The 57671-nt window shown below is 44.7% G+C and carries 57 protein-coding genes, 1 tRNA gene and 1 riboswitch (1 of these 59 only partly in view); of the genes, 16 read left to right on the top strand and 42 right to left on the bottom strand.

Translation table 11 applies throughout. From position 1 onward, the window contains the following. Positions 1–375, top strand: the 3' end of a protein-coding gene (locus tag MKX35_RS23840; RefSeq protein WP_179086651.1) for a S8 family peptidase. 636 nt of this gene lie to the left of the window's left edge; only the last 375 of its 1011 coding nucleotides appear in the window; its start codon lies off the left edge, out of view; its stop codon occupies positions 373–375. On the opposite strand, the gene MKX35_RS23845 is transcribed toward MKX35_RS23840, so the two are convergent. Beyond that, on the bottom strand, positions 367–1176 hold the full coding sequence (locus MKX35_RS23845; protein WP_076298523.1) for a methyltransferase domain-containing protein: 810 nt from the start codon (positions 1174–1176) through the stop codon (positions 367–369). The genes MKX35_RS23840 and MKX35_RS23845 overlap by 9 nt on opposite strands. Positions 1177–1409: 233 nt before the next feature. Between MKX35_RS23845 and MKX35_RS23850 the strand changes: the two genes are divergently transcribed. From MKX35_RS23850 to MKX35_RS23865, 4 genes are read left to right on the top strand one after another with little or no spacing between them, the layout of a single operon-like run. Continuing rightward, positions 1410–1781 carry a GntR family transcriptional regulator gene (locus MKX35_RS23850; protein ID WP_042186911.1) on the top strand — a complete coding sequence of 124 codons (372 nt, stop codon included), beginning with the start codon at positions 1410–1412 and terminating at the stop codon, positions 1779–1781. Further along, on the top strand, positions 1778–2671 hold the full coding sequence (locus MKX35_RS23855) for an ABC transporter ATP-binding protein (RefSeq protein ID WP_076283131.1): 894 nt from the start codon (positions 1778–1780) through the stop codon (positions 2669–2671). Before MKX35_RS23850 ends, MKX35_RS23855 begins: the two co-directional genes overlap by 4 nt. Then, the gene (locus MKX35_RS23860) at positions 2668–3351 is read left to right on the top strand and encodes a hypothetical protein (protein ID WP_042186907.1); all 684 of its coding nucleotides are present in this window, start codon (positions 2668–2670) and stop codon (positions 3349–3351) included. The genes MKX35_RS23855 and MKX35_RS23860 overlap by 4 nt, the downstream gene beginning before the upstream one ends. 42 nt (positions 3352–3393) lie before the next feature. Continuing rightward, positions 3394–3924 carry a hypothetical protein gene (locus tag MKX35_RS23865; protein ID WP_076298524.1) on the top strand — a complete coding sequence of 177 codons (531 nt, stop codon included), beginning with the start codon at positions 3394–3396 and terminating at the stop codon, positions 3922–3924. Positions 3925–4005: 81 nt separating this feature from the next. Here MKX35_RS23865 and MKX35_RS23870 read toward each other — a convergent pair. Then, positions 4006–4089: transfer RNA gene (locus tag MKX35_RS23870), tRNA-Leu, on the bottom strand. A gap of 187 nt (positions 4090–4276) precedes the next feature. Between MKX35_RS23870 and MKX35_RS23875 the strand changes: the two genes are divergently transcribed. Next, positions 4277–4723 (top strand): hypothetical protein, encoded by a 447-nt coding sequence (locus MKX35_RS23875; protein ID WP_042186902.1) that lies wholly within the window; start codon positions 4277–4279, stop codon positions 4721–4723. Between the two features lie 74 nt (positions 4724–4797). On the opposite strand, the gene MKX35_RS23880 is transcribed toward MKX35_RS23875, so the two are convergent. The 3 genes from MKX35_RS23880 to MKX35_RS23890 form a co-directional block, all read right to left on the bottom strand. Then, on the bottom strand, positions 4798–5016 hold the full coding sequence (locus tag MKX35_RS23880; RefSeq protein WP_042186900.1) for a hypothetical protein: 219 nt from the start codon (positions 5014–5016) through the stop codon (positions 4798–4800). A 117-nt stretch (positions 5017–5133) separates the two neighbouring features. After that, entirely contained in the window at positions 5134–5451 is a 318-nt protein-coding gene (locus tag MKX35_RS23885) for a hypothetical protein (RefSeq protein ID WP_036689410.1), read from the bottom strand. A 101-nt stretch (positions 5452–5552) separates the two neighbouring features. Continuing rightward, complete coding sequence (locus tag MKX35_RS23890) at positions 5553–6125, bottom strand: xanthine phosphoribosyltransferase (RefSeq protein WP_076283133.1); 573 nt, start codon at positions 6123–6125, stop codon at positions 5553–5555. Between the two features lie 174 nt (positions 6126–6299). Here MKX35_RS23890 and MKX35_RS23895 point away from each other — a divergent pair, with 174 nt between their 5' ends. Further along, on the top strand, positions 6300–7412 hold the full coding sequence (locus MKX35_RS23895; protein WP_042186895.1) for a YkvI family membrane protein: 1113 nt from the start codon (positions 6300–6302) through the stop codon (positions 7410–7412). Here the strand turns inward: MKX35_RS23895 and MKX35_RS23900 are convergent. From MKX35_RS23900 to MKX35_RS23910, 3 genes are read right to left on the bottom strand one after another with little or no spacing between them, the layout of a single operon-like run. After that, on the bottom strand, positions 7399–10644 hold the full coding sequence (locus MKX35_RS23900; protein WP_076298525.1) for an AAA family ATPase: 3246 nt from the start codon (positions 10642–10644) through the stop codon (positions 7399–7401). The genes MKX35_RS23895 and MKX35_RS23900 overlap by 14 nt on opposite strands. Continuing rightward, on the bottom strand, positions 10634–11944 hold the full coding sequence (locus MKX35_RS23905; protein WP_076283136.1) for a metallophosphoesterase family protein: 1311 nt from the start codon (positions 11942–11944) through the stop codon (positions 10634–10636). Before MKX35_RS23905 ends, MKX35_RS23900 begins: the two co-directional genes overlap by 11 nt. Positions 11945–11950: 6 nt before the next feature. After that, positions 11951–13087 (bottom strand): glycosyltransferase family 4 protein, encoded by a 1137-nt coding sequence (locus tag MKX35_RS23910; RefSeq protein WP_076283137.1) that lies wholly within the window; start codon positions 13085–13087, stop codon positions 11951–11953. A gap of 157 nt (positions 13088–13244) precedes the next feature. Here MKX35_RS23910 and MKX35_RS23915 point away from each other — a divergent pair, with 157 nt between their 5' ends. Next, positions 13245–14648 (top strand): RsmB/NOP family class I SAM-dependent RNA methyltransferase, encoded by a 1404-nt coding sequence (locus MKX35_RS23915; RefSeq protein ID WP_076283138.1) that lies wholly within the window; start codon positions 13245–13247, stop codon positions 14646–14648. A 112-nt stretch (positions 14649–14760) separates the two neighbouring features. Further along, complete coding sequence (locus MKX35_RS23920) at positions 14761–14856, top strand: sporulation protein YjcZ (RefSeq protein WP_197069771.1); 96 nt, start codon at positions 14761–14763, stop codon at positions 14854–14856. A 70-nt stretch (positions 14857–14926) separates the two neighbouring features. Here the strand turns inward: MKX35_RS23920 and MKX35_RS23925 are convergent, their stop codons facing one another. From MKX35_RS23925 to MKX35_RS23935, 3 genes are read right to left on the bottom strand one after another with little or no spacing between them, the layout of a single operon-like run. Then, entirely contained in the window at positions 14927–15517 is a 591-nt protein-coding gene (locus MKX35_RS23925; RefSeq protein ID WP_076283139.1) for a class I SAM-dependent methyltransferase, read from the bottom strand. 15 nt (positions 15518–15532) lie between these two features. Then, complete coding sequence (locus MKX35_RS23930; RefSeq protein WP_076283140.1) at positions 15533–16174, bottom strand: histidine phosphatase family protein; 642 nt, start codon at positions 16172–16174, stop codon at positions 15533–15535. A gap of 24 nt (positions 16175–16198) precedes the next feature. Then, on the bottom strand, positions 16199–17134 hold the full coding sequence (locus MKX35_RS23935) for a ketopantoate reductase family protein (protein ID WP_076283141.1): 936 nt from the start codon (positions 17132–17134) through the stop codon (positions 16199–16201). Between the two features lie 163 nt (positions 17135–17297). Between MKX35_RS23935 and MKX35_RS23940 the strand changes: the two genes are divergently transcribed. After that, positions 17298–17867 carry a TetR/AcrR family transcriptional regulator gene (locus MKX35_RS23940; RefSeq protein ID WP_076283142.1) on the top strand — a complete coding sequence of 190 codons (570 nt, stop codon included), beginning with the start codon at positions 17298–17300 and terminating at the stop codon, positions 17865–17867. A gap of 5 nt (positions 17868–17872) precedes the next feature. On the opposite strand, the gene MKX35_RS23945 is transcribed toward MKX35_RS23940, so the two are convergent. The 17 genes from MKX35_RS23945 to MKX35_RS24025 form a co-directional block, all read right to left on the bottom strand. Then, positions 17873–18856 (bottom strand): ABC transporter ATP-binding protein, encoded by a 984-nt coding sequence (locus MKX35_RS23945; protein WP_231573419.1) that lies wholly within the window; start codon positions 18854–18856, stop codon positions 17873–17875. Between the two features lie 22 nt (positions 18857–18878). Beyond that, a complete protein-coding gene (locus MKX35_RS23950; RefSeq protein WP_339802457.1) occupies positions 18879–19628 on the bottom strand; it encodes an ABC transporter permease in 750 nt (249 codons plus the stop codon). A 29-nt stretch (positions 19629–19657) separates the two neighbouring features. Next, a complete protein-coding gene (locus MKX35_RS23955) occupies positions 19658–20479 on the bottom strand; it encodes an ABC transporter permease (protein ID WP_076283144.1) in 822 nt (273 codons plus the stop codon). Between the two features lie 49 nt (positions 20480–20528). Further along, positions 20529–21704, bottom strand: coding sequence for a serine hydrolase domain-containing protein (locus MKX35_RS23960; protein ID WP_081382744.1), 1176 nt, complete (start codon positions 21702–21704; stop codon positions 20529–20531). A gap of 230 nt (positions 21705–21934) precedes the next feature. After that, positions 21935–23491, bottom strand: coding sequence for an extracellular solute-binding protein (locus MKX35_RS23965; RefSeq protein WP_076283146.1), 1557 nt, complete (start codon positions 23489–23491; stop codon positions 21935–21937). Between the two features lie 57 nt (positions 23492–23548). After that, positions 23549–25843 (bottom strand): DUF4962 domain-containing protein, encoded by a 2295-nt coding sequence (locus tag MKX35_RS23970; protein ID WP_076298526.1) that lies wholly within the window; start codon positions 25841–25843, stop codon positions 23549–23551. A 2-nt stretch (positions 25844–25845) separates the two neighbouring features. After that, the gene (locus tag MKX35_RS23975; protein WP_076298527.1) at positions 25846–27924 is read right to left on the bottom strand and encodes a heparinase II/III domain-containing protein; all 2079 of its coding nucleotides are present in this window, start codon (positions 27922–27924) and stop codon (positions 25846–25848) included. Continuing rightward, positions 27921–28682, bottom strand: a complete 762-nt coding sequence (locus tag MKX35_RS23980) for an SDR family NAD(P)-dependent oxidoreductase (protein ID WP_076298528.1) — start codon at positions 28680–28682, stop codon at positions 27921–27923. The genes MKX35_RS23975 and MKX35_RS23980 overlap by 4 nt, the downstream gene beginning before the upstream one ends. A 47-nt stretch (positions 28683–28729) precedes the next feature. After that, positions 28730–30526, bottom strand: coding sequence for a sensor histidine kinase (locus MKX35_RS23985; protein ID WP_076298529.1), 1797 nt, complete (start codon positions 30524–30526; stop codon positions 28730–28732). Then, entirely contained in the window at positions 30526–31557 is a 1032-nt protein-coding gene (locus tag MKX35_RS23990; protein WP_076283151.1) for a response regulator transcription factor, read from the bottom strand. Before MKX35_RS23990 ends, MKX35_RS23985 begins: the two co-directional genes overlap by 1 nt. A gap of 64 nt (positions 31558–31621) precedes the next feature. After that, positions 31622–32506: a carbohydrate ABC transporter permease gene (locus tag MKX35_RS23995; protein WP_143759319.1), complete on the bottom strand. Its 885-nt coding sequence runs from the start codon at positions 32504–32506 to the stop codon at positions 31622–31624. Positions 32507–32527: 21 nt separating this feature from the next. Then, positions 32528–33484: an ABC transporter permease gene (locus MKX35_RS24000; protein ID WP_076298530.1), complete on the bottom strand. Its 957-nt coding sequence runs from the start codon at positions 33482–33484 to the stop codon at positions 32528–32530. Then, positions 33474–33680 (bottom strand): tautomerase family protein, encoded by a 207-nt coding sequence (locus tag MKX35_RS24005; RefSeq protein ID WP_060624355.1) that lies wholly within the window; start codon positions 33678–33680, stop codon positions 33474–33476. Before MKX35_RS24005 ends, MKX35_RS24000 begins: the two co-directional genes overlap by 11 nt. A 223-nt stretch (positions 33681–33903) precedes the next feature. After that, on the bottom strand, positions 33904–34614 hold the full coding sequence (locus MKX35_RS24010) for a Crp/Fnr family transcriptional regulator (protein ID WP_076298531.1): 711 nt from the start codon (positions 34612–34614) through the stop codon (positions 33904–33906). Positions 34615–34660: 46 nt separating this feature from the next. Further along, positions 34661–34843 (bottom strand): rubredoxin, encoded by a 183-nt coding sequence (gene rd, locus MKX35_RS24015; protein ID WP_060624357.1) that lies wholly within the window; start codon positions 34841–34843, stop codon positions 34661–34663. 28 nt (positions 34844–34871) lie between these two features. Beyond that, a complete protein-coding gene (locus tag MKX35_RS24020) occupies positions 34872–36086 on the bottom strand; it encodes an NAD(P)/FAD-dependent oxidoreductase (protein ID WP_076283156.1) in 1215 nt (404 codons plus the stop codon). A gap of 16 nt (positions 36087–36102) precedes the next feature. Continuing rightward, complete coding sequence (locus MKX35_RS24025; protein ID WP_076298532.1) at positions 36103–37341, bottom strand: FprA family A-type flavoprotein; 1239 nt, start codon at positions 37339–37341, stop codon at positions 36103–36105. A 269-nt stretch (positions 37342–37610) separates the two neighbouring features. Between MKX35_RS24025 and MKX35_RS24030 the strand changes: the two genes are divergently transcribed. Further along, positions 37611–38627 carry a CapA family protein gene (locus tag MKX35_RS24030; RefSeq protein ID WP_076283158.1) on the top strand — a complete coding sequence of 339 codons (1017 nt, stop codon included), beginning with the start codon at positions 37611–37613 and terminating at the stop codon, positions 38625–38627. Between the two features lie 78 nt (positions 38628–38705). On the opposite strand, the gene MKX35_RS24035 is transcribed toward MKX35_RS24030, so the two are convergent. Further along, the gene (locus MKX35_RS24035) at positions 38706–39869 is read right to left on the bottom strand and encodes an NADH-dependent flavin oxidoreductase (RefSeq protein ID WP_305953471.1); all 1164 of its coding nucleotides are present in this window, start codon (positions 39867–39869) and stop codon (positions 38706–38708) included. Positions 39870–39981: 112 nt separating this feature from the next. Next, positions 39982–40830 (bottom strand): DUF6612 family protein, encoded by an 849-nt coding sequence (locus MKX35_RS24040; protein WP_076298533.1) that lies wholly within the window; start codon positions 40828–40830, stop codon positions 39982–39984. A 117-nt stretch (positions 40831–40947) separates the two neighbouring features. Next, a riboswitch (cyclic di-GMP riboswitch) is annotated at positions 40948–41039 on the bottom strand. Positions 41040–41243: 204 nt separating this feature from the next. Between MKX35_RS24040 and MKX35_RS24045 the strand changes: the two genes are divergently transcribed. Continuing rightward, a complete protein-coding gene (locus MKX35_RS24045; protein WP_076298534.1) occupies positions 41244–41762 on the top strand; it encodes an RNA polymerase sigma factor in 519 nt (172 codons plus the stop codon). Next, positions 41746–43359 carry a DUF4179 domain-containing protein gene (locus MKX35_RS24050; protein ID WP_076298535.1) on the top strand — a complete coding sequence of 538 codons (1614 nt, stop codon included), beginning with the start codon at positions 41746–41748 and terminating at the stop codon, positions 43357–43359. The genes MKX35_RS24045 and MKX35_RS24050 overlap by 17 nt, the downstream gene beginning before the upstream one ends. 144 nt (positions 43360–43503) lie before the next feature. On the opposite strand, the gene MKX35_RS24055 is transcribed toward MKX35_RS24050, so the two are convergent. The 6 genes from MKX35_RS24055 to MKX35_RS24080 form a co-directional block, all read right to left on the bottom strand. Continuing rightward, positions 43504–44304, bottom strand: coding sequence for a Cof-type HAD-IIB family hydrolase (locus MKX35_RS24055; RefSeq protein ID WP_042186870.1), 801 nt, complete (start codon positions 44302–44304; stop codon positions 43504–43506). Positions 44305–44335: 31 nt separating this feature from the next. Next, entirely contained in the window at positions 44336–45100 is a 765-nt protein-coding gene (locus tag MKX35_RS24060) for a pseudouridine synthase (protein WP_076298536.1), read from the bottom strand. Between the two features lie 2 nt (positions 45101–45102). Beyond that, complete coding sequence (locus MKX35_RS24065) at positions 45103–46629, bottom strand: RsmB/NOP family class I SAM-dependent RNA methyltransferase (RefSeq protein WP_076283162.1); 1527 nt, start codon at positions 46627–46629, stop codon at positions 45103–45105. 102 nt (positions 46630–46731) lie between these two features. Next, positions 46732–47184, bottom strand: a complete 453-nt coding sequence (locus MKX35_RS24070) for a DUF309 domain-containing protein (RefSeq protein WP_076283163.1) — start codon at positions 47182–47184, stop codon at positions 46732–46734. After that, positions 47174–47986, bottom strand: coding sequence for a GTP pyrophosphokinase (locus tag MKX35_RS24075; protein WP_042126350.1), 813 nt, complete (start codon positions 47984–47986; stop codon positions 47174–47176). Before MKX35_RS24075 ends, MKX35_RS24070 begins: the two co-directional genes overlap by 11 nt. A 30-nt stretch (positions 47987–48016) precedes the next feature. Beyond that, a complete protein-coding gene (locus MKX35_RS24080) occupies positions 48017–49111 on the bottom strand; it encodes a quinone-dependent dihydroorotate dehydrogenase (protein ID WP_076298537.1) in 1095 nt (364 codons plus the stop codon). Positions 49112–49322: 211 nt separating this feature from the next. On the opposite strand from MKX35_RS24080, the gene MKX35_RS24085 reads away from it, so the two are divergent. Then, positions 49323–49460 (top strand): hypothetical protein, encoded by a 138-nt coding sequence (locus MKX35_RS24085; RefSeq protein ID WP_167348489.1) that lies wholly within the window; start codon positions 49323–49325, stop codon positions 49458–49460. On the opposite strand, the gene MKX35_RS24090 is transcribed toward MKX35_RS24085, so the two are convergent. From MKX35_RS24090 to MKX35_RS24100, 3 genes are all read right to left on the bottom strand, one after another. Continuing rightward, positions 49457–50890, bottom strand: coding sequence for a L,D-transpeptidase family protein (locus tag MKX35_RS24090; protein WP_076298538.1), 1434 nt, complete (start codon positions 50888–50890; stop codon positions 49457–49459). The genes MKX35_RS24085 and MKX35_RS24090 overlap by 4 nt on opposite strands. 134 nt (positions 50891–51024) lie before the next feature. Then, positions 51025–51267, bottom strand: a complete 243-nt coding sequence (locus MKX35_RS24095) for a ferredoxin (RefSeq protein WP_042186857.1) — start codon at positions 51265–51267, stop codon at positions 51025–51027. Positions 51268–51417: 150 nt separating this feature from the next. Continuing rightward, entirely contained in the window at positions 51418–52749 is a 1332-nt protein-coding gene (locus tag MKX35_RS24100) for a DNA polymerase IV (RefSeq protein ID WP_371915713.1), read from the bottom strand. A gap of 179 nt (positions 52750–52928) precedes the next feature. Here MKX35_RS24100 and cimA point away from each other — a divergent pair, with 179 nt between their 5' ends. Next, a complete protein-coding gene (gene cimA / locus MKX35_RS24105; protein ID WP_076298539.1) occupies positions 52929–54548 on the top strand; it encodes a citramalate synthase in 1620 nt (539 codons plus the stop codon). 96 nt (positions 54549–54644) lie between these two features. On the opposite strand, the gene MKX35_RS24110 is transcribed toward cimA, so the two are convergent. Further along, positions 54645–55208 carry a TlpA family protein disulfide reductase gene (locus MKX35_RS24110; protein WP_076283167.1) on the bottom strand — a complete coding sequence of 188 codons (564 nt, stop codon included), beginning with the start codon at positions 55206–55208 and terminating at the stop codon, positions 54645–54647. Between the two features lie 150 nt (positions 55209–55358). Between MKX35_RS24110 and MKX35_RS24115 the strand changes: the two genes are divergently transcribed. Further along, complete coding sequence (locus MKX35_RS24115; protein ID WP_076298540.1) at positions 55359–55835, top strand: Mov34/MPN/PAD-1 family protein; 477 nt, start codon at positions 55359–55361, stop codon at positions 55833–55835. On the opposite strand, the gene MKX35_RS24120 is transcribed toward MKX35_RS24115, so the two are convergent. Together MKX35_RS24120 and MKX35_RS24125 are read right to left on the bottom strand one after the other, a co-directional pair. Further along, positions 55817–56566, bottom strand: coding sequence for an exonuclease domain-containing protein (locus tag MKX35_RS24120; protein WP_042186851.1), 750 nt, complete (start codon positions 56564–56566; stop codon positions 55817–55819). The two genes, MKX35_RS24115 and MKX35_RS24120, sit on opposite strands and share 19 nt — an antisense overlap. Next, the gene (locus tag MKX35_RS24125) at positions 56563–57636 is read right to left on the bottom strand and encodes a DUF294 nucleotidyltransferase-like domain-containing protein (RefSeq protein WP_076298619.1); all 1074 of its coding nucleotides are present in this window, start codon (positions 57634–57636) and stop codon (positions 56563–56565) included. The genes MKX35_RS24120 and MKX35_RS24125 overlap by 4 nt, the downstream gene beginning before the upstream one ends. Positions 57637–57671 lie beyond the last annotated feature (35 nt).

Consider the following 57671-nt stretch of genomic DNA (forward strand, 5'->3'; position numbering starts at 1 on the left):
GCAGTGGATGACCGTCGCACGCTCACACAAAAGGACGACCGGATTACCTCGTATTCAAGCCGCGGACCTGCACCGGGAGGGCGAAAGAAACCAGACCTCGTAGCCCCTGGCGAAACCATTATCTCTCTTCGTGCGCCTCATTCCAAGCTAGATCGCGAGCTTCCTTACTTGCGAATCGCTAAAAATTACTTTGTGCTGTCCGGTACCAGTGTCTCAACACCTATAGTCTCTGGTGTCATTGCTCAATTGCTGCAGAGAAATCCCTCACTAACTCCTAAGCAAGTGAAATCCATACTAAAAAAGAACACATTCTCTCTGAAACTCCCCCCTAACACAGCGGGCTCTGGTGAGATCAATGCAAGATTTTTATTGTGATTTTGCTTCCTTCTTTAAAGCTGTGATAACAGAAACTGATAACACTTCAGTAAATTTACCCATAGGTTCAATTTCTAATAAAGAAGATTTCAAATCCGCTTCAAATCGTTCCAACTGATCTCCAAATAAGCGCTTTGAAGCATAGGATGTGGAATACAAATTTCCAAGAATAGAATCCACCGTCCATGTCACTGAATAACTCGGTAAAATCATTCTTTCCACATTCTTAAAGCTAGATCGCGCAACAATATCCTCATGTCTTTCTTTAGGATGAGTATAGATGCTGTCTCCTGCGATTCTTTCGTTACCTAACCAGCGTTTCACTACTTCATTTACCTTAAGCTGCCAAGATAATGGCTCTTGCCCTACATTAAAAGTATCAATAATTGCTAGACCGCCATTATTGTCCGAACTGTGGTATAGGATTTCAAGAATAGACGATCTATCCATCCAGTGAAACGCTTTGGCTAGGATGGTAAGACGGAAGGAACCCCAGACGTTCTGCAACTCTTCTGCTCTACCAAGCATCCAACTAACGTTATCAACCCTATGGATTTTTGATAGACGATTAGCCTCTTCCAACATTCTACTTTCCGTGTCTACACCTATCATTTCTTCAAACCAATCACTAAATCTTAGTCCCAGCTGACCCGTACCACACCCTAAATCAAGCAGACGGCCTTCTCCGTTAAGCGAAAACTTCTGAATTAAGAACCGAATAAGGGATGAAGGATACTGCGGTCGATATTTTGAATAGTACACTGCCGTACCTTTAAATAAATCCGGACCATATTCATTCATAGTTTCACCCTTCTCTTGTTTTCTAATAGGACAAAATCATAGCAGACATCCAACTAAAATAAAAGGCAGTTCGGTGTGAATCCGAACTGCCTTTTTATTTATGCTGATACGCCAATTCACTGCATTTGGGCTCAAAGGATCAAAAAATCCACATAGTAATGATTGACAAATAGGTCTGTTGCATATATGGTTAATTACATAACTAACTAACCAATGAACATGGCGGTGAATACATGGGAAGCTTAATGGATGATACTCGACCGATATTTATGCAGATCGCCGAACGCATAGAAAATGACATCATCGAAGAAACACTCTTGGAGGAATCACAGGTTCCTTCAACAAATCAATTTGCTGTTTTTTACCAGATCAATCCGGCGACGGCTGCGAAAGGTGTGAATTTGCTTGTCGACCAAGGAATTTTATACAAAAAGCGAGGTATCGGCATGTTTGTAGCTTCTGGAGCGCGCACAGTATTGATGGAGAAGAGAAAAGAGCAATTTTATGAGCAATATGTTGTAACTATGATCCGTGAAGCAGAGAAATTAGGAATTACGTTGGATCAATTAACGAAGATGATTCAGAGGGGAGATAATCGGTCATGAATGAAGTCGTTGAGATCAAGGGACTGACCAAGTCGTACGGAAAGGTAACCGTCATCCAAGACATTAGTTTTTCTTTAGAAAAGAATAAAATCTATGGCCTGCTTGGCAGAAATGGTGCAGGAAAAACAACGATCATGCACATGATTACAGCACAGTTATTTGCTACAAGCGGTGATTTAAAGGTGTTCGGGGAACATCCCTACGAGAATAACCGCGTACTCAATCAGATTTGCTTTATTAAGGAAAGCCAAAAGTATCCGGATACGTACCGTATTATCGATGTTCTAGAGGTATCCGAGTTATTCTTCCCTAACTTTGATCGGGACTACGCCCACTCCTTAATCAAGGACTTTAATCTCCCCTTAAAAAGAAGAATAAAGAAGCTGTCCAGAGGAATGCTCTCGGCGGTGGGCATTGTAGTAGGCCTGGCGAGCCGCGCTCCGCTGACTATTTTTGACGAACCTTATTTAGGTCTCGATGCTGTAGCAAGAAGCCTGTTTTACGATCGACTAATTGAGGATTATTCAGAATATCCGCGAACAGTTGTCTTGTCTACACACTTAATTGACGAGGTAAGCCAGCTATTAGAGCATGTCATTGTTATCGACAACGGTAAGCTGATTATCAATGAGGATGCTGAAGCTCTTCGCGGGCGGGCTGCTAAAGTTATCGGTGCGGCTGCGAAGGTCGAAGATTTAATCACCGGTAAAGAGATCATCTCACGTGAATCCTTTGGCGGATTACTTTCTGCCACTGTTATTGGCTTAAACTCAACAGATCTATCACGTGCTGAGATGCTTGGTCTGGAGATCTCCCCGATATCTTTACAACAGTTAATTGTTCATCTTACAAACAGAAAATCCCAAGAGAAGGGAGTTGCAGTGCAATGAACCAAATGACAGGGATATTAAAAATGCACTATAAGGATAAATGGTTTTGGTTGTTTATGCCTTGGATTATATTATTGTCCAGCTTTTTGGTTAATCTTGTCATAGCTTTTTTCCTGCAAGAACCAATGTATACCGGCGGCCTAGTCTCAATCTTTATTTATATGTTTGTCATAGGTATCATCATTTTAGTACAGACTTTCCCCTTTGCCTTGGGCTTAAGCCTACGGAGGATAGATTATTTCTTCGGCACATCATTGATGGCCGTTATAACAAGTGCCGGCTTCTCACTACTTCTGTTCCTGCTATCTATTATAGAAACCAAATTAACATCTGGATGGGGTGTGCAGCTACATTATTTTCACCTACCATACTTGAATGATGGTACCGTCCTAGAGCAGCTGTGGATCTATTTCATGATCTTGTTGCATATGTTTTATTGGGGATTTGTTATATCCAGCATCTTCCGTAGATTTGGTAGAAGCGGCCTATTCATTTTCGCGGCAGTCATGTTTATTCTGTACAGTGTCGCTGGATTGTTAATGACATATTATCAGTGGTGGGTAGATGTATTTAATTGGTTGGCTAGCCATACCGCATTTGAACTTGCCTTGTGGAGTATGCCCTTGACGGTCTTGTATGCACTCTTATCGTTCTGGATGCTTCGGAAGTCTACAGTATAAGACTCTGCCTGGAATATTGTTAATATTTATAGGGGGTATTGTATGGATTATGTGAGGGATTACGCCATGTATGCTTCTATATTCGGTATGTTTAGTTTTAGTTGGTTTGGTTGGGCACAAGAAAACCCCAGATCCAGCTGGCGAAAATATATTGGCATAGCTTCTGGTGTATCCCTTCTCGTCTGCTTGATTGGTGTCTATTTAAGTGTGACGAACTGGGATGCTCCCTCCGTATTAAATGACAAGACCTCTTTTGATAATTATCTAATTTCTGTCTATATTGAATTATTGTTGGCTGGTGCTGGAGCTTCTATATTGATGAAATGTAAGTATAATGATTATGTTGCTCCTTGGATTGCCTTTATAGTAGGGATTCATTTTATTGACTTAAAAAGTGTGTTTAACGATTTCAGTTTATACCTTTTAGCAGCACTTCTGGTTGCAATCTCTATCGTATCACTGTTCATATCTAAAAAACTTAAGGTCGCAAACAGTGCAATTACAGGTATTGGTGCTGGAACAGTTTTGCTCGCCTTCGCTCTATTAGGGTTAATTCGATATTTATCGATCTAGATACGAGTATGCTAAAGTTACCTTCGATTAATTATATTCACAAAAAAAACTCCCTTGATTTCTCAAGGGAGTTTCTTGTGATGCGGTCGAGAGGACTCGAACCTCCACGATATTGCTACCACACGGACCTGAACCGTGCGCGTCTGCCAATTCCGCCACGACCGCACATCATAATGACTACATATCAAACTTGCGGTCACAAGATAGATCATACCATGCTGAGATTAAAGCGTCAATATATTTTCCAGCTTTTCTTATCGATCATTATTTTATGGATAATTATTGCTTTTAATTCCGAATATAAGGTATAATGAGAACAAAAGTTCGCATAATATAAATGAGGTGATTTATAATGGCGACTACGAAGTTGAAGACATCCATTGTTGATGAAGATGTTACTAAAGAAGAACTGTCCCTTGTCAGAAGCTATTTGCTGCTAACGTTTATTCATAAAGTTTTCGAGCGTGACTGCCGTGTAATCAGCAAGAGTGGTCTATTTAAGACCCCTCAGCTTTATATGGAGCTCTTGTCTGGTGCCACTAAGAAAACCTCACTAATGCTTCAAGAGGTTACGCGTGAATTGAGCTCACATGATCTGAAGATCACAACCGTTCGCCAAGATCAACGAGGAGTCGAGGCCTTGTACTCCTGTAGAGGATATCAAGGTGAGATGAATATATTATGGCCAGGATTCCGTAGAGAGATGATGCTGCGAATGCGTGCGTATCTCGGACTGTCCACAGAGCTCTCCATACTCTCCAGAGAAGAAAGTGACTCCCAGCTAGCTTTAAGTATTTAATCCGTCAGAGGCTTATATGTAAGCAGAACAGCTCCCCACCCGATTTGGGTAAGGAGCTGTTTTTGCTGCGGAAACTATATATTATCAGGTTCTTTCCTTGGTTCGCTGAAGGGTTGGAATAAATAATTCCGATCTAGCTTTACTACTCGTCTATTCTGACGACGTATCATCACCTGCGAATCATCCCAAGCCAGAACAATCCCTTTTACATCATTACTTTCTATGCCGTCCCGCACCACACGAATTTTCTCGCCGGAAATTCGGTATGCATCCAATTGTTCATCGCTAATCATCATGAATTCCTCCCTCTGTATAGCTTATCCTATTTTCATCCAGAAAAAAGACCCAAATGAAAAATCATCTGGGTCTCGTATAAGTAATTGACCAATTGCATGTCTACTAAAGCATTCTTATATCAGCGCTTCATTCTTCTCGAACCAGAAATCAAGAACTTTAGCGGACATCACACGTTGCTCCAGATACTCCACTTGGTTTGTTGTGAATTTCTCCCTCCAAGGGAAGGAAAGTTCCTCACATAAACCTTTGATTGTCAAAAGTTCTGACCAAGCTACATAGCGTTTGTACCAAAAAAACTGAGGATGTTCAATCATATAGGGATACAGATCGTCGAATTCCGTGTGTTTGCAATCCAGCGCACGCTCGAAGTGATCCTTGGCCTCGGTTAATTTATCAATAAAAAATTGCTCAGTCACCGGTTCTTTCCCCATTGTGACGCCTCCTCCCTATGTCTGATTTTATTATAAAGGAAAATCTATAGGGTGAAAAGCAGTTGTTTGAAAAATAGGCCTGTTCTTATCTCAAAAACGGGTTATTCCCCAAATTCAATGGTGCCTCCACTAAGAGAAGTAATTCTTACGAGTGACTCCAGTCGGATGCCTTGTTCTTTGATCGTCCGGGCTCCTGCCTGAAAGCTTTTTTCCACTACAACGCCAAGACCTACCAGCTCAGCGCCAGAGCGCTCGATGATCTTAATCAATCCACGTGCTGCATCACCATTAGCAATAATATCATCGATAAAGAGGATTTTATCCTCTGGAGAGATGAATTGGCGAGACAACATAATGTCGGTTACAATACCTTTCGTAAAAGAAGGAACTCTTTCACAAAGTGCGTCCGGATCTGCTAACAGTGTTTTTTTGCGACGTGCAAAAACTAACGGCACCTTTAACTCATATGCGGTGGCAAATGCCACGGCAATGCCCGAGGATTCCACGGTCACAATACGTGTAATTCCGCAGTCCGCAAACCTCCCGGCAAACTCCCGTCCCATTTCCATCGTAAGCTGCGGATCTACCTGATGATTCAACAGTGCATCCAGCTTCAGCACTTCATCCGAAACGACGACACCTTCCTCCAAAATCCGCTGTTTCAACACTTCCATGACTTTGAACCTCCAATACCCTTTATAATCGCAGACGTTCCGTACAAATGAATCACGGAAGTCATGTCCTACTGATCCTCATCATAACCTGTACTATACAGAGTGCACAAGGCAATCCTGCATAGCACGCATTATGATTTTTCTTTTGTTCTTAAAACTATTAGGAGGGGAGCCATGAAATCACATGTCCGAACATTACAGATCGCATTCACTTACATTGGCACCATTGTAGGAGCCGGATTCGCCACCGGACAAGAAATATTAAAATTCTTCACTCGTTACGGACACTGGGCAGTCCTGACCATCCTGCTCTCTACTATACTGTTTATATGGCTGGGTACGAAAATGATGGTCATCGCTCGGCGCATAGAAGCAGAGTCTTATGAAGACTTTAACCGACACCTCTTCGGCGACCAAGTCGGAAGCACCATCAGTTTGTTCACGATGGTCATCTTAATCGGTGTCAACAGTATTATGCTTGCAGGCGCAGGCGCTATTTTTCAAGAGCATCTTGGATTTCATTATCAAACAGGGCTAATACTCACGCTGGTTGGTTCTTATTTTCTGCTTAAACGGGGAATTTCCGGTATTCTACAAATGAACAGTCTGATCGTCCCATTAATGCTTACGCTGTCACTCATCATTATTTTTAATACCTTTCAAATTCCAGGAGCTCAGCGGTTCTTATTCCTAGAAACGGATCGGACAATCTTTGGCGCTTGGATGTCGCCGCTGCTCTACACCGCCTTCAATCTAGGTATGGCTCAAGCCGTATTAGTTCCCATGGCTCGGCATACTGATGAAGAAAAATCTCTTGTCTGGGGCGGTATTATTGGTGGTGCCGGAATCGGCTTTATGTTGATCGCCGCACATTTCGCGATGAGCTCACAGATGCCTGATATTCTCCAATTTGAAATCCCTATGGGCAACATCGCCATCCGGTTGGGTACTGTAGTACAAACTATATATTTGTTGCTGATCTTTTTGGAGATCTTTAGCACTTTTGTCGCTGACATTTATGGTGTCACCATGCAGCTTAAACAACGAATTCCAGTTAAACCCGCATTGATTACGCCGATTCTGATGTTGGTCTGTTATTTACTGAGCCAATTTGGCTTTAGCTCTCTACTCTCCGTGTTCTACCCGATCTTCGGAGCTTTGTCGATGGTCTGGGCTGTCATGCTACTACGTACGCCATGGTCTACTCCACCACGTAGCGATTCCTCATCGGGTTCGAGTGGAAAAGGGAACAGCCTTGTATCCATAAAACCAGTTACACGGAAATAACTGTTGCTGTTGGAATGATTCGTGCTGCCGCTTCCGCCACATGCTTGTGACAGGTCATCATCACAATCTGGCGGGAGACCGACAGTTCACCAAGCAGTGAAAGCGCAGCATGAAGACGAGCCTCGTCAAAATTGACGAATAGATCATCGAACAGCAGTGGCAGCGATACTTGCCGAGACATCGTCTCTGCAAGTGCCAAGCGGATGGAAAGGTACAACTGTTCTGCCGTCCCACGGCTGAGCAGACCGCTGTCCAGCAGTCCAGCATCTTTGTGTTCCGCTTTTAGTTCTTTATGACCTAGAGTCATAACTACTCTTTTGTATTCCCCTTCGGTCAGCTTGGAGAAATAGTCAGATGCAAGCAAAAGTACCTGCGGTTGCTTCTCCTGTTCATAAATACGGCGGGTTCTTCCGATTAATTCAGCAGTTAATGCTGCTACCGCATACTTATCAGCCACGATTCGCAGAGCAGCTCTCTGCTCTTCCAATTGCTGAATAACAGAGTCCTCCATACAACGCTCTTTCAAATACTCCCTTTCCTGAAGCAGCTTCCCTCGTTGCTCCAGCAGGGTGTTCCACAGTTCTTCTTCCCGTTCAGCTAGCTCTTCAGCTGCCGTACGTTCCTTCTGGAGTGCTGAAGCATCATGATGATCTAATAATAACTGCAAGGCGTTAACTCGCTCATCCTCCCAGCCTCCAAACATGGCTAGCTCCCACTGGCGAATGAATTTATTCAGCTCACTACGCCGCTGTACAGCAGCCGATCTCCTTAAGAAATCCTCCCCGCCTGTTGCTCCGCCTTCTTGCAACAGGTGTTCACTCTGTTCTCTTAACTCACCTAATACCCTATGGCTCTCCTTAAGCTCTTCCAGAAGCTCTTGTAACCGTGACTGAATGCCTTCCCGGCGAACCAGGTCCTTTTTCAGTTCATCCCAAGCTCTTTTTCGAAGTTCCAGCCAGCTTAGTAAAGTTAGTGCAGATCGTCGCTGTCCATCGTGCGGATCCATATCAAAGCTAGTTGCCGCTACGCCAGACTCGTCTAAAGGATCAGTACCTGATTCATAAATGAGAGCAAGCAGCTCCTCCTCGAACACGTGACACTCATCTTCCAGCTCTTTCAGACGTAAAGAGAGCTTATTCTCTTGGCGCAGCAGCTCGTTCCCCTGCTCCACCATAGCGAAGATATCCGGCAGCCCTTCCGGAGACAACCCTTCGGGCAATCTGCGCTCACGCAGCCATTCTTCATATTGCTCAGCAGTTTGCGTAAAAGCCGTCTCTGCTAGGCTCATTTCTTCCGCGAGCAGCTTCTCTTGGCCTGCCAGCGTCTCCAGCTCCGTGCGGCAGGCATCCCGCTCGGCGGCATAGCGTTCAATGCGCTGCCGCCAAGCGGACCAAGCCTCCATGAGCCTGCGAAGCTCCCTCATGGAGGCTTCCAGCCCGCCTGCGTCAGGGCTGGACCCCGGGGCGGCCGATCGCCGCCCCGGCATGGCGCTCTCCAGCTCCGCCCCGGAGAGCAGCTGCCCCCGCAGCCGCAGCATCTCGGCTGCGGCTGTGCCCACGTCCCCGCCATGCCCTGGCGGGGACACTTCCGGCCGGCGCGCTCCGCTGAGGCCGGCCCAAAGGGCCAGATCGGCCGCGCCAAGCAGGCCGATCGCGAGCACTGCACTGACCGGCGGAGCACCGGTCAGCCACAGCGCTGTGGGCAGCAGCACGGTTAGTGCTGCCCCAGCCCACAGCAGGCGCCGGTAGAGCGCGGCCATGCGCTGCGCGCTAGGCCCGTCACTTCCGGCGCCGGGGCCGCGCTGCGGCCCTTCGCTGAGCTGCGCTTCGCGCCAGCGCTCGGCCGCCTGCTGCAGCTCGTCCCACAGCTGCAGCACTTCTCGGGCGCTGCGCGGAGCCAGCTGCGCAAAAGATTCGGCGCCGGTTGCGTGTTCACGCGCCAGCGCCCGTTCTGCTGCCTGCAGCGAAGCTGAGGCAGCAGCCAAGCGGGAACGCAGCGTCTGCCGTGCTGCGCCCTCCGCTTCCATGCGGCGATCATAACTTGCGAACGCCGCCGCAAACCTCCGTGCAGCTTCACGATCCGCCGCTGCACCCGAAAATGCAGTCAGCTCTGCCGCGCTCCAGCTGACATCAATGCCTCGCAGAATTCGCTGCAAATGCTCATTCAGCGCGGTCAATTCACCTTCTAGCCGCTGTCTTTCCGCTCGCAGGTTTTCATAGCTGCTCCGATGGCGATCCAGCCGCTCCAGGGCAGGCCCTTGCGCTGTTAACAACGCATTCGGCGGATTCTGCGCCAGCTCAGCCGTAAGCTCACTTTGCAGACGTTCATAACGAGTTACTGCTCCCTGAGCATTCCGAATTTCACCTTCAAGTGCCTGATAGCGAATCGCTCCATCTTCAGGAAAGGTTGTAATCGCTGGCAGGTCCTGCAGCTCGAGCTGCGCATCGCTCCATTTTAACCACAATTCACGAACATCCTGAGCTTTGCGAAGCATCACGAGCTTGTCTCCAGTAAGCCTACGTTGTTGTTCCAGTTGATCTAGCTCAGATTCCGTAACCTTTAATGCTGCTATATTACCGTTATAACGTGGAAGATAAGAGCGGCTCTCCGCCATCTGACGCTCTAGTTTCTCAATAGCCTGAACGATTTTAGCAGCTTCCTGTAGCTTGCCCCGAGGTTTATACAGCTTCTCAGCTTCCTGTACCAATCGGCGTTCCGCACGCATGATCGTTCCACCACCGCCCATACCCGCGTGAAAGAGAAAGCTGCCCATCTCTTCTGATTGAAGCGCAGCAAGCTCCTGCAGTTCATCGAGAGAGACCGCGAACAATTGATGGAACATGCTCCGAGAGATACCACCAAGCAAAAGACGCTCCATTTCAGCTTGTCCTAGCTCTTGCGTTGTTCCATTCGGATGGTTAACCGTGATGTTCAGTTTCTCATTTCTTCCTGAGCCCTCACCACCAGTTGTATGGCGACGAATGGTCCACAGGGCACCATTACTATCACGTGCCTTCAGTATTCCCCCATGTAATCCGCCTTGCATAGGTTCATACCTCTCCGTAGGGTTACCACGACTTGGAATTCCAAACAGCATGGAGCGAATAAACTGTAACGTCGTGCTTTTTCCTGCTTCATTACGTCCATAGAGTATAGTAACTCCTTCCGATAGTTCAATCTCTCGGTTATGCAAACGTCCGAAGCCATGGATCTGCAAATGTTCAATTCTCATCTTCTGGAGCACCCTCCATTCCACCGAGCATGGTGATTCCCTGTTCTGCTGCACTACGAAGCCAACTTAGCTTCTCCTCTTGACTTGTAACCGAGAGCAGCTGTCGCAGCTCCTGATTCTCCATGAGCGGCTTAAGCGCACTGTTTATTAATTCTTCAAGCGCTTCTGCTGAATGTTCCGTACGCTCTGTAATTCGCAGCATTTCTCCAAGAAAGCTATCCTCCTCTAATAACCGTTCACGGTCAATAGCTAACCCGGATTCTACAGCGAATCCTTCCACCCAGACAAGTCCCTTATAATCTTTACGCTCAGCACGTACCGCCTCACGGCGCTGGAGTTCAGACAGCAGATCCTCTACCGCTCCTTTTTCAGCTAATACTTTATGTACGTCCCCGCGTCCGATCAGACGAAATCTGACCACTGACATCAGCTCCGGGAGTTCCTCCCTGATATCGTCAATCACCTGCTCTACCCTTTGTATCCATTCTGCTTCATTACTCAATCCCTCAATGGACAGATCCCGTACCTGCCAGCGAACATAATCAAGCTCATGAAAATGGGGCGTAGCACTTCCAGCCTCATCAACATCCACAACATAACAACCCTTTGGTCCGGTTTCCTTAATGCTACGTCCTTGTATATTGCCCGGGTATATAATTGCCGGTTTTTCATGCAATACACTACGTTTATGGATATGTCCAAGTGCCCAATAATCAAAACCCCGTTCGATAAGGTCCCTACGACTGCAAGGAGAATACGTCTCGTGCAGTAAATCACCGTCTACATTCCCATGCAGCATAGCAATATGAAACAGACGGCTGCCAGCCTTTCGAGAAAAGGTTACTGCAGTGTTGTCCGTAACTTTCGCAGTCGGATAGGAGATTCCACTAACAATAGCCACTTCTTGACCATCTTTGCGACGGTAAGCCGAAGCGAGATCTGGCTTCTCTCCTCCAAACACGGTTACATGGCTGGGCATTTCTGTAGTCAGACGCAATCCGTCAAGTGGATCATGGTTGCCATGGATCAGAAACACGTGTATTCCTTGCTGACCCAGTTCCTTGAGTGCTTCCTGAAATCGCAGTTGACCCTGTAAGGAAGCGTCAGAAACATCGTATACATCTCCACTGATGACGATAAAATCAACATTCTCTTGGATGGCAACGCGGACAAGCCGCCCAAGGGCGGCGAAGGTTGACTCACGTAAATAAGAACGAATGGCTGGCGAAATATGCGCCAGCCCAGCAAAACGGCTATCCAGATGTAAGTCAGCAGCATGTAGAAATCGAAATGGAATCATAGCTGCTCACCCCTTCGTTCCTGAGGGATACTGTAAGTATGTCTTTTTAAGTTCATTAGCGACACGAGTCAGCGAGTACAAGCTTTTCGCTTTATCCCAAGCTGAACGAGAAAGCTCATAACGATAAGCCGGATCAGATATCACCTTCTCTAAAGCGTCAGCAAGAGCAATCTCATCATCAGGACTGACGAGCAGGCCATTCACACCATCTTCAATCTGCTCCGGTATCCCGCCTACATTCGTCCCAACTAAAGCCAAGCAGCTAAGCGCTGCTTCTGCAAACACCGATCCGAAGGCCTCCGCTCGAGAAGGCAGCACGAAAATATCAAAGAAAGGCATGAATTCTTCCGGATGGAGCGTATATCCATAAAAAATCGTTTCATTATAAATCCCTAATTGCTTAGCCATGTTTTCCAAATCCGCACGGGAAGGTCCATCTCCAATAATATGCAGTACATATTCATGGCCGCGATTTTTAAGCTCAGCACAGGCCTTGAGTAAAGTATCAATTCCTTTGGCTGGAACTAGACGTGTCACAGTCACTAGCTGTGGTACAGCGTTGTCATGCGGGACTGGCTTAAACCTTTTCTCATCAAAACCATTCGGTATTACTCCTATATTAGAAGGATCTAGAATATAAGGCGCCACATACTCTGCAAAAGCTTGCGACACAGTCATTAACCGATCACTAACATGCTCAAGTTCGCGGTATAGCGAAACTAGAAACTGATGTTCCAGTCCACCTTCAGAAATAGCTCCATTCAGAATCAGCTCTCGCTCATAACTGGAATGTAAGGTTTGAATTAACGGAGTATTTGGAAATACTTTTTTCATTGCTAAACCAGCAATTGGATGATGGGAATGGATAAGATCATATCTCTTGCTCATTCGTAGTTTAGTCCACCATAGATAATCACGGTAGGTCTGAATATATTTCTGAACGATCTGACTTTCCCCAAACTGGGTCCAATCAAAGGTCTCGAATATGACTTCTTCATGTCCCTTGTTGCGAATCCGCTTAGGTAACCAAAACAAATCCATCTCCCAGCGGCTTGAACGGAACCTTTCCTGAAGATAAGGGATCATGGACGATACACCACCGGGTTGCTCCGGTGGGAAGAAGAGCGCTTGCAGCAAATTCATATGGTACATCCCCTTTACAATTGCCTTACGTACAGTAAGACTTGGCAATTATGATATAGTTGTGTATATGTAGAATTTCAGGTACGATTACGTTCCCCATACCTTGATTTTATCGGTATAAACATGAAACAGCAACTAAGAAAAAGGAGAATGATCTATGAAGGAAGAACAGCTGCCTGCCTCTTACACCGCATATATACAAGAAATGCTGGGGCAAGAGGCAAATGCTTTTCTAGAAAGTTATTCAGCTCCACGAACGCAGGGACTTCGCTTTAATCCATTGAAAAGTATCTCAGATTCAGGTCAAGTCGCAGTAGAACGCACAGTCTCACAGTTTGATCTGAAACCTATCCCATGGTGCCCTGATGGTTATTATTATGAAGAGCCCGCTCGACCAGGCAGGCACCCTTACCATGCTGCTGGACTATATTATATTCAGGAGCCTTCCGCAATGTCCGCAGCTGAACTGCTGGCACCTAAACCCGGTGAAACCGTCCTCGACCTTGCAGCAGCTCCAGGGGGTAAAACTACGCATATCGCTGGTTTAATGCAAGGACAAGGCCTCTTAATTTCTAATGAAATCCATCCAGAGCGCGCAAAAATTCTTGCAGAGAACGTAGAACGTTTAGGCATTAAGAATACCCTCGTAACCTGTGCAACGCCAGAGCAGCTGTCTTCGCGCTTTCCACTTGCTTTTGACCGAATTATGCTGGATGCTCCTTGCTCAGGAGAAGGCATGTTTCGAAAAGATCCAAATGCCGTTCAAGAGTGGTCTCCTGACCATGTGGTTATGTGTGCGGCGAGACAATGGGACATCCTGCAAGACGCCTACCTTATGCTTAAGCCTGGGGGGACTCTAGCCTACTCTACTTGCACCTTTAACCGTCAAGAGAATGAGGAGATCATTGCCCGATTGACGGATCGTTACCCCGATATGGAGTTACTTACCCACAAGCGCCTTTGGCCACATTTAGAAAAAGGCGAAGGCCACTTTGTTGCACTCCTACGTAAGCACAGTGTTACCGAAAACGACGTTAACGATGACGTCAAACGCAGCACCAAAAAGCGTCGAAGCAAAAGCAACCCAAAAATAAATTCTTCCGTTCGCGATGCATACCAGTTATTCCAAGACTGGGCTTCGTTAGAGCTTCCTGGTTTCTCATATCAAGGCGTCCCTCTGCTGTTCGGAGAATCCCTATATTTACTGCCTGAATCCTTTAATGGCAACCTCCATATTGGGCTGCTGGATGGTTTGCGTATTCCTCGTGCCGGGCTACATATTGCCCATTTGAAGAAAAATCGGATTGAACCCGCTCACGCCCTAGCGATGGCGATTCAGCACACACAAGTAACACGTAGTTTTGATCTCAGTAGTGGGGGGCTGGAAATACATGCTTGGCTCCGGGGAGAAAGCTTACCAGTGCCGGTGGAATTACATGGATGGACACTTGTAACTTTAGATGGATTGCCGATAAGTTGGGGCAAAGCAAGTGCAGGCCAACTTAAGAATCATCTTCCTAAAGGACTTCGCATCTTAAAAGCCCATATTGACGAGCAATAGGCCATAGACCAGTACATCCAGTCCACTTTGGCATATGATGTCATTATCTCAGAAAGCTGCGACACCCGCCGCAGCACTTGAGAACAAAGACATATGGTAAGGAGGAATTAACATGGGTGAATTTCATGGAGGAGCCTTCACTTCGACTGGAGCGATCTTGGTACTTTTTATCTTGCTCGTAATCATTTCCCGTTCGTTGTTCGTTTAATACCAATCCGGCTAATTAGACGGTGAAATTAAAGCGGCTGTGTCGTCCTTTGTAGGGCGGTGCGGCCGCTTTATTTCTTTCCAGCATAACATCTCCATTTGTTGTTCTCGTGAATATTTACCGTTTGAAAGCCAACTTTCCGAAATAACTGATCTATCTCTTCGTTTTTTGTGTATTGTTTCATGTGATAATTGATTTTATAGACCTCAGAAATAATAACAAACGTTCCGCCTGTCTTCAGCACCCTAAACACTTCACTTATATTTTGTTCAAGATCTGGCCAGAAATAATGCGTCTGAATAGCCGTGATCGTCCCGAAAAATCCATCATTGAACGGTAAAGCCGATACGTCTCCCTGACTAATCTTCACCTTACCTGCGGCAACAGCCTTATTGTTTTTTTGATTGGATGTCTCCACAGCTTGCTGAGAATAATCTATGCCGTAGATTTCCTGATATTTATTATGTTTTGCAAGCATATGTATAGTTTGACCGCCACCACAGCCTATGTCCAAAATAGGTGCGTTGTTCATCACTTCTATTTTTTTAAGCCCCCACGTTGTTATGCTGGAATGTGCCCGGTTCATGATCTTGATCATGATATTCCCCACGAATCCTCTCGGGTTCTTGGCTTGATCGATCAGTGCATTCAATAATCCCATATTTGTACCTCCCAATCAATTGGACAAACCAGCAGCCTGATCACTTGATATATGTTCCGTAAGATTTTCAGCTGTAACTACCCACTTATCTACTTGATATTCTATTTTATGAATACTTGTATATGAAGTCGGGAAATGGGCATTCTTATTGGTCCACGTTAGCCCTTTTAAAATATGATAAATAATATTAATTACGCCACCATGCGTAACCACAATTACATTTTCTTTTGGATCAGTACTCTCCAGTTCATTACATAGTTTTGAGAAACTTGTATTAATTCGCGTAAAAAAATCCTGTGGGCTCTCTCCTCCTGGAAATCTCTCATCCATTCTTAATTCTGAGAAATAGAGACCCGGGTATCGTTCATTTGCAATTTCATGGGGCATTCCAGCGATTACACCATTGTTCGTTTCTCTCCAAGACTGACTGCTTTCAACAGGCAAGCTTAGCGCTCTGGCGATCTCATTTGCTGTATCTAACGCACGCTGCAAATCACTGCTAAGGATACGAGTGATGTTAAAGCTAGACTGATTTTCCTTAAGATAACAACCAAGTCGTTCGGCTTGTCTATAGCCCTCTACTACAAGTCCACGTTGACTCCAACCCCCACGATAGCCTTCATCATCTATTCCATGCCGTATAAAATATATAGTCATCGATTGTACACCTCCCAAAAAAGATTATTTTGCATTATACTTCGAGATCGCTTGTTTTTGAAGTTGATCCCACTGGGGCGTCGCAATGTTTGCTTGTTGTTTCAACTTATCAAACGAATTAAACAAAGCTGCAATTTCGCTGAAAGAACCATCTACAAATTTCATAAAGGGTAATTTATGAATTATTTTCAGACCATAGTATACACCCTGTTTATGTTTTCGAATAAAGTCAACTTGACCTGCTGGAGTGATCGTATAGTCTAGCTTCTCCATCATTTGAAACCCTTCGTCCATTACTGAAATGGCTTGTTTTAATAGCTTCTTATCTTTAGATACCTTTTTCAAATCCCCGTCATGAAGATAATTAAGGGAGTTCAAAGCCACTATAGGCACGATATGACTTTTGAGCCAAGCATCCATATCCTCATGATAAGTTAGCTTATACTTAGCGTTCTCAAACGCTTTTTCCAGTAAGTGTTTTATTGGGATCTCACCGTCAAGACTGCCAAGTACCATTTGCCCACCTGCGTGTATTTTGATAACTCGACCGCTCGCTTCACGAATTCCTGCGCTAAGCTGAAATCCAAAGAGTATATTTTTTCTTACATCGCTCATTTCCTGAAGATCCTTTTGCATTTCGTGAGCATCGCCATTATTACCCACAATAATTATATTCTGACTCTGATTTTTAGCTAAAATAGGTAATACGGCCGGAAAATCATTGTATTTCATAACAACAAAAATAAGATCATAGTGGTCATCCGGTTGAAGCTCTGAGATGACTTTTACAGAATCTATAGTGTTTTTACATTGAAAATAATGGCGAAGTACAAGACCGTCTTTCGTCAATTGCTCTGCACGCTTCCCTCTGGCAAGCACTGTGACATCGTTTCCCCCACGCACCAGGACATGTGCAAGATAGCTGCCTAAAACTCCCGCTCCGAAAACTAATATTCTCATATCTAACTCCTCTATCCCTTTTTAGACATTTGTTGAATTTCGATCATCTGTTCGATAAAATCAGATTATCACATCTCCGGTAGGGTTCAATCGTTAGTTTGATCGGTTTTGTTGATTTTTCAACAAAATACAATACATTGTTTAATAAAAAGGGAGTATTACCATGGATAGAAGAATTAAAAAAAACCAAACAGCCATCATGAATGCATTAATTCAACTAATGGCTGAAAAAGATTTTGAAAAAATAACGATTAACGAAATCGCAGAGCGCGCTGATGTAAACCGCGGAACGATTTATTCCCATTATGCGGATAAATATGATCTGATGGATAAATGCCTAGCGGCTCAGCTCCAGCAACTAATCGAAAGCTGCTCCGCAGTGGAGGATGAAACCGACCCCAATCCCTCTAAGACATCATTACTCCGCACGCTGGAACAATTGGAGGAGAATGCTCTCTTTTATAAGACTTTATTAAGAAACAAAGCTTTGCTCTCCTTTAGAAACCAATTACAAGATATGATAAATAATCAAATCAAAACACAATTCTTAGAAAACAATTTAAACCTAGATAAGTTAAGTAAGGATATATCCGTACAATTTTTGAGTTCGGCGACTGTCGGAGTGATTGAATGGTGGTTTACCCATAGTAATCCTTGTTCTGCAAAAGAAATTACTGAAAAGTTATGGTCAATGCTAGATCTGAATCTGCAAATGATCCGTTCTCAAGCTTGAAAATATTATCCCATATCCATCTCATAAATGGAGCTGATGATCTTTTCAATTTGGATCTCCTTAATGGATATATCAAGAATCTCTACCTTTTCACTAAGAATATGAAGAAACTCACCCATTTTACACTGCTCGGTATCGATCTCTAATTCCACTTCGTAATCCGATATTCTTTCTGATATCAGAGTCCCAGGCAGGTCAATATCTCCAATCGTTGTAGCAGCAGAAAGCCTGACCACTTTTTTAGCGCCTAGATGAAGTCGAAGTTCGGAGAACTTATCGTCATATACTTTTTTACCTTGATGAATAATTAGTACTCTTTGCACCAAACGCTCCACATCTTCCAAGTCATGTGTCGTTAGAATAAATGTGGTGCCTTCCTGATTCATTTGCTTAATGAATTCTCTGATTCTTTGTTTAGCTATAACATCCAGCCCGATCGTCGGCTCATCCAAAAAAACCACTGGCGGAGAATGAAGCATTGCCATAATAAACTCGCATTTCATTCGTTCTCCCAGTGATAGGGTGCGCGTAGGCTTAGTGATAATATCACCAATCTCAAACATGCTAACAAATCGGTCTAGTCTTGTACGAAAGTCATTCGTAGGAATATCATAAATTTCCTTATTCATATAAAAGCTATCCAAAGGAGGAATGTCCCATATTAACTGAGATTTCTGTCCGAACAACACTCCGATTTGCTTTACATATTGATTTTTCTGCTTATGAGGGTTGTATCCTAGAACATTTATTTCTCCTGATGTAGGATAGAGAACGCCTGTCAGCATTTTAATAGTCGTAGATTTACCTGCACCGTTTGGCCCCAGAATGCCAATGATCTCTCCTTTTCCAACACTGAACGAAAGATCTTCTACAGAGGTGATAATCGATTTTTCACGGTGAAACAGACTTTTAAATACGCTTTTTGCATCTTGTCCACGGTGATACGTTTCATATTGCTTAGTTAAATTCTTGACGGTAATAATGTCCAATGTAATTCTCCTTCATACAAATTCATCCTCCGGCACTTTTGTAACTACGAAGCATGTACGTATAGAGCCAAATTCCGAAGGCCGCAAATAACACACAAGGGATAATCGCTATAAAAAAATAAGCTTCCCATCGTCCAAGCAGTGTAGATGCAGGAAAGTAAGCAATCATGGAAACCGGAAAAAGAAAAGAACTCACGGCTACGACTGCTTTAGGGAAAATCGTCCCTGGATAGCGTCCAAAAGACTTAATGCTCTCAAACATCTCCGGCAAGCGGGAATTCGCCACCCATTTGAAGGAAATCGCTGCAACAATGAGCGCCACGCCAAACATGACAAGCAGCCCTGCTCCAAACAATAACAGGAACAATAACCAAGAGCTGAAGGTCATCCCATCGATTCCGCTAAGTGCGTAAACGAACATGACTACTCCTCCACCTAAAAGCCCGATACTTTCGAACTCAAAAGATCTGGCCAACAGCAGAAAAAGGCTCGAGGTTGGTTTAATTAATACCACTTCCAGCGTTCCTTCCACTACATGGGACATCGTATTCCACATGATTCCGTTGAAAAAAATCCCGGCACAAGCCGTAGACAGAATGAAGACAGATTGAATTAATAGTGCCTCTTTAAAGGTCCATCCTTCAAATGAAGCATTCGAATTATAAATGAATACCGTTACTAGAGGAAACAACACATTCCCTATAAGCATGATAAGACTATTAAGAATAAAATTAACACGATAAGTGATAGCAGAAGCTATATTCGCCTTCATACAAGTTTTGTATATTAAAAACATACGTTTCATGCGCCCACCCCCGTAAAATGCTTAAGCGACACCGCATACAACACCCGGCAGACTATTCCGGCAATAATAACGGCTATAAGCTGCAGCAACAAAACTTGAGGAATAGGTAAGGTTATATCAGCTAAAGTATAGCTACCTGTATAGACCATTGCAGGCAGAAAGGTCGTATATTGAAACGGTAAGAAAAAGGAAGCCATCTGTAAGGACTTTGGAAAAAAGACTAATGGAATCAGTGATCCTGAGAATATCCCCTCACAAAGACTGAAAAAGTTACGAATACTGGAGGATTGCACCATCCAAAAGGCCACCATTCCAATACTATAGTGGATGAAAAAATTCATCATGAACGCCATAGCTATCGATAGCATTGCGTATAGTAAATTTGCGGGTAAAACATCAATATGAAAAATAAAGAAGAAGATCATAAAACAGGGTATAAATTCAAATAGAAGCCCAAGTACCCTATGCCCTGCCTTCTGTGACAATGCATAGAACATATGATTCATTGGTCTTAAAGAGAACGTAATGAATTTCCCGGTGCGAATGAGCATTTGTAAATTCCAATCGGCAAAATCCATGGTCAAGTAGTTGATCAACATCGTGGCGCAAAAATAAGAGAGCATCTGAGAGAGCGACATCCCGTTAATAGAGGATTCCCCGCTATAAACAGCGCTCCATATATAATACTGCACTAAAAAATATACCGGGCCTACAAAAATAGAAACCATCGAATGCGTTCTGTACGCACTCCATTCCTTATAAGTAACAAAAGCAACCGCTCTCATAACGCGAAAGCGGTGCTTTATCTTCTCAAACATAAGTCACATCCTGCCCATCTTTGATATCTCACAACATATAATCTTATTCTTATTCGAGTCCGGACCAGATCACATTGTTTGTACCGAAAATCCCTCTACCGTCCCATATATTTTTATGAAAAGGGATATACCAAACGGCAATCAGCTTTTCTACCGGATCAACGACCAAAGAACAAGACCCCCATCCTTCGTGAAAAAAAGTGCCTTCAGAATAAGATGTACTTTCATTATATCGAAGGTCTGGCCCAAGACCGTATGGTCTATCCGCTCCTCCATCTCCCCATGCGTAGTTTGGAAGTTTTTCAGAATTGAACCGCTTGGTCATTCTCTGAACAGCCATCCGACTTAAGATATGACCACCTTCGTATTCCCCATGGTTAAGCAGCATGAATCCGAACTTTTGTAGATCATTAACGGTTGAATACAGTCCCCCACCCGTTCCGGGAGTCTTGATTTCTTCCTCAGACCTTTGTTCTTCATCCGTAATTTCCCCGTTTTGCAGCTTCAGAAGATATTCCTTGGCTTCTTCCGAACGAATAGCGATCCTACCAGCTTTCTCAGGCGGTATATCAAAGAAAGTATCTGTCATGCCTAACGGTTTTACAATGTTGTCCATTATGTAATCTTCTGCAAAAACACCTGTTATTTTCTCAATAATTGCACCAAGAACCACGTATCCGAATGATGAATACATCCATTGAGTCCCTACCGGAAAACGAATGCCATAGGAAAGTCCAGCTTTAATCCAGTTTTCTTTTCCAAGCTCTGATTCATAAATATACCACCATGCACTTTTATAGTAGGTATCACTTATAGTGCCATGATCAGGTGCGATGCCGGAGGTATGCGTCAGTAAATGAGCAATTGTAATCGGCTTAAAAGGATCGGCATCAAACTCCGGAAGAATAGAACTAACTGGTTGTCCCATGAAAATTTTTCCATCATCTGCCAGCTGCCAGATCGCTGTTGCCGTAAACAGTTTGGTAATAGAAGCGATTCGAAAAATTGTATCCGTTTTTAATTCTTGGTCGCTATCTTCTTCGTAACTGAAGCGTCCCCCCGCTCCATTAGCAAATATTTTTCCATAACGACTAAGAGAATAAATATAGCCATCTGCTACTTTCTTATTACAGAGATCCTCATAAAAATGATTAAGTGCCTCTAAACGGTCCTCCCTATAATTCGCTTCGTGCAGCTTGCTAAGCTCTGTAGTTGATAACATCATTCACACTCCTCTAGTATTCTATGAAAAGCCATGTCAATTCTCAAAAATGTAATATATTGCTTATTAATAATACCTTTTCAGTACTATTGTTACAACAAAATCTAACGAACTGGAAGGTCAACTTTATATTTAACTATTCTATACTGATCTCACTTCAATATGTATGGTTTGCGTCTTCTATAACCTTAAGAGGAGCCCGGTTTAACCGTCAGCTCCTCAGGAAGGTAAAATTATCTGCGTGGCATGGTAACGCCTACTTTGTTATTATACTTTTCTGTAGCTTCTTTGATGACATCGTTGCCGCCTTTGGAAAGCCACTCTTCTACAACCTTCGGCCAGTCGCTGATAGGCTCCTTCCCATATACCATCTTTACCATATGCGTCAGCAGCACCGGAGGAGCAGTGTCCGAGTTAGGTGCAATGTCTGGATTCTTCACCAAGGCATCAAGCCGCGGGTCGAATTGAATTCCATCACGGCCTTCATTAGCCAGAATAGTATCATATACATTGATCAAGCTTCTGCCTTCTTCTGTCGTATTAAGGGCACCCTTGTTATACGTAGTATCCTGCACCAACCAGAGGAAAGACTGACGGTAACGCTCCTCATCTACAGCAACGGAATCCGTAGGAGAAGTGTATACGATTTTGCCGTTCTCTTCCTTATAGGTTTCATCCTTGATCCCAAAGGTAAAGAAGGTTTCTGCCTCTTCACTCAGCATCCAGTCAAAAAATTTCACAATATCCGCAGCATTCTTCGTCCCCTCTTTGATAAAGTAGGTGCGCGTAGCGGAGCCGTACAAATAGGAACCCCCTTTTCCGTCAGGTCCAACTGGCGAAGCAATAATCTCCAGCTTGGCGGATGGCGTTGAAGCCTTCAATTGCTGCTCCCATTGTAGAAGTTCGTTTGCATTCATCGTCCACATACCGGCTTTGCCTGAGAGGATCGCATTTTTGTAGTTGGTCGGGTTAATGGTGGCAAATTCCTTGTTGATCAAACCCTCTGTATACATGGTGTTGTAGGTTTGTAACGCCTTCATCATATTTTCGCTATCCATAAACTTCGGCTGAACCTGGCCGTTTACTTCCTCGAACATAGTCAGATACGGAAAAACATCATAAGCGCCAAAGAAAGCATCCGCATATTTGAAGTCTTGACGGCCCATGTACGGGTTCTCTATCCCCAGCTTTTTGAAGGCACGCAACACAGTCAAGTACTCATCGACCGTTTTTGGAACCTGCAAGCCGGTTTGATCCAGCAGGTCCTTGCGAATCCAAGTCGCCCGGCGGGAGGGATTGGACAGAAACTCCGGTATTGCATAAATTTTTCCTTGATAGGTGACGTTCTCCCAAGCTTCCTTTGGGATTACTTTCAAAAGGTTCTGGCCGTTTTGCTGCAGCAGATCATCCAAGGGCATGAACACACCAGCTTCAACAGAACCAGCCATCTCCTTGCCATTTACGCCGCCCGAGCCTTGAACGACATCCGGTATATCATTAGTAGCGAACATCTGCACCATTTTCTGCTCGAACTCTTTATGAGGAACCAACACAATATCCAAGTCTGTGTTTGTCATCTCCTCCAGCTTTTTCACCCATTTGTCCTTATTCAAGTCGGGTGATTTCTCAACATAGTTAAAAGCCAGCGTCCGCATCGAGATCGAGAATTCAGTTTTCTGCGGCGTATTTGATGCGCCTCCGGCAGTCTCTTCTTTGTCCTTGTTCGAGCAACCTGCAATAACGGTAGCACCCATTACGATAGCCAGACAGATGCCAATCCATTTTTTCATAATATAACCCTCTCCTTGTACAATGGGGTGTATACGTAAAATGAAGATATGTTAAGACTAATAAGCTTTTGGGATCTCAACCCGGTGGGTAATTCCCTGATTCGTAAAGTAGACATGAACCCCATGGTCCTGATCGTCCATAAAGTACGATACGTAATCCCGGCTTCCTGATTTTTGTGGAATCAGAAGAGTGATGATCCGATGACTTATAGCCTCTTGAGTAGATGCAGTCAAATGCCAATGCTCGGGCAGCCCTTCCCATTCTTTCGGATCTACATCGGTAAATTGATTGCTTTGACTAAGTGCCATTTCTCCCGAGGAACTATAGACAAATCTGCCTTCCATTTGAGCTTTTTTACCATTTACTTTAAAGGATTGATCCTTCAACTTCATGGGATACAGCGTATGAAATAGCCAATCCAATTTTCCCGGACGTTCCAGCTCGACACTATCTGTGATAACAAAGTAAGCGCTATCAAAGAAGAATATTTCCCGCACATACCGCTTGATATAGGGTACATTCTCGCGGTAGGCTTCGGTGGCATCCATTTGCGTGTAGTTGATTCCGGGCGTACTGTACGCCTTCAACACCTTGCCGTAGGCTGCCATGTTCTTCGACTTGTCCGTGCCAGCATATTGGCCTTTGCCGTCAATAAGAATTGCGTTCTTGGAGCGGGTCTGCCTGCGCCACTGCATATGCATCGTACTGTTGAATGCAACGTAATAACCGCTTTCAATAGCCAAGGGCTCGCCGAAGGCATGCAGCAGGAAGGCGTTTTGATCCCCATGGCTATGGCTCACAGAGCCGTAACGGCTGCTCTTGGTCAACAGCATGATATGTTCCTGCGGATCCTCCATCCGATGATGCATAGCCACCCATCCCACATCCTGAAACCACTTCAGAGGTTCTGCAGCCACCGGTGGCTCTGAAGAAATCTGCGGATAATCCGTGCGATAAACCATCTCATCGAACCGGAAATCCCACCAGCCGTAGTTATAAAAGATCATCTGGGTATCAGGGTTCAGTTCCTTAGTTTGCTCAAAATACCACTGGTACTGCCTATTTCCGGTTAAACCGGCAAATTGGCGGATATTGAAGCCCGTCTTGAGATTGACCGGATCTCCCAGCGACGATTGATCGCCGAAGCTTGCCCTCACGGTATCAGGACTGAAGCAATAGAGCGGAAAATCACCGGTTTTGCGAAAGAAAGGACGGTCATAGAAATTGATTGCCATGTATTTGCGAATTAAATTGAGCGCCTCCGTAACGAACGCCATCTGAGTGGTCCAATACATCGGACCTTCCGCCCACCCGCCGTCTTTGCCACCCCATGGGGTATACATGGCGGAGAAGTACTCCAGCGTATAATCAAGCCATTCCTGCGCCTTCTCCTCCTCACCCAACATGGAAATACAACAGGGGACGAGTACAGAGGATAAAGAGCGGATCGCATGGCTGTCATAAGGAACTTGATGGATTCGGGAACGTTCGATGACATGGAATGCGATCTGCCCGCTTCTTCGCAGTAGCGCCTGCCTTACCTTAAGGCGTTCTTCTTCCGTAAGAGAGCCGTGAAGCCAATCATAGCCCCATGCCAACGCTCCGGCTATGCGAAAGGAGCATTCATCATTGTAATCCCGGCTGGTGGTACCATCCGTGTTCCAGCTAGCAGCATGAAGCAGCCACTCTTTAGCTTTGGCGATAAGCACCTCGTCTTCCAACACAACTCCAGCTATAGCAAGATGCCGGACAGCATAGAAAACTTCCTGGCAGTCCATATACATCTGCCGCCATAGTTTGGCGACACGCTTATTATCTGGATACGGTGCAGGTTCTGGAATAAGATCGCGCTCTGTCCAGGGTAGAACGGAATGCTTCAGGAAGTCATCCCAGCCAGTTGAAATGGGGTCTTGGCGGACAACTTCCCGGTAAGACGGAAGTTGCTCCGCTTGAAGCCAAAGCCGCGGATGGTTGGCGGAAGCAGTTGAATATCGTTCTGTTCGGGAAGGCAGTGGCGTTAGCGGCAATTCATCCTCCACCACAAAAGCTCTTACTTTACTCCACTCGGATCTGATATCATTCTCCCCGATAAGACTGTATCGCCAATAATACGAGCCGGGCGCCAACGGCTTATCCGGGGTAAACAAATTATAGGGAATTCTACTGTAGGTCAACGTACCTTCAGACTCAAATCCAGTGTTTGAGGAGATCTGCAGCTCATACATACTCTCTTCCAGACATGCAGGCATCCAAGTAAACCGTGGAGGATTCTCTCCAACATCTGTATTTTCATCTGGCCCATATGACAGGTCGAGTACGCCGCTGGTAGGTTGAAATAAAGGTTCTAACATCTCTACTCCTCCGTATTCCGGGACTCTTCCTGAATCAGTCCCTCTTTAGGGTCAAGGCAATAGACCACTACTTGCCCAGTTGTTGCTATCTGGATTCGGGGCGGTTCGCCCACCTGACTCACTAGCTTCAGTACAGCAGGTTCGTGACCGTCCCGATAAACCGTAATAAATTCAACCGACGGACCTTTGTGCCGAAGCATAATGCCTCTTAGCAATCTACTCGGATCTTCGGCATTACCCGGTGTGCGGATTTCATACATAGTGGAGCTGGGCGCCAGTAGAGTACTCGTGGATAGTTCATACTCCCGGCCGGTGCTCACTCCATCATAACGGATATTCCACTCCGTATTTAACGTACATTCCGTCTCATTTTTCATTGCGGACAGTACTTCTACTGAGCCATAACCCGCTTCCAGTCCAAGGACTGTCGGAGAATCCTTCTGGACACGGTGAGGGTCGAACGGTAACAGCAAATGTCCCGTCGGATGAAACCATAAGTCTACTTCCTGACTCCGCTCCGTCACCTGCTCAACATGAAACCAATCCAGCAGCCAACCGTCGGCCAAAACAAGATGCCGGTCTAGAACAGCTCCTTCATAGGCGCCGTCTGAGCGAATCCATAAGTACGTAGCGTTGCCTTCCTGGCGGAATTGACAGCAGCTTCCGGTATGTGGAGCTTGGGAGCAGCCTCCGATGGTGACCGTGTTATGGCTCGCGGTTTCGGAATACCATTCCTTGCGCAAAACAGATCCATAAGGAACCATACCCAGCTCGGGAGCAACCTCCCCCCATCGGTGCATAATCGTAATATGAAGCTTGTCGAAATGCCCATGTGATCCGCCATGCTCTCCGAAATCCGCCAGAACGGACAACGGATTGCCCGGGTGGCGGAGCACGGCGAATCCGGAATCCGGCAGTAGGACAGAGTCTCTCACTCTGTAACTGGTCTGAAGTTCCTTACTCTCACCTGCTCCATACAACACTGCCTCCAGACCAGTCCTTAATTCCTGTCCATATAGATACCTATAAGCATTCGCCAGTATTGGCTGGAGACTCGGGTCTTTGTAAACCGCAATACCTATTTCAAATACTTCAGCAATTTCTCGGGCGAAAGGAACGCGCACATAAGGACCATCATGCACGGCTGGAAGCTCCCCGTTATCGCCGCTAAGCTCTACCAGCAACTGAAACATGCCACGGATGGATTGTCCCTGATCTCCTTTGGCAGCATAGAGGTCAACCCCGAAGCGCCCGTACATCTCGGCTGCTATGAGATAAGCCCGCAATACAAAAATATGGTAGTACGTGCTGCCTTCAAATTCAAAACCATCTGGCTTCACGCCAATGGACAGATGATGATAAAATCCGCCTTCTCCCTCCAGCAAAGAAGCAAGCTTTTCTCTGGTACCTTTGGCGGCATATACACAAGCCAGGCTAGCGTTCAGCCATGCGGTATAATTGTTCTCTGCATTCTTCTTCTCGTAAATGAGGATGTGGCGGTATTGCTCCATACTCTCCTCCAGCATCGAGAAGAACACTTGCAGCTTTACCTCTTCCTCCCCAGTGAACGTTACTCCATGATCCACAAGCAGCAGATAGGCCCGAATAAGCGTGGTGGACCAGATAGCCTCTGTCAGCGCCTGATGAAAGGCACGGCCACTGAGCATCCAGGGTTGAGCATCAGGATGTACCGGATACAAGGGGAACTGCTCTGCATATCCGACAAGAATCTTCTGGGCTAAGCCGCTATAGAAGTCTTCCCCGTCTGCGGCGAATACCGCGGCAGCATGCAGTGCATATCGCGCCATCGCCTGATGCCGGTATACCAACCATGCTCCCCGGTAGGGTTCACCTTCCAGCTTGCAGCCCTTCGGACAAGCAAAGACAACCGCATTGCGCTCCATAGCATCGAAGATTAGCTCAGTATGATGCTGGGGACACACATATTGGTGCCACCAACCACCGGGTTCTGTCGGGAGCAGAATCTCTTCTTTCCAGAAGGGTTCCAGCTCCATTTTCAATTTATCCACCTCGAGACCAAACCAGGAAAAAGTATCTGCTTTCTCCTTAAGGTTCATCATCGCATGAACAAGCCTCCATTAATTTCAATAATTTCGCCTGTCAGATAATCCGACAGCTCTGAAGCGAGGAATAGTGCCACATTGCCCACATCCTGTGGGACACCTTCCCGGCCCAGCGGAATCTTCGCAATCGTCGCCTGTCTTGCCGCATCCGCGGTAAAGGTGGCATGGAAAGCGGTCTGACCGATAAATCCGGGCGAGATAGCGTTTACATTAATTCCGTGAGGACTCAGCTCTTTGGCAAGTCCCTTGGTATAAGACCATACTGCAGCTTTACCTGCTGCATAAACGGAAGCCCCCGGTCCGCCGCCGTCATGAGCCGCGAGGGAAGATACATTGATGATTTTTCCGCTTTTCTTGGCAATCATTCCCGCTGCTACAGCTTTGCAGGCAAACACGCATGATTTAAAATTGACGTCCATTACCTTATTGTAATGTTCTTCGTTCATTTCAGTATTGGGGACCCGATTGATCATACCGCCCGCATTGTTGACGAGGATATCGATGGTTCCGCCAAAATGCTCCTCTATTTCCTTCACCATATTGTCCAGTTGGGCTGGACTTGTTGCGTCTGCCTGAAAAGCATAAGCTTCTCCTCCGGCCTGACGGATTCCTTCGACCGTCTCCTCCGCAGAACCAAGCAAATAGTTTACAACCACTTTTGCGCCGGAAGCAGCCAAGGTCTGCAAGATTTGCCGGCCTATCCCTGCATTGGACCCTGTAACAAGTGTAATTTTACCCGTTAAGTCAATTTTCATTGCTAATTTCCTCCTAGTAATAGTCTTGTCTGAACACATCTATTTTCTCACTCCGCAGGCATGGATAAGATCAACCGAGTACCTTCATTCTCCACGCTTTCGACGCTTAATCCGTATTGTTCACCGAACACCATTTGAATTCTCCGGTGCACATTCATGAGCCCGATCCCACCGGTATGATAGAGGGAGTCTCCTTCCGTATCCGCCAGCTGATTCAGATTCAGCTTCTCACGAAGTTTAACAAGCCGCTCATGGGACATCCCTGCTCCGTTATCCTCTATGAAAACTAGAAACCGATCTCCCTCAATTCTGGCGTCAATTCGAATATAATGCCTGTCTTCAATTCCCTCAGGAAACGCATGCTGAAAAATATTTTCGATCAAGGGCTGAAGTGTCAGCCTGACCATCTTAGCCAGTAGCAGCGTCGGTGGAATTACAACGTCGATTTCGAACTCCCTGCCGATCCGGTGTTTGAGAATCGTCATGTAGCTCAGAACATGATTAAGCTCATTGGCAATCCTGATCTCCTCAAGGTTGGTTTGGATAGAGTAGCGCAGCATAAATGCCATAGCTTCCACTATTTCTGTAATTTCATCCGAATCCTGAACGACCGCGTAGCATTTAATAGTCTCTAAAGTGTTATATAGATAGTGTGGATTAATCTGCAGCTGGAGTGCTTGGAATTCAGCCTGATGACGCTCCAGAGCCTCCTTCTGGGTGGTAAGCTCCGCTTCGTATACCCGCTCAATCATTTCAGACAACCGGGTCACCATGAGATTGTAGCTGCGCATCAATCCCCCCAACTCATCCTGACGGCCGTTCATCTCAAGCCTGCGCCACCTGCCTTTTTCCGTCTCCCTCATCCCTTCCTTAAGAATCAGGATCGGCTTCGTGATGGATCGTCCGAACCAGATGGCAAGCAATAGTGTGCCAACAAGCGTAAGAGCTCCCACCACCAGTGTGGTCGTTCGAATGGTAGAAATAGGCTTGCGCAGCTCGCCAACCGGTATGGATACTACAAGCTGCCAATTGGAATAATCGGATTTTCTCGACACGAACAAATACTCTTTCCCGTCTACCTTTTCCACGATAGAATCATTTGGGTGTTGAAATACGTTCTGAATGTGCTCAGCAGATAACTCAGAATAGTTTTTGTTTCCTTCTGCCCGATATAGGAGCTTGCCGAATTCGTCCATGATAAAATAGGACCCGCCCTGTCCCAGATCAAGAGGCTCCCATATGCGGGCCAGATCCTCTGCCTTAAATTCAATGGCTACTATACCTTTCGGGCGATAGGAAGCGAGTCCTCTGATCCGGCGGACCATCGTAATAATGTTCTTATCCCCTTCATTCATCACATTCGTGTTGAGAATGGTGATGCGGCCGCTCTCCGGCGTATGCTCGCTTAAGAAGCGGTAACGTTCCTGCGGATGAAACTTCAGGCTATGCGCTTGATTTGAGTTATCATCGCTAATGGCCTTGCCATGTTCACCGATAACGTATATCAGATTAATCTGGGGATACAGAATAAACAAAGACCGAAACAAATACTTCTGAATATCATTCGTATATTGATAGTAGGAGTAGCTATTCTCCGGGTCCATATCCAGGAACTCTTTGACTTGATTGTAAGACAGGATGGAGTCGCTAGCCTTTTCATAATTTTGCAAATACAAATCCGTTTGATAGGACGCGCTTCGGATGACTTGGGCAATGGACTTCTCTGAAGATTTATCCAGCTCAGCCGAAGCCTGAAAATAGGAGATAAATCCAACCATGGACAAGGAAAGAAGAATAACGGTCAAAAAGGAGGCAAACAACTTGTTCGACAGACTTTTTCTCATCAATCTATCCCCAGCTGGTTGCGATACTCAGAAGGAGCCAGCCCGGTAAACTTCTTAAATGTCTTCGTAAAATGGGGATGGTCTGCATACCCGACCTCATAGGAAATATCAGTTATCCGAAAGCTTGCATCGGCAAGCAACCTTTTGGCCTTCTCCATCCTACGTTTGATGCGGTAATGTACAAAGGTCTCTCCCGTCGAGTGTTTAAACATCTGGCTGAAGTAAGAGGCATTTAGACCAAGTACTTCCGCCACCTCCTCGAGCGATACTTCCTGGGCGAGATGCTTTTCGATGAATGCTTTAGCTTCCTCTATCGGATCCTTCGCTTTGCCCTTGCGCTTTCTACGGAGTTCTTCCAATATAGTTGCTGACGCTTCTGCGAAGCAGTGGAATAACTGTTCAGGTCCAGCTGCTGCGGACAAGTCTAACACGCTTTTACCGGGTATGACCGAATTGACAAGGAGCTTCTTCACGAGCAAGGCGTAGCCCTCTTCCAAAAGCTCTTTTTGCTGACTTCGGCTCATCTTGCGCTGGAGGAAGTCAGTTTCCCATTCCTGAAGTACAAGGTACAACCTCTCTTTATCCAAGGTCCAGATGGCATCATCCATACGCATGACCCATTCATCAATCTTAGCGACAGAAACAAAACTCTCCAGCTTCTTTCTATACGCTTCCAGTTTGGCGATCACATTTTGAAGGTTCACTTTGCTCACGGGCTTCAGGAGATATTCTTTCACTCCATAGGACACACATTGGCGGGCGTATTCAAAATCACCGTAACCTGAGATGACAACAGTCTGAATATCCGTTTCCATCTCCGACAACCGCCGGCATAACTCCAGTCCGTCGACTTTGGGCATGCGGATATCTGTAAAAAGAAAATCCGGCTGTTCCTCCATAATGAGCTGAATTGCCTCTTCGCCATTCTGAGCAAGTTTGATATTATACGGATGCTCGCTGCATTGCTGGATCATGATAGACAGTCCCTTTCGAATCATGGGCTCGTCGTCTACGATTAATACACATCTCATCCATGGATACCACCTTCCGATTCGTCTCGCTTAACGCGTTCCTATTCTACCACACTATATTAGATCAGGATTTGACGGATCCGACCATCATTCCTTTAACAAAATGGCGTTGAAGAAACGGATAAATCATGATAATCGGAATAGTAGCGACAATGATAACAGCCATTTTAATGCCCTCAGGTGAGGTGTGGGCCAAAGAACTATAAACTGAGGAAGCCGGATCAATGCTGATATCGTCCGTCTCGAAGAGCTTCTTCAACATCACCTGCAGAGGCCATAAAGAAGGCTTGTTGATATAATACAGAGCGCTCATGTACGTATTCCAGTGCCCTACGGCGTAGAAAATCCCCAATGAGGCCATTACCGGTTTGGATAATGGCAGTACCATATTGACAATGATCCGCAGCTCACCACACCCATCGATTCTGGAGGAATCTATCAGCTCCTGAGGTAGCTGCATGAAGAAACTTCTCATCACGAAAAAGTTAAAAGCGCTGATGGCGCCCGGAATCATAAGTGCCCAAAGGGAGTTCATAAGACCCAAATTTTTGATCAGGATAAAGTTTGGAATAAGAGGGGCACTGAATACCATAGTGAACAATACCATCATGACAATATATTTGCGTCCTACGAATTCCGGCCGTGACACCGGATAAGCGAGAGACGCTGTCGCAATCAGATTGATAGCGGTGCCCAGCACCGTAATATAGACGGAGACACCGAACGCCCGCCAAATGGAATGATCGCTGAAAACGTACTGATAATTGATCGCCGTAAAGTCCTTTGGCAGCAAGCCTACCCTGCCATTAATAATTGCTTCAGAGCTGCTAAAGGACTGGGCAATCACATTCAGAAACGGCAGAAACATAGCCAAAGCGAGAGCGGTTAGAAACAATAGATTGAACACATTAAATAGATTCTGGCCGCGAGTATAGCGTACTCTCATCATCCCTACCTCCATAAAGAGCGATTAATACAGCGATTCACCGGTTGTTTTTTTGCTCAAAATGTTGCCGATGAGCACCAGAATGAGTCCAACTACCGACTTGAATAGCCCCACTGCTGTTGTATAACTGTATTGCTGAGACAGCAGCCCCGCCTTATAGATATAAGTGTCCAGAATCTCCCCGTTCCCAGTATTAAGCGCGTTCAGGAATACCCATACCCGCTCGAAGCCAAGATCAAGAAATCTCCCGATATGGAGAAGGAACAAAATCATAATCGTCGGTATCAGTGATGGAAGTGTAATGGCTAAGGTTTGTTTCCAGCGCCCGGCTCCGTCCACTTCAGCAGCCTCATACAGATCTGGATTTATTCCTGCCAGCGCGGCCAGATAAATGATCGTACCGTACCCGGAATCCCTCCAAATGCCGGAACTGATCAAAATCGTGCGAATATATGAATTTTCACCAAGAAAATAAATCGGTTCGAAGCCGAAGGCTTGTAAAACCTGATTCACAATCCCTGTTCCTGGGGAGAGGATACCCAAGGCGATACCGCTCACAATTACCCAGGACAGGAAATGGGGCATATAAACCACCGTTTGCAAAAACCGTTTGTAAAACACAAGACGGATTTCATTCAGCAGAAGCGCAAGCAATATTGGAGCCGGGAAGGCAAATATGAGATCATACAAGCCTAGCAGAATCGTATTGCTTAAGATTCTTCCGAAATCCTGGTATTGAAACATCGTCCTAAAGTGCTCAAGCCCTACCCATTCACTACCTGTAAAGCCTTTAAAAATGTTGTAGTTCTGAAACGCAATCACTGAACCGGCCAACGGCAAGTACTTGAAAATGATAAAATACAAGATCCCGGGAATCGCGATCACATAGAGTGCTCTGAATTTCCACATGTTTGAGAGCAGTGACCTTCTCGTGTCGGCTTTGTAGTTAATAAGGTCAATCCCGGTTAACTTAGCCTTCATAACCGTTTCCTATAGGTCCTTTTTTCAGCAGGTTCGCTGGAGCATTCTCATCTAAGGGAATTTCTTGAAATTCGACGGTAATAAACCGTTCCTCCCGTTCAATAATTCGGGATAACTCCCGTGTGAATACAGTAACGATCTCCTCCTTCTGCTCACTCGTTCGGCCTTCGTACATCCTAATCTCAATATGTGGCATCAGCTTTCCTCCATTTCCTCGAATAGTGATTGAATCTAACCTCATTCTACCTGCAATAAAGCGCTTGCAATATGGATTTTCTATGAGTAAGCTTGTGTTTTCTTTAGGGTATATCCAGTAATAATCGAGCTGGAATTCAAGCGAGCCCCTTAAAAAAGCAGCATCTCTACCGTAATCTATGGTAGAAATGCCGCTTTATCATTTTAGATTTTTAATTACTATTTTAATACCCCATATAACTTTCCAAACCCGCTGGATCTATAATGAGCATTTGCTTGTTTCCAATTAGTTCAATAAGGCCTGAATCTTCAAACCTTGAGAATTTTCTGCTGATGGTTTCGCGGGTGACCCCAACATAACTGGCCAGTTCTTCACGAGACAACGGAAGGTCAATATGAATATGAGCACCACGTTGTTTGCCATATTTGTCACCGAGTTCCATGATCATATAAGCAATTCGTATTTCTGGATCTTTGGTCGCCAAGCTCTGCGCCAGATTTTCTGTATGGGCTAATCTTTTGGTCACACTCTTCAGCAGCCGGAGTGAAATATCCGGATTTTCCGTCATCAGCTGCTCCATATCTGTTCGAGTCAGCATGCAAATGTTAGTATCTTTTAGAGCATAAGCACTGAAGTTGCTCAGCTCATCGCTGTTAAAAATGCTCAGTTCCCCGAAAAAATCCCCGTTCGTCAAGATGTGCAAAATTTGTTCCTTGCCCTCGGGAGTAATTTTGGATAATTTAACATGGCCTCGCTGAATAATGTACAGCGTATCCGACGGTGCTCCTTCCAGAATTAACGGTTGACCTTTGGTGAACTTTCGATGTTTGATCATGGCACTGATCCGGGAGAGATCGTCATCGCTTAACGCAGCAAAAATCGGCACCTTGCGGGTACAAGGTTCAGCAGCGTATTGGCAAGAATACTCCTTCATAACTGTCCCCCCTGTTGTTCATTTTTTTTATAAACCTTACTTCCCTTTAAGATGCAGAAGTTTTTTTCTCTTCAACCGGCGCAAAATGGCTTGTATCTTCACCACATACAGGACAAACCCAATCTTCAGGCAAGTCTTCAAATGCAGTGCCTGCAACAACATCCTCATCAGGATCGCCTACTGCCGGATCATAGATATAGCCACATGGTAGACAGATATATTTTTTCATCATTGTCATCTCCTATAAAGTTAGTAGTTTAGTTCAATCTGGATTGTACTTCAGCCATAATTTCCACGATGCTACTCCCGTTAACATCAATCCCCGTAAGGGGGATGCCTTGCTCCACAGCGGTTTTATACGCCAGAGAAGCAGCTGCACCTTGCCAGGATATCGCACCGATTATTGTGTTATCTTTCACAAAGATACGCGTATACGCCCCATTTTCTTCTCCGTTCACCACCGTATAGCAATACCGCTCATCAACGTTGCCTATCGAAAATAAAGAGACTCCAAAAGCGTTAAACAATGTAACCGGAACAGCTCTACGATACGCAGTCAGATTGGCGACCATATTACTGCCGGCAATCCGGCCCTGCTCCATCGCTCCGCCCCACAGTCCTTCCACATGCCCGTTAATTTCAGCAACATCTCCGGCAGCGTACACATGCGGATCATTTGTTTGCATTTGTTCATTTACGATAATGCCCTGCCGGACTTGAATACTCGAGCCATTTAGCAGTTCCGTATTAGGTACAATACCAATGGAGTAGACTACATGGTCACAGGAAAAATGAGATTTGTCATCCAGCGTAATTCCGGTAACAAACTCTGATCCTGTAATAGACGCCACATCTGCTTGAAGAATAACCTTCACACCTGCTTGTTCAAGGTTCTCTTTAAGGAGCTGTGAGGATTTCTCATCAAGCTGTCTGCCCATCAACCGGTGAAAAGCTTCGATCACCGTTACCTGATATCCTGCTTCATGCAGCGCCCAAGCGGTTTCGATTCCCTGCACTCCACCACCAATTACGGCTACATGGCTGCCATCCTGCAGGTTTTCTTTCAATCTGTCCGCGTCGTTCATATCCCGGAGGGTATGGACATTGTTCAGGCCGAAGCCCTCAAGGGAGAGTGTACGATTCTTCGCTCCCATACACAATAAAAGCTTATGATAAGAAACACTTTGCCCATCTTCTGTCACAACAATTTGCCGGTCCGGGTGGACAGAACTGATTCGGGTCGAGGTTTTTACGGATATACGATTATCGCGGTACCATTTTTCCTTTTTAATCAGCACCTTCTCACTGTGCAGGTCGGTAAACAGCCCTTTGGTCAGCTTAATCCGGTTATAGGGCAGTTGACTTTCCTCCCCGAGGATCGAAATTTCCGATTCTGCGTCTTGATCACGGATGGCTTTGGCGGCATGGACGGCGGCTACTCCGCCGCCAACTATAACGTAATGTTTTGTCATCCTATGTTCCTCCTCCCTAAAATGAACTCAGCAGCAAATCCGAAACAAATTCAGCCGCATTTTTAATTTTTTGAACTTTCTCAGGCTCTTTCGGGGAAAATCTGATTCGTACAGGGAACTCTACATGTGTCATCCCCGTGGATTTAATAACCTCAGATGTGCTTTGCACCGTCATATTTGTTCCATTCAGATAATCCTGAATGACTTCAATGGCTTCACCACTCCAGCCGTAGGAGCCAAAGGCTGCAGCAAGTTTACCTTCCAGATTCATATTGTGCAATTCTTTCAGAATGTTCTCCAGGTTCCCAATCATGTCCGCGTATTTAGTGGAGCTGCCAATAAAGACCGCGTCAGCTGACGTTATACTGTTCAGAATATCGGTGGCACTACTTTTATCTGCATCCCAGACCTCTGTCTCTATATTATTTTCCTGCAAGCAATCCTGTAAGATTTTGGCCATCTTCTTGGTACTGTTTTTGATGGTGGTATATACGATGGTTGCCTTTTTTCCTTGCGTCGTTTCACGGCTCAACGTGGCGTACATCCCGATATATTTACGTATGTCCTTCCGAATCACAAACCCATGGGAAGGAGCGATCATCCGGATCTCAAGATCCTTAACAGCCTCTAACAGTGTTCTTACATATCTTCTGTGAGGATGAATAATTGCTGCGTAATAGCCCTGGAAATCTTCCGTAATATCAAACCCGGCTTCATCGCTGAATAGATTCTCCACCGCAACATGCGTGCTAAAAATATCACAAGGAAATAAGATTTGATCTTCGATACAATAGGTGATCATCGTTTCTGCGGTATGGAGATACGGTGTTTCTTTAAACAGCAGCGTTTTCCCACCAATATCCAGCTTGTCTCCATCTTTCACCACCAGGAAGTTCCGGCTATGAAGCTTGTACATTTCCTGCAATTCTGGAACAGCAATCTCGGTGCATACGATCGTGGCATTTGCAGCCTTGGCAGCGAGAGCTGCCAGTCCACCAGAGTGATCAGGCTCTGTATGGTTAATGACAATGTAATGAATATCTAGAAGATCAATCATTTCACCCAGGCACTCGGCATATTCACGTCCGAATTCCATATCTACGGTATCAATGACAGTCGGCTTACCTGTTTTTAATAAGTAGGAATTATAGGTAGTTCCTTTTTCTAGAATCAGGCGATGAAAAGGAACATGACGGTTATCAATTTTGCCTATCCAGTAAATATCCTCGGCGATTTTCTTGAATTGTGTACTCATTTCTATAACCTCCAATGTTTGATTGATAATGTTTATCAACAACCATATTTTATTATGGCTGCCAAACAAAAAAGAGGATTTGAATCAAATTATAAAAGTTTGAAAAAAATGAATACCTTTAATTTAGACGATCTAAATAAAGTGATTATGCGTTGGGTCACATTTTAAATAAAAAGCCACACAAATGTTTGCACTTCGCCTTAAAGAAAGAATAACCCATAACAACTTTATGCCATATCCTAATGAAAATAATAAAAAGGTGGATATCCATGACTGAAATACAAATAGCTGCTGTGGGAGATCTAATGGTCAAACGTTATATTATTTCGGATGCTAAACAGCCTGATGGAACCTATTCGTTCAGCCCCCTGTTTGCAAAAGTAGCTCCTTATCTGAAACAGGCTGATTTGACGATTGGCAATCTCGAAACCACCTTTGCTGGAAGTGGCCCCGAATGCCGGAAAAGCCCACGATCAGGCGGTCCGATATTCAAATGTCCAGACGAACTGGCCCCTGCACTTAAGGAAGCCGGATTCGACGTATTAGTAACGGCCAACAATCATTGCATGGATTATGGTGCCCCGGGTCTGGTTCGGACGTTACGAGTTCTGGACCGTAATCGAATCGACCACACGGGAACAGCTAAATCATTAGAAGAATCCAAGAGAACGCTTATTAAAAACGTCAAAGGAATTACGATCGGCATCCTCTCCTACACAGCAGGAACCAACCGAATTCCGGTACCAGTGAGTAAGCCATGGCTGGTTAACCGGATATCTACGCCCAAGATCATTCGGGAGATTCGAGATTTAAAAAAGAAAGTCGATCTAGTCTTGCTTTATCTGCATTTTGGAAGCGAATATCGTTACACTCCAAACAAGAGGCAAAAAGAGCTGGTCAATCTCTTCTTTAAAAATGGAGCTGACATCATACTGGGTTCTCACCCACATGTTCTTCAACCGTTAGCGCTTCGGGGAAAAAAACAATTTGTTATTTACTCATTGGGAAATTTTGTTTCGACTAAACTAATGAATATTCCTTATACACAAAGCGGTATCATTCTTACGCTTAAAATAAAGAAGGATGAAAGAGGACACACAAGTATAAATAACGTAGGTTACATCCCGACTTGCGTAGATCGAAGAATAAAAAGCGGTAGGAAAGTTACAGAGATCATCCCCATCCGCGACGCATTAAAGAGAAGCGACACCGACATAAGAACAGAATGGCGAAATCTCATGAATCGAATGTTGAAGCATACGACGTCAATCTTAAAGAGGGAATAGAGTCGTTACAGAAAAATAACGTTCCGCGGAATTTACCGCGGAACGTTATAGATTTAGACCTCAAAACTGTGTTTGGGTTTAGCGTAAACGATCAGGCATCATTAATTTAAGGAATTCTAGAATACCATTCTCTACTACAAGTTCTTCTCTATCTTGATCAGCAAGTACTCTTCTGATGAGATCTTCTTTACCCTCCAGTACTTTACTTGTCCAATGAGGATCAATGATAAGAGACCGTCCTACTGCTACTAATTCAGCATTTGTCAACGTGTCCTCTGCGTCCTGTTTGGTACGGATATCTCCTACCCCAATTAAAGGTATACGGCCATTGATTTTCTCATGCACATATTGCAGGATTGATTTTTCTTTAAAATCTTCTGATGCAGATACTTTCTTGAAGTCCCCTAATGAAATATGCAGATAATCCAGCCTTTTATCAGCTAATTTATCAATGAGATAAAAGGTATCGGTGATTTTAATTCCAGGCTCTTCATATTCTTCTGGAGAAAAACGATACCCGACAATAAAATCCTTAATCTTTGAATTGTCAACGACAGCAATAACTGCATCCACTAATTGGTTAATGAAATTAAATCTTTTCTCTAAGCTTCCGCCCCATTGATCTTCACGACGGTTGGAGTGTGGAGAGAAGAATTGTTGGATTAAATATGTGTTTGCTCCATGAATTTCTACCCCGTCAAATCCAGCTTGAATAGCACGTTGAGTCGCTTTTTTAAAATCCTCGATCACACCGAAAATTTCATCTTCTGTTAATGCTCTTGGAATTTCTGCATTCGGACGTTCGGCAGCAATGGCGCTGGAGGAAACGGGTTGTACGCCACGCAATATTTTTGAATCTGTCATTCTTCCTGCATGGAATAGCTGTAAAATAGCTTTTGTTCCATTTCGTTTAATAGTAGATGCTAATCGGCTAAGGCTAGGAATAAATTCATCGGAGGAAACACTAAGTTCACCTTCCCATCCTTTTCCACCCTCTTGTACATTTGCTGCCGCAGTGATGACCGCACCTACTTCGCCCGTTCTTAGCGAATAGTATTTCAATTCATCTTGTGTTACTACACCGTCATAAAAGCTCATTCGTGTGGTCATTGGAGCCATAACCACTCGGTTTTTTAATGTCAGCCCTCTGCGAAAAGTTAATGCTGTGTCTAGTGCTATCATCTTTTTCCCAACTTTCATTAAATTATATTTAGATAAATTATTATATACATGCGCATACATATAAATTACAGCAATGATTTATTCTTGTCAACTAATAAAGAACTGCTGTTGAATACAACAAAAAGCGCTGTTCCGCTGAACAGCGCTTTTCGCTCGTTATGAATCGTCCTTATTATTCTAGTTCGGCCGGTTTTACAATGGCTGCACCTTTATTATTTTTGGAATATTTAGCTTCGATTTTCGTGGTGTATGTATCTTTGGCTCCATCACTTACCAGTACATAACTCAGATCGACTGTCAGCTTTTCCGTTTGCCAGGTCTTAGTATTGACGAATAATTTCCAAGTTACGCTTTTAGGTTGAACAGTCTCACCATCCCAGAGGTTCTCCTGGTCATAGAGTTTGATTATTCCCTTAGCTGCTGTCGGATCGGTTACCGTGAACTGCAGGACGGTCTGAGCACCGGCAGTGCTGACTTTCATAGATTTTTTATAATTTTTTACCGAATCAAGCATGGAAACAGGATCGTATTGACCTTTAGAATAAAAAGAATCCCACTCCATCTTCTCCAGTCCAATCCAATACTGCGCATCAGGATCGATTGGCTCACCGTCATCGTCGTAACCTTCATCTTCAGATTCATCGATCAGTTCACTTCCGTCTACAAGATAGTAAAACTCCTTGTCATTGGCATATAGACTGTACGATGTTTCTAAAAGACTACTATCAACGGTGCCAGCTGCAGCAAAATTCGGCAGTCGATTAATATCCAGCTTCAGTGTGTTAGTGTTGCTGATACGTACCCCACCGCTCTGAATATCCTGTTTTTTGATCACATCTAAGTGAAAATTCTTTATTGCTTTAGAGGCCGCCGTTACTTTGCTAATCATTTGATCCGCGGTTACTGCTGTTGTGGTAGCTGCTGACACTACTCCTGGATTAGACATCCATCCGATCGTTCCGGACAGCAATAAAGCACCTACTGCCAAACTAGTGCCTATTGTTTTGAAAAAACTTTTCATGTACTTCCCCTTTCAGCCCCTTGCGATAATGTAACGCCGTATAGATCGAAATAATAAAAGAGCTCAAAATAGACTACATATTCTTAGAGCTATCCTTTATGCTTCATAAGACATCCCTATGGCGGCCTGGCGATCATTTCCTTCTGTAGAAAGGCTTTAGACCCATGGCTTTGTGTCATCATCTTTCGATGATTTTACCTTTAACGCGGACATTCAATTAGTTTTAATTAGCTTACGGACGCATGTCCCACCGCTAATTTTATCATGGTTATAATTACCTGTAAACGACTTATCTTCCATTCAAATTCGCTATGATGCTCAGAAGAAATACTTCACTCAAAATGAAAAATGAACGATTACATACGCTTATAAGTCTTATTAATGAGAACAGCAAAGACAGGGGGTGCAGCAAAATGTGTGACCGAGAAATTTTCGAGCTCTATAAAGAACAAGTATATTATTTTTGTTACTACTTAATGAAAAATCAGGCAGATGCAGAGGATATTTGCCAAGAGGTATTTGTAAAGGTTATCTTAGCGGATAAGTCTAAGGTAAGAAACTTGAAATCTTGGATTTTACGAATTGCTTCGAATGAGTGCCACAGTGTGATTAAAAGGCGTAAGACGGGGTGGATGAAAGAAGTACGTAATTATTTACTATCCAGGTCTGAGGAATCAAACCCTGTAGAAAAACGGTTGGATCGACAGGAAACTAAAAAAGAATTACAAGGGTTATACAGTCAGCTTCCCGACAAAATCAGAATGGTAGTAGTCCTTCGTTTTATAAACGAATTGACTGTACCCGAGATCTCTAAAGTTATGAGCATACCCGAAGGAACTGTAAAATCCAGACTGAACAAGGGACTTAAAATACTAAATAGAATGGGTGGAACTCAACTAAAGGAGCTGAGTAGTAATGAATCTGTATATTGAAAAAGATAGACATATTCCCCGACCGGATTATGATTTGATGTGGACTACCATTGAACAAGAAGCATATAAACGTCAAAGAAATCTGCATGCCTCCCAGAATACTCCTAGGCCTAATAAAAAGGTTGTTCCTATCAGCATCGTCTTCTCTTGCCTCTTACTTGTCGCCATTCCTGTATTCGCTAGTATGACGATTAATTGGGATAAAATTGGTGGGCGAAGTGTGAGCAATGCATTAAATAACGGCATCGGTCAACAGTATAATCTTCAAGCTTCCAGTTCAGGAGTAACAATGAATTTGAACGGTGTTGTAACTGACGGAGAAAAAATGAAAATGCTGTTATCACTTGATACTAAATCTGATCTATCCCAATATACTGGATTTGCTACAGAGGAAAACACCATGACTAGTGAATCCGGTGCCAAGGCAAAGGTATACGGTTATTTAGAATACGATCCTGAAAGCCAGAAACTCATTGGAGTATATGAGACACCTGATACATTAAAGGATGATAAAAAGGACTACAAGTTTGAAGCACGGAATCTCATTTTTTACCGTAATCAGAATATTCCCTTACAATCTAATCATCAAGCAGGGGATACAATCGATACTGGAGTTAAGCAATATCCAAGCATTCAAATCGAATCCGTTCGACATGTTTCCAATCAAACCATTATCCGTTACAAAGTCGCTGCATCACCATCTGACTTAGGACGGGGTAACCCACATTTGGTAGTTAGTACTGCAGGTCAAGAGAATGAGGCAATTCCAACCATCATGCCTAACGAAGGATCGGATTTATTTATTGAACAGGTTTTCAATATAACTGAATCAGATTGGAAGGAAGCTAGTCTTCATTTTAGTTACATTGAAGAAGCGAAACGTATTTCAGGTACATGGAAGTTCGATTTTAAAGCAGATGGACAAAAAGCAAGTGAGGCGATTTACACTAAGAAACTGTATAACAGTCCTGAATTTCAAGAAAAGACCGGTATAACCTTAGATCAGCTAGTGGTTACCCCTTTGGATATCCAAATTCTAATAGATGAAAATGATTCGCTTAAAAAAGGAATTGTCCACTATAATACCGCTCAGTTGGTTATAGGTGATAAAACAATCACTGGGGGTTGGAATTTGAAAGGAGATCATTCCGAAAGCTACCAGCATTTATTTCAATTTGAATCTCCGGAATGGTATAACAACTGGTCCGATGTTCCAATGAAACTTATATTAAAGGATGCTGTCATTGAGAAACGTGATACTACTAAGAATTGGATCACTATAAACAAACCTAAAGAAGAAAAGCAGTTCACTTCACTTGATGTCGATGGGTTAAAAATTGAATTCACTTACTATACTGAGGGCGAAAATTTGATTGTCGAATCAACATCCAAATCTTCTGGCTTCAAAAGCGTTAACCAAACTACGTTACGGATTAATGGCAAAGAAGTGGTGCCTGAAATTACACCTAAGGGCATGATATCTACAGGAACTAATATTGATAGCTACAAAGATATCCCTTTCGACGAAAAAATCGAACTGAACCCTGGTATCTATAAATATAGCGATCCTAGCCGGAACGAGGAAATTAAACTTTAATACAGGAAGTTAATCTATGTCCCGCCCTTTCTAGTTAATCCTAAGGGCGGGTTATTTTTGGATAGCTATGTATCTCTTTTATTTCCTTCATAACAAACAAAAAAAGCATAGAACGGACTCAAGTCCGCTTTATGCTTTCCATTATTAAGATAAACAATATTTAACGAGCGCATCACGCACACCATGCTCGTTGTTCGAACCCGTAACAGCATTCGCTGCCGCTTTTACCTCTACAGGAGAATTATCCATCGCCACGCCCATCCCCGCATAGGTAAGCATAGAAATATCATTAAAATAATTACCGATTGAAAGGACTTCTTCTTGCGGAATTCCCAGCTTCACAGCGAGATTTCTTAATGCGTTGCCCTTAGAAGATTCGGGATGCATCAAATCAACGAAAAATTCACCACTCCGCAAAATATTGTACTCAGGAGCCCAAGTACGCCATTCACGTTCAGCTTCGTCAAGAATTTCTGGCTGTGTAAATACAGTAAACTTAACAACCGGTTCACGGAAATCTTCCCAGGCTGGTAGCGTCGCTGGCACAATACGGAAGTGCTCATACATATAATTAGCTTCTTTAGTCAGATTCTCTACATTATCAACATACATATCAAAAGCAGTATTCACATCATAATGAATATTGTGCTTACGGCAATAGTCAATATAGGGGTCAAGACCACGTGCATCCATACCATATTGATGCAGCACTTCTCGATCTTCCACTCGTACCGTCGCTGCTCCATTGTGACCAAGCACGTAACCAGTCAGCCCCATTTCCTCCATGAAAGGAATCGAGTTCTGTGGACTGCGTCCCGTACACAATACGATTTGACCGCCAAGACGTGTAACCTCAGCAATAGCTTCCTTATTCTCAGAGCTTAAGTGGTGATCATCATTTAATAGCGTACCGTCCACATCTAGTGCAATCAGTTTGTATCTCATACTCCACCATCCTTGTCTTTCTTTTTCTATATTATCCTTGAGATGATTCTGCGCCTAAGAGTGCCAGTTCCTCTAACGTCAGTTCCCGACAAGCTCCAAGCGGCAGACTTTCATCCAGCTTCAATTCTCCCATAGATACACGTTTCAGAAAAGTGACTTTTTTGCCTACCGCCTGAAACATACGCTTCACCTGATGAAATTTCCCCTCAGTGATGATAAGTGAAATATGGGAAATCACTTTGCTGCCGCGCTCTCTTCCAAGAATGGTTAAGTGTGCAGGTAAAGTAACGTAGCCATCTTCCAACTCCACCCCTGCTGCAAAAGCCGCTACATCATCCGCGTCTACATCGCCCTCGATGGTTGCCTCGTACGTTTTCGGGACATACTTACGTGGCGACAGCAATTCATGGGCAAGCTTCCCATCATTAGTGATCAGCAGCAGTCCCACAGTATCCTTATCTAGCCTTCCTACAGGAAACGGTTCAAACTGTGCATATTCGTGCTTTAAAAGATCCAAAACTGTCCGATCCCGCTTGTCCTCCGTAGCTGACAGGACACCCGGGGGTTTGTTCATCATAAGATATATGAATTCACGGTAGGTAACAACCTCTCCCCCTACCTCTATTTTATCGGCATAAGGATCCACATGGTACCCACTATCTTTTACCACTGTCCCGTTCACCAATATTAAGCCTTGTTTAGCTTGTTTACGGATATCACTGCGCGACCCCACTCCAATATGGGACAACACTTTATCTAATCGTTGTTTTTTGGCGGGCTTACCTGATTGGCTCATTGTTACATCCACCTCCAGCCTGCGGGATATTCGTTCTTGAGTATGCCATCCTGCCACTTACCCCAGCCTGCGCTGTAGCCATCAATGCAGACCAGAACGTATCCCTTTTGGGCACTTCCTATTCTAATAGAGAGACGTTCTTGAGAAATCGACAACGTCTCTCCTTTAAGATAGGAAATAGCTTCATGATTCGTACTGGAGAGTGAGACACTTCGGCAGCTTTCTTCCGGATGCAAAGCTGTAGCCATTGGATGCCCTGGAATAAATCTTCCGTTACGGATTTGTCCTACATACCATCCCGGGCGGATCGTCTTTAATCCATTTAGTCTTTCCTTAGGAAGTGGAGAAATGTACAGATGGTCACCGAACAGAACCGGATATCCTTGCGGTTCCCAACCAAGCTGATCTCGCACAAAATTTCCATACGCAGTCAAAGCTTGCTCGTCACCTGAAACTTGCCGACCACGGTCAGCGCCACCAGTAGGTTTGTGAGAGGGTTTCCCTTCTTTCCCCCGTCTTCCTTCTGATTTATTGGATGATTTAACGTGTGCTGCACTTTTTGGAGTAGTAGTTCTTGCTCTTGCAGATTCGTTTAACTTGACCTCTAAGTGATCACGTTCCTCCATTGAGCGCTTAGTTCCCCCATGTTGCAATACAGCCATGAAATGTCCTTCGCCTTTCACCTTATGCGGCCACAGTCTTGCTGTACCTGAGAGTTCTCCGAAGCCAGGAGCGAATGAGCCTGTACCTCCTACCGCTACCACTGAGAACTGTGGATGTTCAGAAATAAACTCCGCTATAATTTCCTCATTTTCTTCTGTAGCAAAGGTACAGGTGGAATAGACAAGTGTACCTCCCGGTGCCAATGCTGTTGCAGCAGAACGTAAAATATCCCGCTGCATGGAAGCATATTTGGCAGGTGTACCTGAATCCCACTGCTTCACCATGTCTTCATCTTTACGGAACATCCCTTCACCAGAGCAGGGAGCATCAATCAAGATCTTGTCAAAAAAAAGCGGGAATGCAGCCGCGATATGATCTGGACTTTCGTTCAAAACAATACCATTACGAACCCCATACAGCTCCAGATTTTTAGCTAGAGCTTTAGTCCGTTCTGGATGAAGATCATTACTAACCAGCAATCCTTCACCTAACAGCTTGGCTGAAATCTGCGTAGATTTCCCCCCAGGGGCGGCACATAAATCAAGTACACGATCACCTGGTTCAATATTAAGCAATTCCACAGGTGCCATCGCACTCGGCTCTTGAATGTAATACAAACCTGCGTGGTAGTGAGGATGTTTACCAGGTCTAGCCCCATTCTCTGTATAAAATCCTGTCGGACACCAAGGAATGGGTTCCAGTCCTAAAGTAGAAAGAGCCTTTAAGCTCTCCACGGAAATCTTCAAGGTGTTAACACGGACGCCTCCGTATGGGGTTTCCTTATAAGAATCCGCAAATTGATTATAATCTGTTCCCAGCATGTCCATCATACGCTCGCTGAAAGAACTGGGCAATTGTGCCGCCATGATGCCGTCCTCCTGATAGTATTGCAAAAATTTAGGTGTTTAAAGATTCAAGGAACACCCCTACGGGTGTCCCTTATACAATACTCATATATAGAGGATCTTTTACTTACGATGAAAGGATGTCGGTCTCTGAGGACCACGTCGTTGAGGGTTATTCGGTGTGATAGCTACAGCTGCATTCTCCACTTGGTCCGCTAGACTCGGATCAACAATCTCTATGGTCAGATCGTAATAAGAAAATGGCCGCTCATCATATGATGCTAAGCGCCGAACATAATCTTTCACTTCCTCCACGAGTTTCGCCAGATTAATGCCGAGTGTCGCTGCTGGATATTCCTCCAGTTTGGCAGAAGCACCACTCAGCATAATAGCTGCACCGCGCACATTCTGATTGCGAAAATGGTATAACCCTACCGCTACTTGGAGAAGTGCTTTGTACAAAGGATTTCGTTCCTGGGCAAGCCACAGTTCTTCGAGTACCTCGTGACATTCGAAATAATCCCTGTCACGATTAAAGTACACTAGGTATTCCAAGTACAATGGTTCATAAGCCATCCGGCAAACTATCCTTTTTAGCTGCGGAAAGAAGTCCCCGCACATGATCTAGAAGTTCCTTCATCGCTTCCATATCCTGAACCTGCCATATTTCGTTAAAGCGAGCCTGCGTATCTATAGCCTCATTCACCAAGTGATAGAAATACAATTGATGAATGGCCTTGAGAATCTGAGTGGTCATATTCGAGTTTTCCTCGAATGTCTTCTGTGCTTCCAGAATCTCTTCCCGAATACTGGACATTTCACTGTCGAGGATCGATGCTGCTTCAGCTGCCGTCTTTAGTCGAACACGCATTTCATCGGGTAGACTCTCCCGATATTTATAGTTCAGGGAATGCTCTATGGTAGCCCAGAAATTCATAGCTAGCGTACGAATTTGGATCTCCGCGAGCACAATTTTCTGGCCAAGCGCTGTTTGCACAGGATATTTAATAATCATATGGAAGCTGCGGTAGCCGCTCTCTTTATAATTAGTGATGTAATCCTTCTCATAGAGTACTTCAAGATCCTTACGGGCCCGGATATATTCGGCCACTCTGCGGATATCCTCCACGAATTGGCACATGATCCGAATTCCTGCAATGTCTTCAATCCCCGTCTCCAGATCTTCCATCTTCACATTCAGCCGTTTAGCCTTTTCCAGAATGCTTGACAGCCGCTTTACACGCCCCGTTACGAATTCTATCGGCGTGTATTCCTCTCTTTTCTTCAACTCCGAACGCATTGTTTTGAATTTAACTTTCAATTCTTCCACAGTCTGTTCATATGGAAGCAAAAAAGTTCCCCAGTCCCTGCCGTCCATCGCCTTCGTCCTCCTGTCCTTTCGTCTCCTTCAGTGATGATCAGCGCCCACTGCTTCAGAGATATGACTGAATCCATCCCGCCGTAATAGCTGCCGTAATCCGGCATGCAATTTGCGGTTAACCTCCGGTCCTTCGTAGATGAGAGCTGTATAAATTTCGACCAGACTCGCACCTGCTCTTATCTTGTCATACGCATCCTGACTGGTGAAAATGCCGCCTGATCCTATGATCGGCATCTTTCCTTCCGTCTGGCGATAAATACTGCGAATGATCTCCGTTGAGCGGTCCCGCAGCGGTTTGCCGCTTAAGCCCCCCGTCTCATTAGCCTTTTCATGACTAAGTCCATCACGGTTCAATGTAGTATTCGTAGCAATAATACCATCCATACCAGCTTCTGTCAGTGTCTGAACCATAAACTCCAGCTCTTCATCACTTACGTCTGGTGCTATCTTAACCAACAAGCTTTTGGTAATCCCGGTCGCTTTACGCTGAATCTCCATTTCTTCCTTCACTTGAGCCAGCAGGAACGATAATTCACTGCCATGCTGGAGATTGCGAAGACCAGGTGTATTCGGCGAGCTAATATTGACCACAAAAAAATCACCGTACGGATAAAGCGTACGGATGCACTGACGATAGTCTTCATGAGCCGCTTCATTACTAGTTATCTTATTCCGGCCAATATTAACTGCTATAGGAATTCTCCGATTCTTTATTTTCTTCAGACGCTGTGCCATAGCATCAGCCCCTTCATTATTGAAGCCCATTCGATTAATCAGCGCTTCATCCGAAGGAAGACGGAACAAACGAGGGCTATCATTACCTGGTTGACCCTTAGGGGTAACCGTGCCCACTTCCATAAATCCAAACCCGATCGAAGAGAATCCGACTACCGCATCGGCATTTTTATCTAAACCTGCAGCAAGTCCAACTGGCGTCGGGAAATGCGTGCCAAACAGATCAACCGCTAAATCCGCCGTTTCAGGAACTCCGTACATTAAACGTAGCGCCGCGCTTCCACCTGGCACTGATGACGATTTATCCAATCCACCTATGACGAGATGGTGAGCCTTCTCGGGATCAATCTTGAAAAAAATTGGTTTACCAAAATTACGATACAACACCGTTCTCGCTCCTTAAGGGGTACTTCACTAATCCACGTGTCTACCCGTTTCTGTAGGTTTCTTCTTAATTTTAGCCTTTTCTTGAACAAAAGAAAAGTATTTTACAGTGCGAGTATATTGAGTACATAACGCAGAGTATAGTAATTTTGTTGTAAACGCATTACAATATAGGTGTAATCAGCGATTAAGAGAGAAAGAAGGTATGCCCAGTATGTCTACTAAACGTAAACCACCAACTTTGCAGCAAAAGAAAGAAGAAGTTAACCGTAAAGCGCTAATGTGGATTGGCGTCAGTTTAACTTTACTAATTCTTCTAATCATCGTTCTGTTTATCGTTGCAGGAAACTAATTCAGCCAGTGGTATACTTTGTGGGGGTTGGTCTGATCATGCTTAGCAGTAGAGCTGAAGCGTTTAGCCGGCACAAGCTGCTTTTCAGGCAGAACCCCTTTACTAATCACTACTGTTGTACCTTTAGGAATCAGCGCGAAGAGCTCCTCCACATCTTCTCGGCCCATTCGAATACATCCAAGGGATTCATCCTTACCAACACTGTCAGGCTCATTCGTACCATGAATAGCATAATTACTGTCCGAAAGCTGAAGCCCTCTGCTGCCGAAATCCCCATCATCTCGACCATTTGGATTGACGACTTTATCTGTAATCACGAAATTCCCCTCTGGTGTTTTATCTCCACCAAGTCCTACCGCATAATTTCGTAGAATAATAGAACCGCTGACTAACGCCAACCGATGATTTTGTTTATCCACAACGACCCTCAGCGGCTGATCAAAAAAAGGAACGTCACTCGCAACACTTCCACTCACACTTAATGCTGTCGGTATAGTCCTCACACCATCGTTAGATGAGCTTGAAGGCTCCGCTATGTCTTCTGTTCCCGGTGCCATCTTGTTCTTAGCCACCGCTTTAAGAGGGCTGAATTCCCGCTTCATGACGGTTGTCGTCCCACCTATCCAGTTCTCAGGAAAAGATCCCGTCAAATCCGCTAATGTATCTGGAAGCTTCCCTTTAGCATCTTGATAAGCCCGAATTGCACTCCATAGTGTGGCAAGCTCCTCTTGGTCACCCTGCCATTCTGCTCCATCCTTGGCGAGTTGCCCTTGCTCTGGCGGCTCACATGCACATTCCTTAGGATCGTAAGACTGATATACCAGCCGTCCCTTTCCATTCTTTTGCAGTGTGAAATTTAGCGGAAGCTTTTCTTTCCAGAGCAGCCATTTCCCCTCTCGCTCCATCCCTAACGCAGCAGCTTCAAAAGGTTCTTTACGCATTAGCATTTTCGCCATTAACTTTCCTTGCGAAGCCTCAGTTGCATTTTCTTGCGCTGTATACATCACTTTTTTCGCCTCAATAACTGGCTCTTGGACGGAATCTTTTGGATCTGGCAGATCTTTGACTTCTGGAGCTGCCGTGTCTTGAAGGACTTCTTGTTCTTCAGTAACACCAATACCCGGAGCCACTGCTGAAGGTACCATTAAAAGTATAAGAAGCATTAGCGCCAGTGATATGTATCTCAATCTTTGTTGGCCGCGCTCACGCTGGCGACTCGCTTGCAGCAATCCATCTTCGTATTCGCGCAGCATTTCAGCAGGTACTTTACTATGCTCGAAAGCCTCATACACTTCACCAGCCTGATTGAAGCAATAATTAGCTTTTCCATGTTGACCGTTCTTATAGTATTCCTTCCCCAGCAAGTACCATGCCATTTTGTTATCAGGGTGCATCTGTACATATGCTTTGAGGTGCTGTGAGTTCTTCATCGGAACCTCCGAGAGTTTATAATTCCTACTTTATTAATATCGGTCAGACACAGCAAAAAAGACATCCCTAACCGAACAAAATGTTCGCAGAAGATGTCTTTATCTGGTGTCGCACGTTACTCTTTATCGAGTAATTAACCTTCTTTGTTAAAAGGTTCGTCCGCAATTTTAATGGAGTCGGTTGGGCAACCATCACAGGAATCTTGGAGATCATCAAACAAATCGTCCGGAATCGCTGTCACACCGCAGTTTCTGTCATTTTCGTAAATAACTTCTGCCAAACCTTCATCATCGTAATCAAAAATATCAGGAGCCGTTGCGCCACATGCACCACAAGCGATACAAGTGTCTTTTTCGACCCAAGTGTACTTAGCCATTTTTTTCTCTGCCTCCCGTTAAGCAATGCTGCGCTGTTGAACCAGCGTCTTATTTTTCTCATATTAATATAAAAAGAATACAATTTCAATTGATTTTCAATACGTTTGCATTTCTGACGCATTCTATAGTATCAATTTCGACACGTTTTATCAATCTTTATCTGACTCAACAGACAACAGATTATCCTTTTGCAGTGAGGTGCCTCGTTCCTTATGATTACGGAGCCTTGCAGAATGGGTGTCACTTAACATCCCAGCGGTCAAAACTGCATTTTCACCAAACTTATTGCGAAGCATATCCATGGCCTTGGTCAGTGACTCTTTCTTAGGCTGCTGTTCGTAATCGAACAAATCCAGCTGAATTGCAGAATCCTCTTTAGCGATCAATCCTTGCAAGGTCACACCAAGCAGTCGAACGGGCTTCTCACCATTCCAATGTCGAACATAAAGATCACAGACAGACTTGTAGATATCTTCTCCACTCTCTGAAGGCGCCTCAAGCTGCCGCGAACGTGTAATGGTCTTCATATCCGGTGTCCGAATGGTAAGCTGCACACCTGAAGCCACAAGCCCTTGCTTTCGCAAGCGCCGCGCTACCTGATCACTTAGATTCAGCAAAATGGGGCGTACCTCAGCAAGGCCAATAACATCCCGCGGCAGTGTAGTGGTGTGTCCGATCGACTTACTTTGCTCTCGCTCAGGATTTACTATCCCATGATCGATGCCGTTCCCTGCACGCTTTAGCCATGAGCCCATAACTCCAAAATTCTCAACCAGCATTTTCTCATCAGACGCCGCTAATTGACCAATGCTGTAAATTCCCAGCTTACGGAGCTTCTCTGCCGTTTTTCCACCGATACCGAACATTTCATTACAGGGCTTATCCCATAAAATCTTAGGTACATCCCGCAGCCGCAGCACCGAAATACCATTTGGCTTTTTTAAATCCGAAGCCATCTTCGCCAGGAGCTTATTTGGAGCAATACCAATGGAGCATGGCAAGCCCAATTCTTCCATTATACGGCGCTGAATAGTTTCCGCAATTTCCATAGGCGTACCGAATTGTCGAGAGCCAGTTATATCTAAGTAACATTCATCTATCGACACTGCTTCCAGTAATGGTGTATAGCTATAAGCAATCTGCATAAACGCATTAGAATATTTGCGGTATAAATGGAAGTCCGGCTTAATAACGATAAGCGATGGACAAATACGAAGCGCCTTCTGAACCTGCATACCCGTCGAGATCCCCAATCTGCGGGCGACATACGAACAAGTAACAATAATCCCTTTCCGTAATTCAACGCTACCCGCAACCGCAGTAGCCTTACCTCTGAATTGGTCAGGATCCTCTGCCTCATGTACCGAGCAATAAAAAGCATTCATATCCACATGCAGGATAACCCTGCCACTCGTTGGATAATACTGATCAACATTCTGCACAATATCTACCTTCTTATCCTCAGGGTCTCTATTGTCCAATTTAGAATACCTCTCCGCTGCGGTTAGGTCAACTTAAGAGGCTGTAAAGTTCTTTGTTACATTCCCGCGTAAAAATGCTATAATGTATAAATTCATTTCCCTTGCCAATGCTTCCGATGTGAGTTTTGCACGAAGTGAATCCGGAAGACGAAGCTTACAAAACTTTTAGGAGGACACTCATGTCTAAGTCCATCTCCATCTTCGATACTACATTACGCGACGGCACCCAAGGTGAAGGCATCAGTCTGTCGGCTGACGACAAGCTGAAGATTGCCAAGAAGCTCGATGATCTGGGTGTGCACTATATTGAAGGTGGCATCCCGGGAAGCAACAATAAAGACATTGAATTTTTTAAAAGAGTCAAGGAGCTTCATCTGAACGCCAAAATCACAGCGTTCGGCAGCACACGGCGGAAGAATTCCTTGGCCGAAAACGATGACAATTTAAAACGTATGATTGATGCAGGAGTTCCTGCTGCTACACTCGTCGGAAAGTCTTGGGATTTTCATGTACACACTGCATTACAGACTACGCTTGAGGAGAATCTCGCCATGATTGGCGACTCCATATCCTACTTGAAACGCAAAGGCCTTGAAGTAATTTTTGATGCCGAGCATTTCTTTGATGGATACAAGAACAATCCTGAATATGCAGCAGCCGTTCTGTCCAAAGCCCAGGAAGCCGGAGCAGATTGGCTTGTAATGTGCGATACCAACGGTGGAACATTGCCTTTTGAAATTCATGAGATTGTTACCGCTCTGGCTGGGCAGCTACCTGGAGCAAATCTCGGAATTCACACTCACAATGACTGTGAGCTGGCGGTAGCTAATACACTTAGCGCCATCGGTGCTGGAGCACGGCAAGTTCAAGGTACCATTAATGGTTACGGCGAACGATGCGGCAATGCCAACTTATGTTCCATCATCCCTACCCTTCAGCTCAAAATGGGATACCACTGTATTCCTGGTGATTCTTTACCGCAGCTTACGAACACAGCACGCTATATTAGTGAAGTTGCCAATGTTAATCTGCCGGTAAATCAACCTTATGTCGGAAATGCAGCTTTCGCACACAAAGGTGGAATCCATGTCTCCGCTATCATGCGTGATTCACGGACCTATGAGCACATCGCTCCTGAGCTTGTCGGGAATAAACAACGTGTGCTGGTCTCTGAACTGGCTGGACAGAGCAATGTGCTCTCCAAGGCGCAAGATATGGGTTTGAATTTGGATCCAAGCAGCGAGCAAGCTCGCCGGGTGATCGAGAAGATCAAAATGATGGAGCATCAGGGGTATCAATTCGAAGGTGCTGATGCCTCGCTGGAGCTATTGCTTCGGGAAGCTACTGGCGAGATGAATGAAACCTTTACCTTTGAATCCTTCAAGATGTTAGTCGAAAAAACCGCAGAGCATCCAGTTGTATCTGAAGCCTTCGTTAAACTGAAGGTTGGCAATGAGAACCTTTATACCGCTGCTGAAGGTAACGGTCCGGTCAATGCACTCGACAACGCTCTTCGTAAAGCGCTGCAGACCTACTTCCCGCAATTGAAGGAAATGCATCTATCAGACTATAAAGTCCGTGTTATAGATGAACAGGATCAGACTGCTGCGAAAGTACGGGTATTGATTGAATCCAAGAACTTCACAGACACTTGGAGTACGGTAGGCGTCTCCAGTAACGTTATTGAAGCCAGCTGGGAAGCGCTTGTTGACAGTATGCGCTACGCACTTCTGAATCAACTCTCGCTGGAAAATAAACAGTCTGGAAGTACTGAACCTAGAGGCCTGGTAAATCATTAATTCATACCTTTCATAAGCATTCATATGACGAAGAACCCCCTTCAACAGTTTAACTGTAATGAAGGGGGCCTTTTATAATTCTTTGGTGTAGATCCTTTATGATTCGGTAAGCTTGATAATTTTTTTCTCCAGCTCTTCCGGACTAAGAATGCCCAGAATAATCTCTGAGATCACTCCATTCTTGTCAATAAGCACATTGGTAGGAAATACTGCTCCGTTATATTTGCTGTACACCTCATCTTTCACATCAAACATAACCGGGAACACAAGACCGTATTTCTTAATAAAACGTTCTGCATTGGGTTTATAATCCTGACTACTCACATTAATACCGTAAATATCTAGAACATCCTTATACTTAGTGGCCATGGTGTTAAGCTCCGGAGCTTCCTCCTTGCAGGGATCACACCATGAAGCCCAGAAATTAACGAGGACTGCCTTCTCTCGCGGTCCGTCAACTACATATGTAGTCCCATCCGTTCCTTGAAGTGAAAATGAGGGAGCGAGCAGTCCTGCCTTAGGTCCTATTTTCATTGGCGGCTCATCTTGTTGTCCAAAAACAGCGGTAGCCTTCGGCTCACGATTATGCCACACCGCAAACACAGCTACACATACAATAAGAATCACTATCGTGATATTCAATTTATTTACTGCTTTCATAGGGATCTGTTCCTTTTCGAATGGAATAGTTTTCTACTATTGTACCCTCATTAACTTCAATTTCAAACCATCCATTTTTTAGACAAAAAGAAAAATAAAAAGAGGGTATCGTCAGCGACGAAACCCTAATGAAGAGAGAGGGGTGAACAAATGGCAGCATTACAGGGAAATGTCCAGCCTATAAGACTGAAATATTCCGTACAGCAAGCGCTGGGGAAGCACTTGCTGTCCAGTTACCCGCATGAAGCATGCGGAGTCCTGCTGGGTGCTGCCGCAGCGGGTGGCATGCTCATCGATACTTACGTACCTATGCGCAACGTAGCGCCAGACCCGCTGCACACATTTACTCCCCACCCTGAAGAGTGGATTCATGTTCTTTACAATGAGCCGACACTCATCGGTTTATTTCATTCCCATCCAAATTCAGAACCTATACCTTCGGTTGCCGATTATAAAGGATTAACAGCACTTGGACCTGAATTTAAGGTCTACCTTATTGGTTCTCCCAGAACTGAAGATGGCTGCTCTCCATTTCTGAATGGATTTTATATTGAGCGGTATTCAAATGAACAAGGAACAGCTTTCCCTGAACTCTCTCATGCCCCGCTTCACGTTCTACTTAAATAAGCATATAAATCGCCTAAGGTATCTACTTGGCCCCGCTCCGAAATTTCGCGAAGATAAGCCACCCACAGCCGGGCTGTCATTTTGGCATCCTCTAATGCATTGTGACGTCCATGAATCGGAATTTCATGGACAAATAACAGTTCATCGAGTGTATAGTTATTTCGCTGCGGCTCGAGCCAACGTGCAAGCATCATCGTGTCCAGCACCCGGTGTGTAAGCTGAACTTTAGAAGTTCTCCATAGCGCGGCATTGAGAAAAGCTTTATCATGCGAGCTTGCATGTGCCACTAGCACATTTTGCCCCACAAAGGACATGAAATTATGAAGGCCATCAATTAAGGATGGGGCGGACCCAGTCATCTCTTCCGTTATCCCTGTTAACCTCGTAATATCTTCTGGAATTGCCGTCTGACAATTCACCAAGGTGTAAAAGCATTCATCTTCCTTAATTTCCTCTCCAACAACCTTAATTGCACCAAACGACATAATTTCATCTCCATGCTGATGAGAAAATCCCGTCGTCTCTAAATCAAATATAACCGTCTCCAGTTCAGACAGCGGAGTACGCAGCACCTCAGGACGACGCTTCTCACGCATGAGAGATCGGATGTAGGCCATTTGCTGCGCAGTCTGATGAGCAGTTTCTCCCCCTCTCATCGAAGCGATTGCCGACGGCATTCCACCTTGTCTCAGGTTGTTCCAGAATCCTCCATTCTTGCTTGGCTCCCTCATGTTCGCCACCTTTCCGCTGAGCGGAGCTGACGCTGCAACGCCCGATGAAGGCGTCTAACAAGCAGCAGACTTTCACGCAGCTCAGACAATAGCTGCTTATTCTTCAGTTCACTCTCAGCAATATAATCACTGCTGATTAACAAGCCATTCAGGACATTAAATGGCGTGTTCACTCGCATCCGCATCGCCAATAAGAAAGCTCGCCGAATATCATCCAGATGTTGATATTTGTGAAGTCTTTCAAGCTCTTCAATTCGCTCTAAGGTCGAGCTAGCTCTAATATGATGCAATAATGATAAGCGTCTAACAATGTTCACTACCGGGATATAGACTCCATACTTAATGTCAAATCCACCTGCATAATCCCCAAAGCGCTCTGTTAACACCTGTCCCAGCAGATTTAAAGTCGCTTTATGGCGGACTGTATTGCGAAGAACAGCCACAGACAACTCCTCATTGTCAATAAAACCCTCATAAAAAGCCTCTTGCCACAATGCTGATAACTCCTTACTTCCCGCAACATGGCGCATATCTGAAGAAATGATAAGATACCGAATTGGCTCCCATTCCAACTGGGTTCTCCATTCCTTCAGCTGCTCCTTCCATTCCGATAACGTCTTCCTCCACATCCCTTGGGAGCACATTACCTTGCCTGCACATTTCTCATATCCTACTTCTTCAAGCAGATCGGATAACATCATTCCAAAAAACTCAAAGTATCTATTCTTCTCCCCATCCGGTTCACCATCAACGATCAAACCATTATCCTGATCGCTCCACAGTGTAGCTTCTTGCCTTCCACTACTGCCAAACACAATAAATGAATAAGCACAGGGAGGCGGGCCATAGCCCGCCTCTTTCATCTGCGCCTCACATATTAGTACTGCAGTCTCTGCAATAAGATCATGCATTGTATTCACACGAAACATCCATTCCTCAATCGGAATTACATTCAACTGTTCCAGTAGAATACTTTGGCAGGCAATTCGCCTCTCCCTAAGTTCCTGTGGCGAACCGGCTAAAACGATGGTCCTAAAGCTTTCTTCATCATACCCGTCTGTTAACTCCATCGAAGCCACACGGTCCGCCTCCCTATCTGAGGATT

Source organism: Paenibacillus sp. FSL R5-0923, from assembly GCF_038009145.1.
In the GTDB taxonomy this organism is placed as follows: domain Bacteria; phylum Bacillota; class Bacilli; order Paenibacillales; family Paenibacillaceae; genus Paenibacillus_AQ.

Excerpts from the sequence above, each read along its gene's own strand:
- MKX35_RS23845 (WP_076298523.1), bottom strand. The coding sequence starts at position 1,176 with ATGAATGAATATGGTCCGGATTTATTTAAAGGTACGGCAGTGTACTAT.
- MKX35_RS23850 (WP_042186911.1), top strand. The coding sequence starts at position 1,410 with ATGGGAAGCTTAATGGATGATACTCGACCGATATTTATGCAGATCGCC.
- MKX35_RS23855 (WP_076283131.1), top strand. The coding sequence starts at position 1,778 with ATGAATGAAGTCGTTGAGATCAAGGGACTGACCAAGTCGTACGGAAAG.
- MKX35_RS23860 (WP_042186907.1), top strand. The coding sequence starts at position 2,668 with ATGAACCAAATGACAGGGATATTAAAAATGCACTATAAGGATAAATGG.
- MKX35_RS23865 (WP_076298524.1), top strand. The coding sequence starts at position 3,394 with ATGGATTATGTGAGGGATTACGCCATGTATGCTTCTATATTCGGTATG.
- MKX35_RS23875 (WP_042186902.1), top strand. The coding sequence starts at position 4,277 with ATGGCGACTACGAAGTTGAAGACATCCATTGTTGATGAAGATGTTACT.
- MKX35_RS23880 (WP_042186900.1), bottom strand. The coding sequence starts at position 5,016 with ATGATTAGCGATGAACAATTGGATGCATACCGAATTTCCGGCGAGAAA.
- MKX35_RS23885 (WP_036689410.1), bottom strand. The coding sequence starts at position 5,451 with ATGGGGAAAGAACCGGTGACTGAGCAATTTTTTATTGATAAATTAACC.
- MKX35_RS23890 (WP_076283133.1), bottom strand. The coding sequence starts at position 6,125 with ATGGAAGTGTTGAAACAGCGGATTTTGGAGGAAGGTGTCGTCGTTTCG.
- MKX35_RS23895 (WP_042186895.1), top strand. The coding sequence starts at position 6,300 with ATGAAATCACATGTCCGAACATTACAGATCGCATTCACTTACATTGGC.
- MKX35_RS23900 (WP_076298525.1), bottom strand. The coding sequence starts at position 10,644 with ATGAGAATTGAACATTTGCAGATCCATGGCTTCGGACGTTTGCATAAC.
- MKX35_RS23905 (WP_076283136.1), bottom strand. The coding sequence starts at position 11,944 with ATGATTCCATTTCGATTTCTACATGCTGCTGACTTACATCTGGATAGC.
- MKX35_RS23910 (WP_076283137.1), bottom strand. The coding sequence starts at position 13,087 with ATGAATTTGCTGCAAGCGCTCTTCTTCCCACCGGAGCAACCCGGTGGT.
- MKX35_RS23915 (WP_076283138.1), top strand. The coding sequence starts at position 13,245 with ATGAAGGAAGAACAGCTGCCTGCCTCTTACACCGCATATATACAAGAA.
- MKX35_RS23920 (WP_197069771.1), top strand. The coding sequence starts at position 14,761 with ATGGGTGAATTTCATGGAGGAGCCTTCACTTCGACTGGAGCGATCTTG.
- MKX35_RS23925 (WP_076283139.1), bottom strand. The coding sequence starts at position 15,517 with ATGGGATTATTGAATGCACTGATCGATCAAGCCAAGAACCCGAGAGGA.
- MKX35_RS23930 (WP_076283140.1), bottom strand. The coding sequence starts at position 16,174 with ATGACTATATATTTTATACGGCATGGAATAGATGATGAAGGCTATCGT.
- MKX35_RS23935 (WP_076283141.1), bottom strand. The coding sequence starts at position 17,134 with ATGAGAATATTAGTTTTCGGAGCGGGAGTTTTAGGCAGCTATCTTGCA.
- MKX35_RS23940 (WP_076283142.1), top strand. The coding sequence starts at position 17,298 with ATGGATAGAAGAATTAAAAAAAACCAAACAGCCATCATGAATGCATTA.
- MKX35_RS23950 (WP_339802457.1), bottom strand. The coding sequence starts at position 19,628 with ATGAAGGCGAATATAGCTTCTGCTATCACTTATCGTGTTAATTTTATT.
- MKX35_RS23955 (WP_076283144.1), bottom strand. The coding sequence starts at position 20,479 with ATGTTTGAGAAGATAAAGCACCGCTTTCGCGTTATGAGAGCGGTTGCT.
- MKX35_RS23960 (WP_081382744.1), bottom strand. The coding sequence starts at position 21,704 with ATGATGTTATCAACTACAGAGCTTAGCAAGCTGCACGAAGCGAATTAT.
- MKX35_RS23965 (WP_076283146.1), bottom strand. The coding sequence starts at position 23,491 with ATGAAAAAATGGATTGGCATCTGTCTGGCTATCGTAATGGGTGCTACC.
- MKX35_RS23970 (WP_076298526.1), bottom strand. The coding sequence starts at position 25,843 with ATGTTAGAACCTTTATTTCAACCTACCAGCGGCGTACTCGACCTGTCA.
- MKX35_RS23975 (WP_076298527.1), bottom strand. The coding sequence starts at position 27,924 with ATGATGAACCTTAAGGAGAAAGCAGATACTTTTTCCTGGTTTGGTCTC.
- MKX35_RS23980 (WP_076298528.1), bottom strand. The coding sequence starts at position 28,682 with ATGAAAATTGACTTAACGGGTAAAATTACACTTGTTACAGGGTCCAAT.
- MKX35_RS23985 (WP_076298529.1), bottom strand. The coding sequence starts at position 30,526 with ATGAGAAAAAGTCTGTCGAACAAGTTGTTTGCCTCCTTTTTGACCGTT.
- MKX35_RS23990 (WP_076283151.1), bottom strand. The coding sequence starts at position 31,557 with ATGAGATGTGTATTAATCGTAGACGACGAGCCCATGATTCGAAAGGGA.
- MKX35_RS23995 (WP_143759319.1), bottom strand. The coding sequence starts at position 32,506 with ATGATGAGAGTACGCTATACTCGCGGCCAGAATCTATTTAATGTGTTC.
- MKX35_RS24000 (WP_076298530.1), bottom strand. The coding sequence starts at position 33,484 with ATGAAGGCTAAGTTAACCGGGATTGACCTTATTAACTACAAAGCCGAC.
- MKX35_RS24005 (WP_060624355.1), bottom strand. The coding sequence starts at position 33,680 with ATGCCACATATTGAGATTAGGATGTACGAAGGCCGAACGAGTGAGCAG.
- MKX35_RS24010 (WP_076298531.1), bottom strand. The coding sequence starts at position 34,614 with ATGAAGGAGTATTCTTGCCAATACGCTGCTGAACCTTGTACCCGCAAG.
- rd (WP_060624357.1), bottom strand. The coding sequence starts at position 34,843 with ATGAAAAAATATATCTGTCTACCATGTGGCTATATCTATGATCCGGCA.
- MKX35_RS24020 (WP_076283156.1), bottom strand. The coding sequence starts at position 36,086 with ATGACAAAACATTACGTTATAGTTGGCGGCGGAGTAGCCGCCGTCCAT.
- MKX35_RS24025 (WP_076298532.1), bottom strand. The coding sequence starts at position 37,341 with ATGAGTACACAATTCAAGAAAATCGCCGAGGATATTTACTGGATAGGC.
- MKX35_RS24030 (WP_076283158.1), top strand. The coding sequence starts at position 37,611 with ATGACTGAAATACAAATAGCTGCTGTGGGAGATCTAATGGTCAAACGT.
- MKX35_RS24035 (WP_305953471.1), bottom strand. The coding sequence starts at position 39,869 with ATGTATGCGCATGTATATAATAATTTATCTAAATATAATTTAATGAAA.
- MKX35_RS24040 (WP_076298533.1), bottom strand. The coding sequence starts at position 40,830 with ATGAAAAGTTTTTTCAAAACAATAGGCACTAGTTTGGCAGTAGGTGCT.
- MKX35_RS24045 (WP_076298534.1), top strand. The coding sequence starts at position 41,244 with ATGTGTGACCGAGAAATTTTCGAGCTCTATAAAGAACAAGTATATTAT.
- MKX35_RS24050 (WP_076298535.1), top strand. The coding sequence starts at position 41,746 with ATGAATCTGTATATTGAAAAAGATAGACATATTCCCCGACCGGATTAT.
- MKX35_RS24055 (WP_042186870.1), bottom strand. The coding sequence starts at position 44,304 with ATGAGATACAAACTGATTGCACTAGATGTGGACGGTACGCTATTAAAT.
- MKX35_RS24060 (WP_076298536.1), bottom strand. The coding sequence starts at position 45,100 with ATGAGCCAATCAGGTAAGCCCGCCAAAAAACAACGATTAGATAAAGTG.
- MKX35_RS24065 (WP_076283162.1), bottom strand. The coding sequence starts at position 46,629 with ATGGCGGCACAATTGCCCAGTTCTTTCAGCGAGCGTATGATGGACATG.
- MKX35_RS24070 (WP_076283163.1), bottom strand. The coding sequence starts at position 47,184 with ATGGCTTATGAACCATTGTACTTGGAATACCTAGTGTACTTTAATCGT.
- MKX35_RS24075 (WP_042126350.1), bottom strand. The coding sequence starts at position 47,986 with ATGGACGGCAGGGACTGGGGAACTTTTTTGCTTCCATATGAACAGACT.
- MKX35_RS24085 (WP_167348489.1), top strand. The coding sequence starts at position 49,323 with ATGTCTACTAAACGTAAACCACCAACTTTGCAGCAAAAGAAAGAAGAA.
- MKX35_RS24090 (WP_076298538.1), bottom strand. The coding sequence starts at position 50,890 with ATGAAGAACTCACAGCACCTCAAAGCATATGTACAGATGCACCCTGAT.
- MKX35_RS24095 (WP_042186857.1), bottom strand. The coding sequence starts at position 51,267 with ATGGCTAAGTACACTTGGGTCGAAAAAGACACTTGTATCGCTTGTGGT.
- cimA (WP_076298539.1), top strand. The coding sequence starts at position 52,929 with ATGTCTAAGTCCATCTCCATCTTCGATACTACATTACGCGACGGCACC.
- MKX35_RS24110 (WP_076283167.1), bottom strand. The coding sequence starts at position 55,208 with ATGAAAGCAGTAAATAAATTGAATATCACGATAGTGATTCTTATTGTA.
- MKX35_RS24115 (WP_076298540.1), top strand. The coding sequence starts at position 55,359 with ATGGCAGCATTACAGGGAAATGTCCAGCCTATAAGACTGAAATATTCC.
- MKX35_RS24120 (WP_042186851.1), bottom strand. The coding sequence starts at position 56,566 with ATGAGGGAGCCAAGCAAGAATGGAGGATTCTGGAACAACCTGAGACAA.
- MKX35_RS24125 (WP_076298619.1), bottom strand. The coding sequence starts at position 57,636 with ATGGAGTTAACAGACGGGTATGATGAAGAAAGCTTTAGGACCATCGTT.